The organism is Magnetococcales bacterium, assembly GCA_015228815.1.
In the GTDB taxonomy this organism is placed as follows: Bacteria; Pseudomonadota; Magnetococcia; order Magnetococcales; family UBA8363; genus UBA8363.
In genome coordinates, this window is sequence record JADGCV010000005.1 from 57,672 (window position 1) to 115,342 (window position 57,671).

The 57,671-nt window shown below is 56.7% G+C and carries 34 protein-coding genes and 5 pseudogenes (2 of these 39 cut by a window edge); 19 read left to right on the forward strand and 20 right to left on the reverse strand.

The annotated features are described in order from the left end of the window. Positions 1-97: the 3' end of a DUF2335 domain-containing protein gene (locus HQL76_03275; protein MBF0108183.1), read on the forward strand. The gene continues 500 nt to the left of window position 1, outside the view; the window shows 97 of its 597 coding nt (coding positions 501-597); its start codon lies beyond the left edge, outside the window; it ends in the stop codon at positions 95-97. Here HQL76_03275 and HQL76_03280 read toward each other — a convergent pair. The 12 genes and pseudogenes from HQL76_03280 to HQL76_03335 all read right to left on the reverse strand — a co-directional run bounded on the left by HQL76_03280 (position 39) and on the right by HQL76_03335 (position 24,107). Further along, positions 39-284, reverse strand: coding sequence for a DUF433 domain-containing protein (locus tag HQL76_03280; protein ID MBF0108184.1), 246 nt, complete (start codon positions 282-284; stop codon positions 39-41). The two genes, HQL76_03275 and HQL76_03280, sit on opposite strands and share 59 nt — an antisense overlap. Positions 285-470: 186 nt before the next feature. Next, on the reverse strand, positions 471-683 hold the full coding sequence (locus tag HQL76_03285) for a hypothetical protein (protein MBF0108185.1): 213 nt from the start codon (positions 681-683) through the stop codon (positions 471-473). A 177-nt stretch (positions 684-860) separates the two neighbouring features. Beyond that, positions 861-1,151, reverse strand: a complete 291-nt coding sequence (locus tag HQL76_03290) for a hypothetical protein (protein MBF0108186.1) — start codon at positions 1,149-1,151, stop codon at positions 861-863. A 333-nt stretch (positions 1,152-1,484) separates the two neighbouring features. Then, the gene (locus tag HQL76_03295; GenBank protein ID MBF0108187.1) at positions 1,485-1,880 is read right to left on the reverse strand and encodes a hypothetical protein; all 396 of its coding nucleotides are present in this window, start codon (positions 1,878-1,880) and stop codon (positions 1,485-1,487) included. A 103-nt stretch (positions 1,881-1,983) separates the two neighbouring features. Continuing rightward, entirely contained in the window at positions 1,984-3,894 is a 1,911-nt protein-coding gene (locus tag HQL76_03300; GenBank protein MBF0108188.1) for a tetratricopeptide repeat protein, read from the reverse strand. Between the two features lie 6 nt (positions 3,895-3,900). Further along, a complete protein-coding gene (locus HQL76_03305) occupies positions 3,901-4,971 on the reverse strand; it encodes a TIGR03032 family protein (protein ID MBF0108189.1) in 1,071 nt (356 codons plus the stop codon). Continuing rightward, on the reverse strand, positions 4,968-10,046 hold the full coding sequence (locus tag HQL76_03310) for an FG-GAP repeat protein (protein ID MBF0108190.1): 5,079 nt from the start codon (positions 10,044-10,046) through the stop codon (positions 4,968-4,970). Before HQL76_03310 ends, HQL76_03305 begins: the two co-directional genes overlap by 4 nt. Before the next feature lie 249 nt (positions 10,047-10,295). Beyond that, a pseudogene (locus HQL76_03315) lies at positions 10,296-11,735 on the reverse strand (FG-GAP repeat protein). Between the two features lie 372 nt (positions 11,736-12,107). Continuing rightward, a pseudogene (locus HQL76_03320) lies at positions 12,108-13,751 on the reverse strand (FG-GAP repeat protein). Between the two features lie 372 nt (positions 13,752-14,123). Then, positions 14,124-16,208: pseudogene (locus HQL76_03325) on the reverse strand (FG-GAP repeat protein). A 1,665-nt stretch (positions 16,209-17,873) separates the two neighbouring features. Then, positions 17,874-21,668: pseudogene (locus HQL76_03330) on the reverse strand (FG-GAP repeat protein). Positions 21,669-23,348: 1,680 nt separating this feature from the next. After that, positions 23,349-24,107: pseudogene (locus tag HQL76_03335) on the reverse strand (FecR domain-containing protein). A 566-nt stretch (positions 24,108-24,673) separates the two neighbouring features. Here HQL76_03335 and HQL76_03340 point away from each other — a divergent pair. Beyond that, positions 24,674-25,291, forward strand: coding sequence for a DUF3782 domain-containing protein (locus HQL76_03340; GenBank protein ID MBF0108191.1), 618 nt, complete (start codon positions 24,674-24,676; stop codon positions 25,289-25,291). Positions 25,292-25,319: 28 nt separating this feature from the next. Here the strand turns inward: HQL76_03340 and HQL76_03345 are convergent, their stop codons facing one another. Continuing rightward, entirely contained in the window at positions 25,320-28,772 is a 3,453-nt protein-coding gene (locus HQL76_03345; GenBank protein MBF0108192.1) for a PAS domain S-box protein, read from the reverse strand. Between the two features lie 210 nt (positions 28,773-28,982). Further along, positions 28,983-29,747, reverse strand: a complete 765-nt coding sequence (locus HQL76_03350) for a hypothetical protein (GenBank protein MBF0108193.1) — start codon at positions 29,745-29,747, stop codon at positions 28,983-28,985. Positions 29,748-29,926: 179 nt separating this feature from the next. Here HQL76_03350 and HQL76_03355 point away from each other — a divergent pair, with 179 nt between their 5' ends. Next, complete coding sequence (locus tag HQL76_03355) at positions 29,927-30,967, forward strand: DegT/DnrJ/EryC1/StrS family aminotransferase (protein MBF0108194.1); 1,041 nt, start codon at positions 29,927-29,929, stop codon at positions 30,965-30,967. On the opposite strand, the gene HQL76_03360 is transcribed toward HQL76_03355, so the two are convergent. The 3 genes from HQL76_03360 to HQL76_03370 form a co-directional block, all read right to left on the reverse strand. Further along, the gene (locus tag HQL76_03360) at positions 30,912-31,832 is read right to left on the reverse strand and encodes a hypothetical protein (protein ID MBF0108195.1); all 921 of its coding nucleotides are present in this window, start codon (positions 31,830-31,832) and stop codon (positions 30,912-30,914) included. The two genes, HQL76_03355 and HQL76_03360, sit on opposite strands and share 56 nt — an antisense overlap. Before the next feature lie 62 nt (positions 31,833-31,894). Continuing rightward, on the reverse strand, positions 31,895-32,152 hold the full coding sequence (locus tag HQL76_03365; protein ID MBF0108196.1) for a DUF1640 domain-containing protein: 258 nt from the start codon (positions 32,150-32,152) through the stop codon (positions 31,895-31,897). A gap of 81 nt (positions 32,153-32,233) precedes the next feature. Next, a complete protein-coding gene (locus HQL76_03370; GenBank protein MBF0108197.1) occupies positions 32,234-33,403 on the reverse strand; it encodes a glycosyltransferase family 2 protein in 1,170 nt (389 codons plus the stop codon). A 239-nt stretch (positions 33,404-33,642) separates the two neighbouring features. Here HQL76_03370 and HQL76_03375 point away from each other — a divergent pair, with 239 nt between their 5' ends. After that, on the forward strand, positions 33,643-34,407 hold the full coding sequence (locus HQL76_03375; protein MBF0108198.1) for a class I SAM-dependent methyltransferase: 765 nt from the start codon (positions 33,643-33,645) through the stop codon (positions 34,405-34,407). Here HQL76_03375 and HQL76_03380 read toward each other — a convergent pair. After that, positions 34,343-36,208 (reverse strand): hypothetical protein, encoded by a 1,866-nt coding sequence (locus tag HQL76_03380; GenBank protein MBF0108199.1) that lies wholly within the window; start codon positions 36,206-36,208, stop codon positions 34,343-34,345. The genes HQL76_03375 and HQL76_03380 overlap by 65 nt on opposite strands. On the opposite strand from HQL76_03380, the gene xerD reads away from it, so the two are divergent. The 4 genes from xerD to HQL76_03400 all read left to right on the forward strand — a co-directional run bounded on the left by xerD (position 36,155) and on the right by HQL76_03400 (position 40,467). Beyond that, positions 36,155-37,387, forward strand: a complete 1,233-nt coding sequence (xerD, locus tag HQL76_03385; protein MBF0108200.1) for a site-specific tyrosine recombinase XerD — start codon at positions 36,155-36,157, stop codon at positions 37,385-37,387. The two genes, HQL76_03380 and xerD, sit on opposite strands and share 54 nt — an antisense overlap. Positions 37,388-37,399: 12 nt before the next feature. Next, positions 37,400-38,197, forward strand: coding sequence for an SDR family NAD(P)-dependent oxidoreductase (locus tag HQL76_03390; GenBank protein ID MBF0108201.1), 798 nt, complete (start codon positions 37,400-37,402; stop codon positions 38,195-38,197). Positions 38,198-38,508: 311 nt separating this feature from the next. After that, positions 38,509-39,009: an arsenate reductase ArsC gene (locus HQL76_03395; GenBank protein MBF0108202.1), complete on the forward strand. Its 501-nt coding sequence runs from the start codon at positions 38,509-38,511 to the stop codon at positions 39,007-39,009. A gap of 405 nt (positions 39,010-39,414) precedes the next feature. Then, positions 39,415-40,467: a PstS family phosphate ABC transporter substrate-binding protein gene (locus HQL76_03400; GenBank protein ID MBF0108203.1), complete on the forward strand. Its 1,053-nt coding sequence runs from the start codon at positions 39,415-39,417 to the stop codon at positions 40,465-40,467. A 203-nt stretch (positions 40,468-40,670) separates the two neighbouring features. On the opposite strand, the gene HQL76_03405 is transcribed toward HQL76_03400, so the two are convergent. Beyond that, positions 40,671-42,623, reverse strand: a complete 1,953-nt coding sequence (locus tag HQL76_03405) for an ABC-F family ATP-binding cassette domain-containing protein (GenBank protein ID MBF0108204.1) — start codon at positions 42,621-42,623, stop codon at positions 40,671-40,673. 78 nt (positions 42,624-42,701) lie between these two features. Here HQL76_03405 and HQL76_03410 point away from each other — a divergent pair, with 78 nt between their 5' ends. From HQL76_03410 to HQL76_03430, 5 genes are all read left to right on the forward strand, one after another. Continuing rightward, positions 42,702-45,338, forward strand: a complete 2,637-nt coding sequence (locus HQL76_03410) for a hypothetical protein (GenBank protein ID MBF0108205.1) — start codon at positions 42,702-42,704, stop codon at positions 45,336-45,338. Between the two features lie 107 nt (positions 45,339-45,445). Further along, positions 45,446-46,237, forward strand: a complete 792-nt coding sequence (locus HQL76_03415; GenBank protein ID MBF0108206.1) for a hypothetical protein — start codon at positions 45,446-45,448, stop codon at positions 46,235-46,237. Next, positions 46,234-47,490 carry a hypothetical protein gene (locus HQL76_03420; GenBank protein MBF0108207.1) on the forward strand — a complete coding sequence of 419 codons (1,257 nt, stop codon included), beginning with the start codon at positions 46,234-46,236 and terminating at the stop codon, positions 47,488-47,490. Before HQL76_03415 ends, HQL76_03420 begins: the two co-directional genes overlap by 4 nt. A gap of 179 nt (positions 47,491-47,669) precedes the next feature. Further along, positions 47,670-48,524 carry a hypothetical protein gene (locus HQL76_03425; protein ID MBF0108208.1) on the forward strand — a complete coding sequence of 285 codons (855 nt, stop codon included), beginning with the start codon at positions 47,670-47,672 and terminating at the stop codon, positions 48,522-48,524. Between the two features lie 99 nt (positions 48,525-48,623). Continuing rightward, a complete protein-coding gene (locus HQL76_03430) occupies positions 48,624-49,286 on the forward strand; it encodes a YdbL family protein (GenBank protein MBF0108209.1) in 663 nt (220 codons plus the stop codon). A 1-nt stretch (position 49,287) separates the two neighbouring features. Here HQL76_03430 and HQL76_03435 read toward each other — a convergent pair whose 3' ends face one another. Next, the gene (locus HQL76_03435) at positions 49,288-50,280 is read right to left on the reverse strand and encodes a WalW protein (protein ID MBF0108210.1); all 993 of its coding nucleotides are present in this window, start codon (positions 50,278-50,280) and stop codon (positions 49,288-49,290) included. A 374-nt stretch (positions 50,281-50,654) separates the two neighbouring features. On the opposite strand from HQL76_03435, the gene HQL76_03440 reads away from it, so the two are divergent. The 6 genes from HQL76_03440 to HQL76_03465 form a co-directional block, all read left to right on the forward strand. After that, complete coding sequence (locus tag HQL76_03440) at positions 50,655-52,085, forward strand: TIGR03013 family PEP-CTERM/XrtA system glycosyltransferase (protein ID MBF0108211.1); 1,431 nt, start codon at positions 50,655-50,657, stop codon at positions 52,083-52,085. Positions 52,086-52,232: 147 nt separating this feature from the next. Then, positions 52,233-53,804 carry a hypothetical protein gene (locus HQL76_03445; GenBank protein ID MBF0108212.1) on the forward strand — a complete coding sequence of 524 codons (1,572 nt, stop codon included), beginning with the start codon at positions 52,233-52,235 and terminating at the stop codon, positions 53,802-53,804. 49 nt (positions 53,805-53,853) lie between these two features. Continuing rightward, on the forward strand, positions 53,854-54,696 hold the full coding sequence (locus tag HQL76_03450) for a tyrosine-protein kinase family protein (protein MBF0108213.1): 843 nt from the start codon (positions 53,854-53,856) through the stop codon (positions 54,694-54,696). A 121-nt stretch (positions 54,697-54,817) separates the two neighbouring features. Continuing rightward, positions 54,818-55,945 carry a UDP-N-acetylglucosamine 2-epimerase (non-hydrolyzing) gene (wecB, locus tag HQL76_03455; GenBank protein MBF0108214.1) on the forward strand — a complete coding sequence of 376 codons (1,128 nt, stop codon included), beginning with the start codon at positions 54,818-54,820 and terminating at the stop codon, positions 55,943-55,945. 99 nt (positions 55,946-56,044) lie between these two features. Beyond that, complete coding sequence (locus HQL76_03460; GenBank protein ID MBF0108215.1) at positions 56,045-56,920, forward strand: DUF3473 domain-containing protein; 876 nt, start codon at positions 56,045-56,047, stop codon at positions 56,918-56,920. After that, on the forward strand, positions 56,904-57,671 hold the 5' portion of the coding sequence (locus HQL76_03465) for a FemAB family PEP-CTERM system-associated protein (protein MBF0108216.1). The gene runs 291 nt beyond the window's last position; 768 of the gene's 1,059 nt are visible here — the first part of the coding sequence; it begins with the start codon at positions 56,904-56,906; its stop codon lies off the right edge, out of view. The genes HQL76_03460 and HQL76_03465 overlap by 17 nt, the downstream gene beginning before the upstream one ends.

Consider the following 57,671-nt stretch of genomic DNA (forward strand, 5'->3'; position numbering starts at 1 on the left):
TTCCACGACATTGGCCGGTGGAATCGGAACTTTCATCATCAGCAGGAGAAATGACGACCCTCCCGAGACGCCCAGGCGCGACGATTCACAGGGGTAACCCCCGGTGTGGGCATGTCTTCTCTGGCGGAGGCAGCGGCGAAGGCGATGACGGCGCGGATATCCTCCACCCCCACCGAGGGGAATCCCGCCACTATGTCCTTGGGGGTGCAACCATCCTCCAGACTGGCCAGGATGGTGCGCAGGGTGACACGGGTGCCTTTGATGATCGGTGTGCCACCGCAGATGTCGGGTCGCTGACGATACGAGCGTTATAGTCCATGACGTGAGTTTCATTTTGCACGGGGTTGGAAAATTCGGGGACATGATTATTTTTTTGCGGAAAGGCCAATCTTCCCTTCCCTAAAAAGGCTTCGACTGGGAATCATCCTGGGATGATGATCCGGGAGGAGGGCAGGGAGGGATGGGGTGTCTTATTCTTCACCGTCCGCCAGGGTGACGATGGCCTGGGCCCAGAGGACATAGTTTAGACGGGCCAGATCCTTGATGGTCTTGACATTGAAGGCGCTCTTGAGCAGAACGGCGTCCTGGTCACTGACCCCTTGCAGGGCTGAAACAGGTGCATCCACGAGTTGTTTCAAGGATTTTTTTTCGTAGGCCTTGTCCAGAAACGCATTGATGTTCATGAGTGGATCCTCCTTGTCCTGGAAGAGGTCAATGGCCGGTTTCGGCGTGACGGTTCATGGTTGGGTTCCGAGGGGGGGGCTGCCTTTCCCAAGGCTGCATGTGCCACGAAGAAAGGCAGCCCCGGAATCATCCATTGGAAACAGGGGATTCTTCAACAATGTCGAAGAGAAAATCGATCATTCCCAATTGGCGTGTTTGCTGCACAGATTGCTGAGTTGCGCTCCCGCTTCGGACTCGGAAAATTTGGCGAGCCCACCACGGAAATTATCTGGGGTTTCATTCCAAAGGCAGGTGCAGAACGCAGTCGCCTTCGATTGACCGGGCACGGGGCTCGGTTCGTCACCGCCGGTCCACTTGTTCGTGGAATAGGCGACGCAATTCTTGAATTGACCATCATCGGTGGGGGTGTTGTAATCGGTATAGGCAAACGCGGCGCCACTCTGCATCAACAGAGCCAGTCCTAACACGGAAACTCCAACCTTCTTCATAAAACCTCCATGAGCGCATACATAACAAAGATGAAAGACCATACGAAGTTGCCGAAATGGCCATGATTACGCCAGAAATAGGACCATCGAAACTTCGTATTGCTTCCTATTAAGGAGCGAAAGGTTTCATTTGTCAATGGAGATCGCTGTCGAGCCGACTCTGTATTCTTGAAAAAATCCGGGAGCAACAGTGTTTCATATGCTGTAAAGATGTCATAAAGACAGTACATGGAAGGGGGATGATGGTTCGGGAAACAGGGGAATGGCATATGAGATGATGGAGGTTATTGGGTAAAAGGGTTCTCTCTAACTCTAAGGAAGGCTGCCGCGGCGCAGGGTGGCATTCCACTGGCCGCCAGAGCCTGGAGCTTCATCGCAGTAGGACCATTCGCCCCAGAGGCGGTTTCCGTCGTCGGATGATCGCCAGGTGAGCCGGCCCCAATAGCGGGTGCCGACCTGTGGGGTATGGCAACGCCGTTCGGAGGTGGGTTGCAACCAGAGAAGACGCAGCGATCCATCTTCCGCGACCTGGCCGGCCAGGGTTCCCTGATAATTGGTATAGCGGCCACTGACCGATCCGTCGGGGTTGATGTCCAGGTGAACCGGGCCGAAATCGGAATTCCAGTCGCTGCCGCGTCCCCAGGCGGTTTGGCTGACCGCGACGAAGGACAGGGATGCCAGCGCGACCATGGTCCATTTTATGTTCATGCGACAGACTCCTGTCATGGATTGGCGACGTAACGGGACAGGGGGTTCGGATGTTGCCGAATCCCTTCCGGAAATGGGTCTCGTGGTATCTTCCATGATATACTCAAACCGCAGGTAGTATGCCAAAATCGGTCCGTTCTGGCAACGGGCATTCGAAAGTGCGGATCGGGCTAAGAAGTGTGCCAGGATTGACTTTCATGGTACCTCTTAAAGGATGATTCGAGGAGGCTGTCATGGATGCCTGGATGAAAATGGGGGCAGGGGGTTGGTGTTGCCGGTGGCGTTTCCAGGCTTCAAGAAATCCCTGCTCCAGATGTCCGGCGAAGATACGTCCGTTGAAGATTGGGCTTTCAGGGACCAACTGGTGCAGGCGGTGACGCAGTTGTTGTCGTTGTCGATGGTCCTGGGCCAGCGTCATGGCCAGGCGTTCATAATCGGCCAGGCTGGTGGTGACCAGTTGCGGCAATCCCAGGTGAATGAGCAGGCTGGCCGCCACGCGACCGGGAAAGGTGGATCCCAGGCATGTCAGGACGGGACACCCCCCCCACAGGGCATCGCTGGCGGTTGTGTGGGCGCCGCAGGGAAGGGTGTCCAGGAACAGATCGGCCAGGCGGTAGCGGGCAAGATGTTGCGCCAGGGGGAGGCGGGGGGCAAAAATCACCCGTTGGGGGTCGATACCGCAGGACGCGACCATGGCATGCAACCGCTTCATGGCGTAGGGGTGAAACGCCAACAGCCACAGGACGCTTTCGGGGATTCGTTGGAGCAGCCGCAGCCACAGGGTCAGAAATTCCGGGGTGATTTTGGCGCTTTGATTGAAACAGCAAAAGACCATTCCCCGCTCGGGCAACCCTGCCTGGCGGCGGGACAGGGGATCCGGGGCGATTGGGCGGTGGGAATCGTTGACCTGGTAGCCGTGCGGTAGCCGGATGGGGTGTTCGTCGAAGAAGGGTTCATGTTCGGGGGGCAGGACGATGGTGTCGGCGATGATATAATCCATGAAGCGGGCCCCCATGGTCCCTGGAAATCCCAGATAGTTGACCTGGAGGGGAGCGGGACGCAGGGCCAGGACTCGTGGTCGGGCATCGCGGGTGTACCCTTTGAGGTCCACCAGAATGTCGATGCCATCCTGGCGTATTTTTTCGGCCAGGGCTTCGTCGGACAGGTGACCGCCGTCGAAAAAATGATCGAAGGCGCGGTACAGACGATCTCTCAGGGGACTGTGATCTTCGGGCCCCACGGAATAGGCCGAGATTTGGAACCGGTCGCGATCGTGCGATTCGAACAGTTCCGCCGCCAGGACACTGGTGGCATGTTGGTGAAAGTCCGCCGAAAGATAGCCGACATGCACCCGTTGCCGAGGCATGGAAGGAGGGACGCAGCGGGGCGGAAGCGGGGTGATCGCAGTCACAAGGCGTTTGCTGTGGTTGCGCGCCGCTTTTTGCAGTTCGGCAGGATTTTGGCAGATGAATACCAGCAGATAGGGATCGATGTCGCCGGCATTCTGGTGGATCATGGCGCCGAGACGGGTGATGGCCCGATCCAGGCGTTCATCCCAGGAGCAGATTTGCAGTTTGTGGAAAATAAACTGGGTCAGGGTATCGCCGCGGTTGGGGGCGAGGGACAGCGCCCGCGCGAAGGCGGCAACCGCCTGTTCCATCTCTTCCAGTCTGGAGTAGGCCAGCCCCAGGTTGTGCCAGGCCAGGTCGTGGCCCGGATCCTGGGCGACGCAGATACGATAGGCCTGGGCCGCCTCGTCGAAACGTTTTTGCGCCGAAAGGACCACGCCAAGACCGTTCAAGGCTTCGACATGGTGGGGATCGATGGCGAGGGCGTGGCGCAGGGTGTGTTCCGCGTCTTTTGATCGGCGTTTGACATGCCAGATCATGGCCAGGTTGGTCAAGGCCCCCAAATGGTTCGGTTCTCCACCAAGAATGTCCTGATACCCCTTGAGGGCACGTTCCAGATCGCCGCGTTGATGCTCTTTCAGGACGCTGGCAAAGGTGTTCGGCATGAATTGTCAACAGAGGGGCTTGAGTTCATCGATCCTGAGGATATGATCGATTTCATTCGTTTTCATTCCCAGCGCCATCGGTTGCCGTATTCCGGGCAGTGTGGCCACGTCATAGAGTTCCTCGACGACTCCTTCGAGAATCAGGCTGTGCGAGGCGTCGCCGGTGGTGGTGTGAACGACCTGGAGACCGCAACGGGGCTGAATCCGTTCTTTTTCCAACCGTTCATTCAATGGCAGGCCGTTGAAGGTGCTGTTGTGGCGTGGTTTGGACATGCCAATGACCGCATGATTGCCCACAAAGGCAAGACCACGCAAAAAGCCGGGACAAAAGGCCAGGGGTTGAAATGTTTTTGTGTCCGGATCGACGGATCCCACCTCTCCCGTGCCCGCATTGAGCAGCCATACCCGTCCGCGATGCCAGCGGGGAGAATGCGGCATGGACAGACCTTCGCACAGGATTTCATTGGTGACGACATCCATGAGCACTCCGGCGCCGATCCGGTCTTCCCGCCACCCTTCCACCACGTTGGAACGGCGCACCAGGGTGGCGTAACGAGGGTGTCCGGTTTCATCCAACGCCAGGCCGTTAAGATGGCAACGGTCTTCCGCCGCCAGACGGTTGATGAACGGTGGCATCCAGAAGGGGCGGAAGGAATGGTCATGACCCAGGCTGGCGAAACAATTGAACAAGGTTACGGCAAAGACCGGGGTCTGATCGTTCATGATGGCCATGTCATGAACATCGATATCGCCGGTGGTGTGGCTTGCCATGGGGACATACAGGGCGTCATGACCTTCGTGCAACTGGCCGGGATCGAGAATGTTGACAAAACGCCACAGTTGATGGCGGGTGGCGAGCCACAGGGTTCGTTGTTGGACGGCCAATCCCATGCATCGGTCGAAACTGCGTTCGAAGACCGACAGGTTGCCGTCCGGTTTGATGCCGATGAAAAATATTTTTCCCGCCTGATAGGTGGTAAAGGCCAGACTGACCTGTTCTCCCTGCAACCAGCGTGTGAACAGACGGGAACCTTTGATGCTCAGTGTCGGGGGCGACTCGTTCTCAGGGGTATTCATAAGGAGTGCTCTGGCATCCATTGCTCGGGAAGGTTGGGCTGGAACAGGTCAAACTCATGGCGTTCTCCTCCATCCATGGCGGTCAGACCCCAGCCGGGATCCGGATGAACTTCCACCAGGTCGCCGTATCCGGGAGGCATCGTTCCTTCCATGGATTGAACAGGATACCACAAGGACTGGACGGAATCATTGGTGGTTTGTGGAGGGGGGGGGCTGATTGAGGTCAACAGGTTGAACAAGAGCTTATCGAACACCTCCGGATCCATGGTTCGAGGGTCTTCGGGGGGGGCTGTGTCGGAAAGAGTGGCCTCGGGACGATGAAGAAAAGAAACCTCGGCCAGGTGTCCGTGTTGACCCTGATCGTCGATGAAAGAACCATCGGTCAAAATCTGGTTTCCTTCCCGCCATGAACCGTTGACGGTGGTCTCCAGGGCGAGGGTGGCGATTCCTTTTTGCGCGAGTGTGGTCAATTCTTCCGGGTCTGATATTCCATCCTGGTTTTGATCCTGCCATACCAGAAGATCGGCATAAGCGAGGTCCAGGGCGTCGAGCAGGTGGTTGTGGTCGTCATCCAACCGGGAGAGGGCTGCCATGCCTGAAGGGGTATCGGGGAACATACGCTCCGAAAACAGTTCGGTGGCATCGTCGATGCGGCCATTATCGTTGCGATCCCAGGCCAGCAGGGCATCTCCGGGACCGACCCAGCCGGTGGTCTGGGGTTGTCCCGTCAGGGCCATGTCAAAGCGGACCCCTCGTTCGAGACCGACCAGATCGAGGCCGTCGCCGGTCAGATCCAGGACGATGGGATCGAGGGCAGTGGCAATGTCGGCGTCCACCAATAGAGAAACACCTCCCTGAACATATTGGTGGTACACCTGACTGTCGATGGTGCTGAAATTGGCGGTGTAGTTCCAGCCGGTGCCGATATGGAGTGTATCGTTGCCATCCCCCATGATGCGCAGGTCCGAGCCGGCACCGGCGATCTGACTGACGTGTCGTGCTGTCAGGGTCAGGGTATGCGCACCACTTCCCGATTGCAGGTCGATGAGTTCGATGTCGTGGATGCGGTTGGCCTGGCCTGTGGTCGTCAGATTGAGATGGAAGCCCGTACCCTCCAGGCGCAAGGTGTCGGTGTTGCCGCCACCATCGATTTTTCTGAAGGTGGCATCGGAAATGGCTAAAATATCGTTACCCGCCCCTCCGACCAGCACATCCGCGCCCCCACTGCCCGTCAGAATGTCATCTCCCAACCCGCCACGCAGAATATCGGCCCCGGTTGTGCCACTGATGGTCTGGGCTGTGGTGAAGGCATTGGTAAAATTGCCGCCGAAGAAAATGTACGAAGCGCCTGAATCGCTGCCACCCGGGTCGGCACGATGAGCGCCTACGATCAAATCGTCAAACCCGTCGCCATTGACATCTCCGGCACCACTGAATCCATAACCACTCCTATCCCCCACTGCCACCCCATCCAGTCGAAACCCATCAATGCCATTCAGTGTGGAAAGATCCAGTTGGGATACAAAACCTTCAGGCTTGCCGAAAATTATATAACTCGCTCCGGAATCGCTGCCACCCGGGTCGGCGAGAAAAGCGCCCACGATCAGATCATCAAATCCATCGCCATTGACATCCCCGGCAATATTCACCGGAAAACCACTTTGATCACCGGCGGCATTACCATCCAGTCGAAACCCATTGCTGCCGTCCAGCGTGGAAAGATCCATCTGGGAGACAAACCCAGAAGCTTTGCCAAAGATTATATAACTCGCTCCGGAATCGCTGCCACCCGGGTCGGCACCATGAGCGCCGACGATCAGATCATCAAACCCATCGCCATTGACATCTCCGGCACCACCGGTCGAGTTGCCACTATGGTCCCCAGTTGTTACCCCATCCAGTCGAAATCCATTGCTGCCGTCCAGCGTGGAAAGATCCATCTGGGAGACAAACCCAGAAGCTTTGCCAAAGATTATATAACTCGCTCCGGAATCGCTGCCACCCGGGTCGGCACCATGAGCGCCGACGATCAGATCATCAAACCCATCGCCATTGACATCTCCGACATTGCTCACCCTGCAATTGTAGTCATTTGCTGCTACGCCATCCAACCGAAACCCATTATTTCCGTCCAGGGTGGAAAGATCCATTTGAGACAGGAATCCACTTGCCTTGCCAAAAACCACATAACTCGCGCCGGAATTGCTGCCACCCACGTCGGCGAAATTACTTCCCAAGAAAAGATCGTCAAACCCATCACCATTGATATCTCCCGTACCTTTTACAGGACGACCGTTCCAGTCATTCACGGCCACTCCGTCCAGCCGAAATCCATTGCTGCCGTCCAGCGTGGAAAGATCCATCTGGGAGACAAATCCAGAAGCTTTGCCAAAAATTACATAACTCGCTCCGGAATCGCTGCCACCTGGATCAGCACCCTCAGCTCCGACAATCAGATCGTCAAACCCATCGCCATTGACATCTCCGGCCTTGCTCACCGATACACCACTAGTGTCCCCTGCCGCTGCCCCATCCAACCGAAATCCATTACTACCGTCCAACGTAGAAAGATCCCATTGGGAAACAAAACCACCAGCCTTGCCAAAAATCACATAACTCGCTCCGGAATAGCTGCCACCTGGGTCGGCTGCACGGGCACCTATAATGACATCATCAAACCCGTCGCCATTGACATCTCCGGCAGTACTCACCCATCGACCACTGTAGTCACCCGCCGCCACCCCATCCAGGCGAAATCCGTTCGTCCCATTCAGTGTCGAAAGTTGAATCGCCGATGAGACCTGTGTGGTGGCAATGTCCGAATCGACCAGAAGCAGGTTGCTATCTTTTTGATATAGGTCATAAGTTTGACTGTCTACCGTGGTTTGGTTGGCGGTGTAGGACCATGCGGTGGTCAGGAGTACCCGGTCGGCGGCGTTACCTTTCACATGCAAGGTTTGTCCGGTCCCGGTGATTTGGCTGATGCGGGCAGCGACATCGATGATCAGGCGATTGCCGGTCCCCAGCTCGATGGTTTCAATATCTTGAATCCGATTGCTCATCCCGGTTGCGGCAAGATTCAGGGTCCACGAGGATCCATCCAATCGCAAGGTATCGCTGCCGCCACCGCCATCGATTTTTTTGAATGTGGCATCGGAGATGGCCAGGGTGTCGTTACCTGCCCCTCCGATCAATACATCCGCGCCACCGCTACCGGTCAGGGTGTCGTTGCCCAACTCTCCACGCAAAACATCAGCTCCGGTCGTGCCGGTGATGGTCTTGGCGGTGGTGGATACGCCCGCAAGGTTGCCACCGAAAACGACATAACTTGCCCCGGAATCACTGCTACCCATGTCGGCTCGATAGGCACCAATGATCAGATCGTCAAAGCCATCGCCATTGAGATCTCCGGCATCGCTGACCGCATGACCGCTCCAGTCAGCAGTTGCTTCTCCGTCGAGTCGAAATCCGCTACTGCCATTGAGGGTGGACAGATCGAGTTGGGGGGCAAAGTTGCTCGCTTTGCCAAACACGACATAACTTGAACCAGATTTACTACTACCATTTGGGTCGGCATAGTCGGCACCAATGATCAGATCGTCGAAGCCATCGCCATTGAGGTCTCCGGCGCCACTGACCGAAAAACCGCTTCGGTCATAGGCTGTGGCGCCATCAAGGCGAAATCCGTTGCTGCCATCGAGGGTGGACAGATCGAGTTGCGAATCAAATACACCCGCTTTGCCGAAAACAACATAACTTGAACCGGATTGTGTGCCACCACCCGGATTGGCCTTATAGGCACCGATAATCAGGTCGTCAAAGCCGTCGCCATTGACATCCCCGGCACTGCTGACCGAACGACCGCTCCAGTCATTATCAACCTTTCCATCAAGTCGGAACCCGTTGGCGCCATCGAGGGTGGACAGGTTGAATTGTGAGGCAAAGCCAATCGCTTTGCCAAAAATGACATAACTCGCTCCGGGATAAAAGCCCGAACCGGCCCAAGGGGCACCCACGATCAGATCGTTGAAGCCATCGCCATTGACATCTCCGGCACTGCTGACTGAACGACCGCTAAAATCACTACCAGCCACCCCATCGAGACGAAACCCATTGTTGCCGTTAAGGGTGGACAGATCGAGTTGCGAGTCAAAGCCATCCGCTTTGCCGAAAACTACATAGCTTGAACCGGACCGACTTCTGTTATTTGGGTCGGCAGCATAGGCACCAATGATCAGGTCGTCAAAGCCATCGCCATTGATGTCTCCGGCGTTGCTGACCGAACGACCGCTCTGGTCAAAGGATGCTCCTCCGTCCAGTCGAAACCCGTTGCTGCCGTCAAGGGTGGAAAGACCGATTTGCGTGGCAAAGCTCGCCTTGCCGAAAATGATATAACTTGCACCAGAACTGGTGCCACCCGGATCGGCATAAACGGCACCGATGATCAGGTCGTCGAAGCCATCGCCATTGACGTCCCCGGCACCGCTGACCGATTGACCGCTCCGATCGCCAGTCCCCACCGCATTCACCCCATCGAGACGAAATCCGTTGCTGCCGTTAATGGTGGAAAGATCCAGTTGCGAATCAAAGCCACTCGACTTGCCAAACACGACATAACTTGAACCGGAATCGGTGCCACCAAAATCCGCCAGCCTGGCGCCAACGATCAGATCGTCAAAACCATCGCCATTGACATCTCCGGCGCTGCTGACTGAATAACCGCTCAAATCCTGGGTCGCCGCCCCATCAAGGCGAAATCCATTGCTGCCGTTGAGGGTGGCGAGTTGCAGTGTGGCGGGTTGAATGGAAGAGACCAGCGTGACCTCAATATCCGCATCGACCAGCAACCGGTTGCCATCCTTCTGGTACAGATCGTAGGTTTGACCGCCCTCCGTGGCATGGTTGGCGGTGTGGGACCAGCCCGTGGTCAAAACCACCCGGTCGGAGGCGTCTCCTTTCACGGACAAGGTTTGTCCGGTTCCGGTGATCTGGCTGATGCGGGCGGCGGTATCGACCAACAGGAAATTGTGGGTTCCCAGATCGATGGTTTCGATCTCCTGGATTCGGTTGCTCATCCCGGTTGTGGCAAGATTCAATGTCACACCGGTCCCATCCAGCCTCAAGGTGTCGCTGCTTCCACCGCCATCGATTTTTTTGAAGGTCGCATCGTCGACGACCAAAATATCGTTGCCCGCGCCACCGATCAGCACGTCCGCGCCACCGTTGCCTGTCAGGGTGTCGTTGCCCAGACCTCCAATCAGAATATCGGTTCCGGTCGTACCGGTCGGAGTCAGGGCGATGGTGGCAGCACCCGTAAAATTTTTGCCGAAAACGACATAACCAGCTCCGGAATCCGTGCCGCCCGGGTCGGCTCCATGGGCGCCAATGATCAGATCATCAAACCCATCGCTATTGATGTCTCCGGCACTGCTGACTGAAATACCGCTCTGGTCCGAAGCCGCCACCCCATCGAGGCGAAATCCGCTGTTGCTGTCAAGCATGAACAGATCGAGTTGCGAGGCAAATCCACTCGCTTTGCCAAACATGACATAACTTGTTCCGGAATTTTCGTCAGCCAAGTCGGATCCATTGGCGCCAATGATCAGATCGTCAAATCCATCGCCATTGACGTCTCCGGCACTGCTGACCGAACGACCGCTCCAATCCAAGGTTGCCGTTCCATTGAGACGAAATCCATTGCTGCCGTCGAGGGTGGCAAGATTGAGTTGGGAAACAAATCCACTTGCCTTGCCGAAGACAATATAACTTGATCCGGAATCAACAATGCCACCCGGATCGGCGCCATGGGCACCCACGATCAGATCGTCAAAGCCATCGCCATTGATGTCTCCGGCACTGCTGACCGAAAAACCGCTCTGATCCGAGGCCGCTCCATAGATGCGAAATCCGTTGTTGTCACCAAGGGCGGCAAGGCTGAGTTGGGAAACAAATCCACTCGCCTTGCCGAAGATGACATGACTTGATCCGGATTGACTGCCAATGATCAGATCGTCAAAGCCATCGCCATTGACATCCCCGGCGTTGCTGACCGAAAAACCGCTCTGATCCGAAGTCGCCGCCCCATCGAGGCGAAATCCGTTGCTGCCATCGAGGAGGTTGAGTTGGGAAACAAATCCACTCGCCTTGCCAAACACGACATAACTTGCCCCGGATTCATTGCCACCACCCGGGTTGGCTTTGGAGGCGCCAATGATCAGATCGTCGAAGCCATCGCCATTGATGTCTCCGGCGCTGCTGACCGAACGACCGCTCAAATCATTGGCCGCTACCCCGCCGAGGCGAAACCCGTTGCCGTCGTTGATGGCAGACAGATTGAGTTGGGAAACAAAGCCACTCGCTTTGCCAAAGATGACATAACTTGCTCCGGAGGCAGAATCGGAACCCAGAGCACCAACGATCAGGTCGTCGAAGCCATCGCCATTGATGTCTCCGGCGTTGCTGACCGAAACACCGCTCCCATCACCAGCCGCCACCCCATCGAGACGAAATCCATTGCTGCCACCGAGGGTAGACAAATCGAGTTGGAAATCAAAGCCATTTGCTTTGCCAAAGATGATATAACTTGTTCCTGAATTTGTACCACCCGACCCGGAATCGGAACCAAGAGCACCCACGATCAGGTCGTCGAAGCCATCGCCATTGATGTCTCCGGCGTTGCTGACCGAATAACCGCTTCCGTCACCAGCTGCCACTCCATCGAGCCGAAACCCGTTGCTGCCATCCAGGGTGGAAAGTTGAACCACTGGTTGTCCCTGTGTGATTGCAATATCCGCATCGACCAGCAACCGGTTGCCATCCTTTTGATAAAGATCGTAGGTTTGACCTCCCTCCGTGGTATGGTTGGCGGTATGTGTCCAGCCTGTGGTCAGGCCAATCTGGTCGGAGGCATTGCCTTTCACATGCAAGGTTTGTCCGGTCCCGGTGATTTGGCTGATGCGGGCAGCGACATCGATGATCAGGCGATTGCCGGTCCCCAGCTCGATGGTTTCAATATCTTGAATCCGGTTGGCGCTACCGATTGCGCCAAGATTCAACGTCGAACCAGTTCCGTCCAGCCTCAAGGTGTCGCTGCCGCCGCCGCCATCGATTTTTCTGAATGTCGTATCGGAAATGGCTAAAATATCGTCACCCGCCCCTCCGATCAGCACATCCGCGCCACCTCCACCCGTCAGGGTATCGTTGCCCAGACCGCCACGCAGAATATCGGTTCCGGTCGTACCGGTGACGGTCTTGGGCGTAGTGGATACGCCTGCAAGGTTGCCACCAAAAACGACATAACTTGCCCCGGAATGCACGCCGCCGCCTGCGTCGGCTCGATAGGTCCCAATGATCAGGTCGTCAAACCCATCGCCATTGAGATCTCCGGCATCGCTGACGGCATAACAGCTCCCATAAAAAGAGATGGCTTCTCCGTCAAGTCGAAATCCGTTGCTGCCGTTGAGGGTGGACAGATCGAGTTGCGCGGCAAAATGGTTCGCTTTGCCGAAAATGACATAACTTGAACCAGACGTGCCGTATACATGTCTCATCCCGACAAGCAGATCGTCAAAGCCATCGCCATTGAGGTCTCCGGCACCGCTGACCGAAAAACCGCTATTGTCAATGACCGCTGCCCCATCAAGACGAAATCCGTTGCTGCCATCGAGGGTGGACAGATCGAGTTGCGAATCAAATACACCCGCTTTGCCGAAAACGACATAACTTGCACCGGATCGTGTGCCGCCACCCGGGTCTGCCCTATAGGCACCGATAATTATGTCGTCAAAGCCATCGCCGTTGATGTCTCCGGCACTGCTGACCGAACGACCGCTCCCGTCAGCATGAACTTCTCCATCAAGTCGGAACCCGTTGGTGCCATCGAGGGTGGACAGGTCGAATTGTGCGGCAAAGCCATTGATTTTTCCAAAAATAACGTAACTTTGTCCAGTGAAGCCTGGATAATAGTTCGAACCGGCCCAAGGGGCACCAAGGATCAGATCATCGAAGCCATCGCCATTGACGTCCCCGGCATCGCTGACCGAACGACCGCTCCAACCATCAGCCACCGCTCCATCAAGTCGAAATCCGTTACTGCCGTTGAGGGTGGACAGATCGAGTTGCGAATCAAATCCACCCGCATTGCCGAAAACCACATAACTTGAACCGGAAAGATTTTTGCCATTTGGGTCGGCAGCATAGGCGCCGATGATCAGATCGTTAAAGCCATCGCCATTGACATCTCCGGCGCTGCTGACCGAACGACCACTTCGATCTTCGGTCGATACCCCATCAAGGCGAAATCCATTGCTGCCGTCGAGGGTGGAAAGATTGATTTGCGCGGCGAAGTTCGCCGTGCCGAAGATGATATAACTTGACCCGGAGTTGGTGCGACCCGGATCGGCATAAGTAGCCCCCACGATCAGGTCGTCGAAGCCATCGCCGTTAACGTCCCCGGCACCGCTGACCGAATGACCGCTCCGATCGTTAACCTCGATCTGATTCACTCCATCGAGGCGAAATCCGTTGCTGCCGTCAATGGTGGAAAGATCAAGTTGCGAATCAAAGCCATTCGACTTGCCAAACACGACATAACTTGAGCCGGAATTGTAGCCGCCAAAATCTGCCAGCCTGGCGCCAACGATCAGATCGTCAAAACCATCGCCATTGACATCTCCGGCGCTGCTGACTGAATAACCGCTCAAATCCCGGGTCGCCGCCCCATCAAGGCGAAATCCATTGCTGCCGTTGAGGGTGGCGAGTTGCAGTGTGGCGGGTTGAATGGAAGAGACCAGCGTGACCTCAATATCCGCATCGACCAGCAACCGGTTGCCATCCTTCTGGTACAGATCGTAGGTTTGACCGCCCTCCGTGGCATGGTTGGCGGTGTGGGACCAGCCCGTGGTCAAAACCACCCGGTCGGAGGCGTCTCCTTTCACGGACAAGGTTTGTCCGGTTCCGGTGATCTGGCTGATGCGGGCGGCGGTATCGACCAACAGGAAATTGTGGGTTCCCAGATCGATGGTTTCGATCTCCTGGATTCGGTTGCTCATCCCGGTTGTGGCAAGATTCAATGTCACACCGGTCCCATCCAGCCTCAAGGTGTCGCTGCTTCCACCGCCATCGATTTTTTTGAAGGTCGCATCGTCGACGACCAAAATATCGTTGCCCGCGCCACCGATCAGCACGTCCGCGCCACCGTTGCCTGTCAGGGTGTCGTTGCCCAGACCTCCAATCAGAATATCGGTTCCGGTCGTACCGGTCGGAGTCAGGGCAATGGTGGCAGCACCCGTAAAATTTTTGCCGAAAACGACATAACCAGCTCCGGAATCCGTGCCGCCCGGGTCGGCTCCATGGGCGCCAATGATCAGATCATCAAACCCATCGCTATTGATGTCTCCGGCACTGCGGACTGAAATACCGCTCTGGTCCGAAGCTTCTGCCCCATCGAGGCGAAATCCGCTGTCGCTGTCAATCGTGGACAGGTCGATTTGCGTGGCAAATCCACTCGCTTTGCCAAATAGAACATGGCTTGATCCGGAATCCCCGCCATTCGGGTCGGCTCCATGGGCGCCAATGATCAGATCATCAAACCCATCGCCATTGACGTCTCCGGCACGGCTGACCGATCGACCGCTCCAATCCTGGGCCGCCACCCCATCAAGACGAAATCCATTGCTGCCGTCGAGGGTGGCAAGACTGAGTTGCGAAACAAAGCCGCTTGCCTTGCCGAACACGACATAAGTCGCCCCGGAATCCCCGCCACCCACGTCGGCCCAATGGGCGCCAATGATCAGATCGTCAAATCCGTCGCCATTGATGTCTCCGGCACTGCCGACCGATCGACCACTCCGATCCGAAGTCGCCGCTCCATCGAGACGAAATCCATTGCTGCCGTCGAGGGCGGCAAGACTGAGTTGGGAAACAAATCCACCTGCTTTGCCGAAGACAACATAACTTGAGCCGGAATCACTGGCCGACCCGGCCCCGTAGGCGCCGATGATCAGGTCGTCAAACCCATCGCCATTGACGTCTCCGGCACTGCCGACCGAAAAACCACTCCAATCATCAACCGCTACCCCATCGAGGCGAAATCCATTGTTGCCATCGAGGGTGGACAGATCCAGTTGCGAACCAAAGCTGCCCGCTTTGCCAAATACGATATAACTGGCCCCGGAATCATGGCCAGCCGGACCGGCTCCGTATGCCCCAATGATCAAATCGTCGAACCCATCGCCGTTGACGTCCCCGGCACTGCCGACCGAAAAACCGCTCCAATCATCAACCGCTACTCCATCGAGACGAAATCCGTTACTGCCGTTCAGCGTGGACAGATCGATGTGCGCATCGAAGCCACCCGCTTTGCCAAACACGACATGACTGGCTCCGGACGCATCGCCACCCGGATCGGCTCCGTATGCCCCAATGATCAGGTCGTCGAAGCCGTCGCCATTGAGATCACCCGCGTTGCTGACCGAAATACCGCTCCGATCCGAAGCTGCCGCCCCGTCGAGGCGAAATCCGTTACTGCCGTCAAGGGTGGACAGATCCAGTTGCGAATCAAATCCACCCGCTTTGCCAAACACGACATGACTGGCTCCGGACGCATCGCCATTCAGGTCGGTCCCGTATGCGCCGATAATCAGGTCGTCAAAACCGTCGCCATTGACATCTCCGGCATTGCTGACCGAACGACCGCTTCGATCACCTGCCTCTGCCCCATCGAGGCGAAATCCGTCGCTGCCGTCAAGGGTGGAGAGTTGAATGATGCGGCGTTGAATTGTCTGTTGTTCCCACGGGACAACAAGATCTGCATCGACCAGCAACCGATTGCCATTTTTTTCGTACAGATCGTAGGTTTGACCTTCCTCCGTGGTATGGTTGGTGGTGCGAGACCATGTGGACAGGCCAGTAATCCGGTCGGAGGCGTTTCCTTTGACCTGGAGGGTACGTCCGGTCCCGGTGATTTGGCTGATGCGGGCAGAGGTATCGATGTTCAGGATATTGCCCGTCCCCAGATCGATGGTTTCGATGTCCTGGATGCGGTTGCTGATCCCGGTTGCGCCAAGGTCCAGCGTCAAACCGGTCCCCTCCAGCCTCAGGGTATCGTTGCCGCCGCCGCCATCGATTTTATTGAATGTCGCATCGGCGACGACCAGAATATCGTCACCCGCCGCACCGATCAGCACATCCGCGCCACCTCTGCCTGTCAGGAGGTCGTCCCCCAACCCGCCACGCAAAAGATCGGCCCCGGTTGTTCCGGGGACGGTCTGGGGCGTGGTGGATATGCCCGAAAGATTGCTACCGAAGATGACATAACTTGCTCCGAACCCGCCTCCATCTCTACCATCCGGGTTGGCCCAATCAGCTCCGACAAGCAGATCGTCGAAGCCATCGCCATTGACATCTCCGGCACTGCCGACCGAACGACCGCTCCAATCATCGGTCGCTGCCCCGGCGAGTCGAAATCCATCATTACGGTCAAGAGTGGCAAGATCAAGTTGCGAAACGAATCCAATGGCTTTTCCGAAAATGACATAACTTGATCCGGAATCACTGCCACCCGACTCGGAACGAAAAGCGCCAACGATCAGATCATCAAAACCATCACCATTGAAGTCTCCGGCGCCACTGACCGAAAAACCGCTTTGATCGCCTGCCGCTCCATCGAGGCGAAATCCGTTGTTGCCGTCAAGGGTGGAAAGATCGAGTTGGGAAGCAAAGCCACTCGACTTGCCAAATACGATATAACTTGACCCGGACAAATTGCCATTCGAGCCGGCTCCAAAGGCTCCGATGATCAGATCGTCGAAGCCATCGCCATTGATGTCTCCAGCTTTACGGACCGAAATACCGTTTTGATCATCTGCTGCCGCTCCATCGAGGCGAAACCCGTTGCTGCCATCAAGGGTGGACAGATCGAGTTGCGAAACAAATCCATCCTTCTTGCCAAACACGACATAACCTGCTCCGGAATGACTCCCCCCCACGTTGGCATGATCGGCACCGATGATCAGATCGTCGAAGCCATCGCCATTGACGTCTCCGGCACTGCTGACCGAACGACCGCTGTGGTCGCCCGATGCCGCTCCATCGAGACGAAATCCGTTGCTGCCGTCGAGGGCGGCAAGATTGAGTTGTGAAACAAAGCCATCCGCTTTGCCGAAAACGACATAACTTTTCCCGGACTGACAGCCACATTCGTCGGCTTTATAAGCGCCAATGATCAGATCATCGAAGCCATCGCCATTGAGGTCTCCGGCACTGCTGACCGAACGACCGCTATAGCCCGAAGCCAGCGCCCCATCGAGACGAAATCCGTTGCCACCGTCAAGGGTGGCAAGATTGAGTTGCGAAACAAAACCGTCCGCTTTGCCAAAAATGACATAACTTGAACCGGAATCGGTTCCACCCAGGTCAGCCATACGAGCGCCAACGATCAGGTCATCAAAGCCATCGCCATTGACGTCCCCGGCACTGCTGACCGAAATACCACTTTGGTCACCGGATGTTGCCCCATCAAGGCGAAATCCGTTGCTGCCATTGAGGGTGAACAGATCCAGTTGCGAAACAAAGCCATCTGCCTTGCCGAAAACTATGTAACTTGATCCGGACCAATGACCATTCGGGTTGGCTCCTCGGGCGCCAACGATCAGATCGTCAAAACCATCGCCGTTGACATCTCCGGCGCCACTGACCGAGTAACCGCTCCAATCATAGGCCGACACTCCATCAAGGCGAAATCCGTTGCTGCCATCGAGGGTGGAGAGTTGCAGGGTGGAGGTGTGAAGGGAGGATACCCATGTGATCTTGATATCCGCATCGATCAGCAATTGGTTGCCGTCCTTTTGATAAAGATCGTAGGTTCGGCCTTCATCCGCGTCCGTGGTACGGTCGGTGTGGGACCAGACGGTGGTCAGGATCACCCGGTCGGAGGCGTTTCCTTTGACCTGGAGGGTGCGCCCAGTTCCGGTGATTTGGCTGATGCGTGCGGCGGAATCGATCAAGAGAAGATTGTCGGTTTCCAGATCGATGGTTTCGATGTCCTGGATGCGATGGCTCATTCCGGTTGCGCCAAGATCCAGGATCAGGCCGGTGCCACTCAGCTTCAAGGTATCGTTGCCGCCGCCACCATCGATTTTCTGGAATATGGTCTCGGAGATGATCAGGGTGTCGTGGCCTGCCCCCCCGATCAATACATCCGCGCCACCGCCACCCGTCAGGATGTCGTTCCCCAAACCTCCACGAAAAAGATCGGCTCTGGTCGTACCGGTCGGAGTCAGGGCGATGGTGGCAACATCCGTAAAATTTTTGCCGAAAACGACATAACCCGCTCCGGAACTCGTGCCATTCGGGTCGGCCCCAGGGGCGCCGATGATCAGGTCATCGAAGCCATCGCCATTGACATCTCCGGCATTGCTGACCGAATGACCGCTCCAATCATAATCCATGACTCCATCGAGTCGAAGTCCGCTGTTGCGATTGAGGGTGACCAAATCGAATTGCGCGGCAAATCCACTCGCTTTGCCGAAGACAATATAACTTGATCCGGAATACCCGCCGCCCAGATCGGATCCAGGGGCGCCGATGATCAGATCGTCAAGACCATCACCATTGATGTCTCCGGCGCCGCCGACCGAAACGCCGCTCTGGTCCAGAACCATCGCCCCATCGATGCGAAATCCGTTGTTGCCATCGAGGGTGGACAGATCGAATTGTGTGGCAAATCCATTCGCTTTGCCAAACAGAACATAGCTTGCTCCGGAATCCTCGCCTTTCGGGTCGGATTCCGGAGCGCCGATCATCAGATCGTCAAACCCATCGCCATTGACGTCTCCGGCACTGCGGACCGAAACACTGCCCGATACCCCCTCGATGCGAAAGCCGTTGCTGCCGTCGAGGGTGGACAGATTGAATTGCGTGGCAAATCCACTTGCTTTGCCAAACACGACATAATTTGCACCGATGATCAGATCGTCAAACCCATCGCCATTGACGTCTCCGGCGCTGCGGACCGAAACACTGCCCGATACCCCCTCGATGCGAAAACCGTTGCTGCCGTCGAGGGTGGACAGATCCAGTTGCGACACAAATCCACTTGCCTTGCCAAACACGACATGATTTGCACCGATGATCAGATCGTCAAAACCATCGCCATTGAGGTCTCCGGCACTGCTGGCCGAAACACTGCCCGATACTCCCTCGATGCGAAAACCGTTGCTGCCGTCAAGGGTGGACAGATCCAGTTGCGACACAAATCCACTTGCCTTGCCAAACACGACATAATTTGCACCGATGATCAGATCGTCAAAACCATCCCCATTGGCATCTCCGGCACTGCTGACCGAAACACTGCTCCGATCATCCGCCGCCACCCCATTGAGGCTGAGGCGAAATCCATTGCTGCCATCGAGGGTGGATAGATCGAGTTGTGCGTTAAAGCCGCCCGCCCTGCCAAAGACAACATAACTTGATCCGGAATCATTGCCATTCAGGTCGGTCCCATAGGCGCCGATGATCAAATCGTCAAAACCATCGCCATTGACATCTCCGGCATTGCTGACCGAAACACCGCTATAGTCCAAGGCCGCCACCCCATTGAGGCGAAACCCGTCGTTGCCGTCAAGGGTGGAGAGTTTCGTGGTGAAGTCGTGAATCGTCGGTTGTTCCACCGTCACGGCAATGTCTGCATCGACCAGTAACAGGTTGCCATTTTTTTGATAAAGATCGAAGGATTGATCTTCCACCGTGGCATGGCTGGCTGTGTGGGACCAGCCTGTGGTCAGGATCACCTGGTCGGAGGCGTCTCCTTTGACCTGGAGGGTGCGTCCGGTCCCGGTGATTTGGCTGATGCGGGCAGCGGTATCGATGTTCAGGGTATTGTGGGTTCCCAGCTCGATGGTTTCGATGTCCTGGATGCGGTTGCCGATTCCGGTTGCGCCAAGGTCCAGCGTCAAACCGGTCCCATCCAGCCTCAGGGTATCGTTGCCGCCACCGCCATCGATTTTTTTGAATGTGACATCGGAGACGACCAGAATATCGTTACCCGCCCCCCCGATCAGCACATCCGCGCCACCTCCGCCCGTCAGGGTATCGTCTCCCAAACCGCCACGCAAAAGATTGGCTTCGATCGTTCCGACAATCACTGTTGGCGTGGAGGCGTGTCCTGTCAGGTTGCTGCCGAAAACGACATGACTGGCCCCGGAGTGACCGCCAGAGGGGTTGGCCCCATGGGCGCCGATGATCAGGTCGTCGAAGCCATCGCCATTGATGTCTCCGGCGCTGCTGACCGAACGACCGCTATAACCAAAGTTCTCTGTCCCATCGAGGCGGAAGCCCTTGCCGTTATCGAGGGCGGCAAGATTGAGGTGCGCGATAAACCCATCCGCCTTGCCGAAAAAGACATAACTTATTCCAGACTTGGTGAGTCCATCATGGTCGGCCTCATCGGCGCCAACGATCAAATCATCAAACCCATCGCCATTGAAGTCTCCGGCACTGCTGACCGAAATACCGCTCTGGTCAAAGGCTTCCGCTCCATCAAGACGAAACCCGTTGTTGCCGTCAAGGGTGGACAGATCGAGTTGCGAATCAAATCCACCCGCTTTGCCGAAGATGACATAATTTGATCCAGAACTGCTCCCACCCAGGTCGGCCCGAGGAGCGCCAACAATCAGATCGTCAAACCCATCGCCATTGACATCGCCGGCGCCACTGACCGAAAAACCGCTCTGGTCGCCGTCCGTCCCAGCGAGACGAAATCCGTTGTTACCGTCGAGGGTGGCAAGATTGAGTTGCGAAACAAATCCACCCGCTTTGCCAAACACGACATAACTTGAATCTGCCGCGTGGGCGCCAATGATCCAATCATCGAAGCCATCGCCGTTGAGATCCCCGGCGCTTTTGACCGAAAAACCGCTTCTGTCATCGGTTGTTCCATCGAGGCGAAACCCGTTGTCGCCGTCAAGGGTGGACAGATCGAGTTGTGCAACGAATCCGCCTGCCTTGCCGAAGATGATATAACTTGATCCGGAATGATTCCCACCCCGGTCGGATCCAGAGGCGCCGATGATCAGGTCGTCAAAGCCATCGCCATTGACATCCCCGGCACTGCTGGCCGGAATGCCGCTCCAATCATGAGCCGCCGCCCCATCGAGACGAAATCCGTTGCTGCCGTCGAGGGTGGACAGATCAAGTTGCGAAGCAAATCCACCCGCCTTGCCGAAAATGACATAACCTGCTCCGGAATTGTTTCCACCCACGTCGGCATAAAGGGCGCCGATGATCAGGTCATCGAAGCCATCGCCATTGATGTCTCCGGCACTGCCGACCGAACGACCGTTTTGGTCCCCGGTTGCCACCCCATCGAGGCGAAACCCGTTGCTGCCATCGAGGGTGGACAGATCAAGTTGCGAAGCAAATCCACCCGCTTTGCCAAACACGACATAACTCGCTCCGGACTCACTGCCATTCGGGTCGGCTTTATAGGCGCCAATGATCAGATCGTCAAAGCCATCGCCATTGACATCTCCGGCGTTGCTGACCGAAAAACCACTATAATCACCGGCTGCCACCCCATCGATGCGAAATCCGTTGCTGCCATCGAGGGTGGACAGTTGAATGACGGATCGGGGAAGGATGGTGATGGCATTGGAGGCCAGGGTTTCATTTGTGCCATGGCCATCGGTATAGGAAACCATGAGGCGGATCGATCTGGCGACATCGGAATCTTTTGAACTGTAGATGGCCTCGGTGGCCCCGACGATGGCGCTCCAGGTCGTTCCCTCATCGCCGGAACGTTGCCACTGCCAGGACAGGGTTCCCAGACCATCTTCATCAGCAATGGTACCGGTGTCGGTGATCAGAAGACCACCTGCCACGCTGTTTCCAGAAATGACCACCGTTCCCGTGGGGGAATCGTTGATATTGGCGACAGGGTTGGTAACCGCGCTTGCGACCTGTTCCGCAACCCCATGACCATCGGTATACCGGGCAACCACGGTGAGGGTCTGGCCGACATGCCTTTCCGTCAGAAGCAAGGTGTCGCCCGTGGCTCCGGGGAGTTCGATGCCGTTCGCCCGCCATTGATAGCCGACCGTTCCCAATCCCCCCGCGTCCGCCAGGGTATGGGTGACGGTCAATGTGTGTCCCTGCATCACCGTTCCATGAATGGTGATGGACCCTGTCGGGGGGCCATTGACATAAAACGGCGTGGTTGTCGATGGAGCAGACGGTTCCGTGATGTCGGACGACGTGGTCGTGGATGGCGTGAACAGATCCGTGATGTCGAACGACGTGGTCGTGGATGGAATGAACAGTTCCGTGATATCGAACGACGTGGTTGTGGGTGGAATGAACGTTTCTGGAGCCTGTGGTGTACCGTCGGCAAGCGGGGTCGGGAGTTCCGGTTCGGGGGCGCCGTTGGAAGGCGCAACCATGAATTCTGGTTCAGGGGCACCGTCGGAAAGCAGTGCCAGGAGTTCCACTTCGGGAGCGTCGTCGGCAGGCAGTGCCAGGAATTCCGGTTCAGTGGCGTCGTCGGCAGGCGGGGCCGGCAGTTCTGGTTCCGCAATGTCCTGTGTGTTTTCTGTTTCGGAGGATTCAATTCTGTCGGGAAGGGGTGTTTCAACCGGAAGGGGGTCCGTGGTGGTGACTTCGGGTTCCGTCATTCTGTTGGATGGTGTTCCTGGTGGCGTGACCAACAGACCGACGACGTTTCCCACCGCTTTCAGGGCCACTTCGGTCCCTTGCAACGTACCACCCGAATCGATGAGATCAGCCAGGGACAGGGACAACGAGCCGATGGCGCTTCCCACGGACCCCAGGTCCACATCGGCCCCTTGCAACGCATCACCCGAACCAATAAGCTCGGCCAGGGACAAGGCACCCATCTCCACGGCGGGTCCCGTGTTCACGACCTCATTCACCCTTTGGGGCGCGGTTGTGGGTGTTGCCTCATTGGCGTTGGCCCCCTGGATGGCGTCCGTCGTCGGTGTTTCACGGTCCGTGGTGTTTTCGTCCTCGGTATCATCGACGCCCTCGACATCCTGTGGCGTCTTTTCTTCCTGTTTCTCCTGTCGTTCTCCCGGTCCGCCTTCGGTCTTGTTTTCCTGTTGGCCTTGTTGCTGTCCCCCTGCTGGCGCTTCCGGTTTTCCTTCCGATTTTTGTTCCTGGTTGCCGCGATCCTCGCTTTTTTGTTCCTCCTTCGCCTTTTGAATATCCAACTGGCCTTCCAACCGGGAGATGAAATTGGCTGGCGCCTTGAACACCGGTTCCGGCGCGCCTGCGCCAAAAATCACCTGGGTGGCAGTACCCGGTTCGATCAGGGTGACCGTTCCCTGTCCCTTGGCGTCGGCAATATCCAGAATACCGGAAGTGTGGACCACCGTTGTCGAACCATCTTCCATGACCTCGCCGGATAACTGGCTGCCACGAATGCCGATGACTGCCGTCGGTGTTTTGATCGTCGAGTGACGGCCTGCGTTCAATCCGGAGATGGCGCCGCTTTCAAAGCTGAAAATGCCTCTGGTGACGGTCGCCTCGAACCCGCCCAGTCTGGCCTCGGGGTCGTAAATGAATTTGTCCAGGATTGCCTGGGCCCCTTCGCCCAGTTGGAACGTGGTACCATCCGCAAAAGTCAGTTTGATCAATCCCCCTTTTTGCGTCTGAAGGACATCCCCTTTGTAAATGGGGTCCCCTTCCTTGAGTGCCCGTTCTTCGCCATCGATTCCTCTGGCCATCACCGAGCCAAGTATTTCTCCAACCTTGCCGATAGGGGGCAATGGTGTTGTGGCGGTTGCCGTGGCGAGCGTCGTGGGACCGGCGACCAGAGGTGCTCCTTGGGTGGGATCAACCGTCAAAAGGGCGTTGACCGTTTCCGGAAGGAGCAGGGCGCCATTGGGCGCCGTGAGGATTGGCGGGACTGCGGCTTCGAAATAACCTTCGACCGTGACCGCAGTCCCGTCGGGAGCGGTGATGACAAGATCGCCACCCGCGCGCAGGTAGCGTCCTTCGAGGAGTATGGTTGCGTCCGGAAGGGTTATTTCCGTTTCCAGGCCGACAACATCAAGATCATTGCCAAAGTGGGTTTTCGACTGTGAAGGGTCTGGTGCATCAATCAGTGCAGTCGTGGTACTCATTCCGGATTCCTTGGAAGAAAAAGGAAGGATTCCTGGTATATGGGCGCGGGAAAGCAAACAACGGCAGGAACGGAGGGGTTGTCAGCTAAATGACTGTAATAAATAACTTTTTCGTGGGGGGGGGGGGGGTAAATAAAACCGTTTATCGCTGACGCACGACCACGGCAACGCGCCAAGTCAACCCAATCACCCGTCAATATCAGCCACTGCCCATTCTCATCACGGCGCGATGAAAGTGCCATCTTGTGTCCCTCCCCCGAGAACGCGGAAAGCCCCGATCCACGGACAATGTACCGTTTTTGACGGTAATTTCAAGGAATCCAGGTTCGTGAACAAAAGGCCATGTCGATTATATTGATCATAGGTTCGCATCGTAACCACATCATCCGCAAGAATCAAGCAAATTTGTCGGACTTGACTGAAACATTCTTCGTGCGATTGGCATGAAATTTTCCCGACAACCGGTCAATTCCGGGTATCCTTCCATGGAGGGAAATGATAAACTGGCATGGTGATTTACGGAAATTGACCGATACCCGCCGGAGACAAAGGCCATGCCTCGAACTTTGACCAAGGACGACATTCTTAAGTTGTTTCAGGAGACCGACCGGAGATTCAAGGAAACCGAGCAGCGATTCAAGGAGACTGATCTGAAATTCAAGGAGACTGATCTGAAATTCCAGGAGACTGCCCGGGAAATCAAGGAACTCGCTCTGGAATTCAAGGAGACCGAGCGTGTCGTCAAGGAGGTTTCGCGGCAGATTGGTCAGTTGGGGAGTCGCTGGGGTGAGTTTCTCGAAGGGTTGATCGCCCCTGCCTGCATCGACCTGTTCACGAAGCGTGGCATCCCGGTGGACGAGGTCTATCCCCGGGGCCGAAAGAAACGCGGCGACAAACACATGGAAATCGATTTGTTGGTGGCCAACACGGTTGCGGCGGTTCTGGTCGAGGTCAAGAGCAACCTCAAGGTCGAAGATGTCCGCAATCATATGGAACGTTTGAGTCAATTCAAAAGTTTTTTTCCCCGCTACGCCGATTGCACGGTGTATGGCGCGGTGGCGGGCATCGTCATTGACGCCGAGGCGGACCAGTTTGCCATGAACAGGGGATTGTTCGTGATTGCCCAGTCGGGAGATACGGTCCACATCGCCAATGACGAACACTTCGTCCCCAAAACCTGGTAAACAAAAACTGACTTGCAAAATACAACTTTTAATAAATTATTTTTTTCGGGACATCAAGAAGACGGTCCATGGTTTCCAGAAGGTGTTTTTTCCGTACCGGTTTGGTCAAATAGAAGTTGAATCCGGTGGTTTTTATTTTTTCCGCCTCCTCGGTCATGGCGTGGGCGGTCAGGGCGATGATGGGGGTCGGCGGACGTTTGGTTTCACGTTCCCAGGAACGGATTCGATGAAAGGTTTCGTAACCATCCAGTACCGGCATTCGAATATCCATCAGGACCAGATCGTAGTTTCCCTCCTTGAAACGGGTGAACCCTTCCGCACCATCATTGGCGGTATCGATCTGGTAGCGGGATGCGGCGAGAAAAGCGTGAACGACGAGCTGGTTTTCCACCGAATCCTCGACCAGAAGGACCTTGGCTGGCCGGTGGGAACCGGTGTTTGGACCTCCTTCGCCGTCGTTTTTCGCTGTTAAAGGAGATGGGACAGGGAGTTTTTCCCTGGATCGGGGAATGGAAAAGTAAAAGGTGCTGCCCCGTCCTTCGACGCTTTCCGCCCAGATCCGGCCCCCCATTGCCGCGACGAGGCGCTGGCAGATGGCCAGTCCCAGACCCGATCCTCCATGGCGCCGGGTGCTTGATGAATCGACCTGAAAGAACGGATCGAAAATTTTTTCCAGATTCTTTTCTTCGATGCCGATTCCCGTGTCGGAAACGGCGAACAGGAGTCCATCGGGCGGATGCGGCGATACCTTGATCCTGATTTCACCTTTCTGGCTGAACTTGACCGCGTTGCCGATCAGGTTGAGCAATACCTGACGAATCCGTCTGGGCTCTCCTTGAGGTCGTTCTGGGGTGCCTGGAGCCGTTTCGGCGGTGAGAATGAGATTCTTGGCGCGGGCGGCAAAGGAATGAACTTCGACCGCTTCATCGAGAATCCGCCCGAGATTGAAGGGATGTACTTCCATGGGCATCCGGTTGGCCTCGAGCTGTGAAAGATCGAGAATGTCCTCGATCAAGGTCAGGAGGGTCTTGGCTGCCCGGGTCTGGATGTCCAGAAAGCGTTGTTGCGCTTCGTCCAGGCCGGTTTCGCGCAATACATCCCCCATCCCGAGAATGGCATTCATCGGGGTCCGGATTTCGTGGCTCATGACCGCCAGGAATTCACTTTTGACCCGGAGTGCCGCTTCGGCCCGTTGTAACGCCGATTGCCGTTCTTCTTCCAACTGCCTGCGTTCGGTGATGTCGTAACCGATGGCCAGGAGTCCCGTCACATGTCCTTTTCCATCCTTCAGGGTCTTGTCATACCATTCGATGTATCGCAAACGCCCATCCCTGGTGCGGATCTGATTGATGTTTCCTTTGGTCTGAATGTCGGCCACGGCTTGTTGGAACAGTTCCCGGATCGACGAAACCTCCGCGTTGGGGAGAAAGAGATCGAACCAGTCTTTTCCGCGAACCTCCTCCAGGGTATATCCCGCAAGTTCTTCCATGTAGGGATTGATGCGCAGAATCCGTCCCTTGGTATCCAGTACCAGGATGATTGTCTGGGCGGTTTGGATCAGGCTGTCGGCAAAGTCTCTTTCTTTGCGCAGAATCGATTCAGCCTGCTTTTGTTCGCTCACATCCAGAAAGGTGGCAAGAAAATGATCTCCGAAGGTGACTCCGCCGATGAGGATCGTTTTCACCTGGCCATTCTTGCACCGGACTTCGTATTCACGGGAGGGAATGTCGGCGCCGGTGGCGATGGCGTCGTGGACATCCTTGTCCCAGGTTGCCATCACCCATTGCCGATAGGTGTCGTCCGGATAGGCCAAGGTCCACCATTCGGCAAGGGTGGGAATGTCAGCCATCGTATAGCCAAAAAGGTGGGTGAAGCGGTGGTTGATATGCCGTAAAGCACCCTTTTGGTCGGCAAAACACAGGGCGATCGACACCTCATGGAAAAGCCTGAGAAATTTTTGTTCGCTCGCCCGAAGTTCTGCCTGGGCCCGATTGCGTTCCGTGATGTCCCGGCCAATGGAGATCAGGAGTCTTTTTCCCGAAAAATGGATGGCCGCCGCCGAATATTCAAAGGAAATAAACGTCCCATCCTTGCACCTGAGTGCCATTTCGACAGTGACCATGCTACTGCGGTCGATCTCCGCGATCGCCCTGGCCGCCTTGGCCTGATCCTCTGGATTGAAATAGCCGTGCGGTGCATTGATCGAGGCGATTTCCGCGTCAGTGTAACCACTGACCTCCCGGAATCTCCGGTTCCAGCGCAAAGCCTGTCCGGTGACGGGGTCGAAAAGAAAAAAGGTGTCGTTCAAGGCGTCGATGCTGCTCTGGATCAGTTCCTTTTCCGCGCGTGCCGTCTCTTCCGTCCGTTTCCGGTCATCGATATCGGTGAGCGTGATGATCGCTCCGGTAGTTTTTCCTTCCTCATTCTGTTGTTTGGAAATTTGGGCCAAAATCCAGATGATTGTCCCATCGGAACGCTCGATTCGATATTCCCGCGGTCCATCTTCCTGGAAGGCATTAAATCCATGTTTGATGAACGGTTGACGGTCGGTTTCATGGAATCGCTGATACCACATGGATCCTTCCGCCTCGGTCGCTGTTCTCCCGGTCAATGCGCACCATTTGTCGTTGACGAAGCGGCAGCGCCCGAGGGAATCGGTAACGATGACTCCGACCGGCGACTGATGCGCCAGGGTATGGAATTTTTTTTCACTTGCCCGTAATACGGCCTGATCTTTTTCTCGTTCCTGCCACCGTTGGCGTTGTCTGCGGTAAAAGACCGTGATTCCGACCGATCCCACAATCCAGAAAAGGGCATGGGAGACGAGAATGTTGGTGACCGAACTGTGTTCCAATTCCAAGAATGGGGCCATGGGGACCGAAACCCCGATGCCACCGCGAATATCGCCTGCCGAGTAGCCCTGGTGACCATGGCATTTGAGACAGTTTTCCTGGACGATCATCGGTTTCATCAAGCGCAGATGCGCCGTCCCGTCGTGCATGGCGTAGGACATGATTTCCTGAGTCCCCTCCCTGGCGAAGGTTTCCAGGGCGGTCTTTTCCCAGGAATCGGGAGCGTTGGCGGGATTGAGCGGTTTGAGACTCGTGATCCGTCCGCGAATGCCATAATACTCCGAAAACTCCTCCATCATTTGCCGCAGCATGTAGGCGGGATTCATGAGGGTCAGGGGTGTTCCCGAAGGGGTCGTGATGTCGCGTTCGGGAAGATGGCTCAAATAGGGGTTGGGCGGGGTTCGCTCATCGGTCGGGACATAGACCCCGCCATGGGAGGTGGCCCACAACCGGAAGGCAAGATCTTTGCTGAAATGGATCCGGGCGGTGTGGCTGGCAAGAATTTCAGTCTGCCGGTGTTCATTGTAGGTGCTCCAAAGGGCTGAACCGAAGACAACCAGGGTCCACAGGAGAAACGTCACCGACCAGGTCCAGGCAGGTTCCGGAATGTTTTTGAGTCGTCGCTTCATGGTTCTCCTTCGTTCAATGTTTTGCGCGATTCGAGGAATCAGGCAAGATCATCGGAAGTTTCGATGGAGATTGTGATACCGATCTCTACCGGCATGACGAATGCCCGGCGGCCATGGGTTACTGCCGGATCATGTTTGCGGACGTCTAAAAAAACAATGATGAATAGTGTAGATAATGCAGCAGAATACACAGGAAGGCCAGAGGAAAGATCAGGAGTGAAGGTTTTTTCCTTCGATATTGATGAGGATGGAGGTATGGCCGATACGCATGATGGCGCAGTCGGTCAAGGGGATGGAATCGTTGAGGCTTTCGGTAGCGTATTGAAATCCGCAGCCAAATTCCCCTTCCATTTTTTCGATCCGCCAGCCATAAAGTCGGCTGTAACGGATGACCAGGTGTTCATGGAACAGTTCGTCGTCGCTGATGTGAATGTATTCCCTGCGGCGGTCGTCGATGACGGGGCCGTTGCCGAAGACGATGATGTGTTTTCCTTTGGCGGGGATGATGGTTTGCTTGGGAAGGCAGTCCGTGCGGACGATGATTTCGAGTTGTTCGTAGGCGCCGAGAAAAATGGCGACATGATGGAGGGTCGCATGCCAGAGGTGGCGCGTGGTGGTGACCAGATGCCGGGCGATGTCGCCGGGATGGGGGATGGTTCGGTCGTCGAGATGGACGAGCGGATTGACGCGAACGACCGCCTGGACGATGCCGTTCAGACAGGAAAGGAGCTTGCCCTCGGCGGGGGCGTGTACGAGGGGCGGGCAGCTGCCGGAGGTATGGGAAATCGAGAAGAAGGCGGCCAGACGGGCCTTGAAATCCCAATGGTGGAACAGGTGCGGACCGAGAATGGCGGCCAGATGGGTGGCGGCGAACATTCGGGTGAGGACATGGACAAGACCGATCCAGGATCGAAAGACCCTGAGATGGAGAAACCTGGGAGTCAGCGTGGAAAACATGTCTTGATCCGTGTTCATGGATGCCCTGCATACTGGATCGGCGGAAGGTGGCCAGGGCATGAATGGTATTCACCACATTCAACGAAGATTATATGCCTGCCCGCGGCGGCTTGTCATCCTCTGATTCATCATTCACGATGTTTTTCCTCCTTGCCTTGAATCAGGAGATGTGAGTTGTGCAAACATGGTTGTAAAAAATGAAGAATTCTTCCAATCATGCCCATCGGGCGATGGGAGGGGAACGGGTCGGAGCACGGGTGATTCCCCTGGGGCGTCCCGATATGACCCGGAGGGATCGGGATGCCGTGGAATGGCGGATGAAATGCGCTCCGTTTGGCGATGCGGCGTTGGTGGAACGATGGGAGCGGATGTGGTCGTCGTCATGGGGACGGGAGGCGGTTCTTTTCGACGATCCTTTGGATGTGGCGATGGCGCTCAAGCAGGTTTTTCGCTGGGGGGATGGTGCCAGAATCGCGGCTGGGGGGGGGATGCATCCAGCGTTTCGCGAGGGGTTCGCCGCAGCCTGGCTGCGGGTGGTCCATCATGATCTGCAACCGGACCAACCGCATCGGTTTGCCGGTGGGGGTGATTTTGTCGCTGCGTGGGTGGAGCATTTCCAGGGATTGCCGGTGTCGATTTCCGGGGGACCGGGGATGGTGGTGGAGGATGTGACCTCGACGCCGTTGCCATTGCCGGGGGTGGGTGAGAAAATGATACAAGTAATGGTTCTGGATGGCAATGCCATGCTCCAGGGGGGCAATGCGGCGCTCTTGTTGTGCCGGGACCCGGCTCTGGCCGTTCAGTTTCGTGCATTGCGCCATCCGCCATCGGGATTGGTGGTGGCGCTGGGGATGTCGCAACTGTCGCAGTGGGAACTGTTTCTCGGGCGACGTACCCAATTGGCCGAGCGGTATCTGAGGTTGCGTTCGGGGGGATGGTTTACCGTGCCTGGGCGTGCGGTGGAAAAACGGTGGTGGCATCGGTTTCATTTGACCTTCGCGGAGGAGGGACGGCGCGATGGGTTGCGCGATTTTCTGGGAAGGGGGGGCATCATGACCGATTCGGCATGGCCATTTTCGTTTCCGGAGGTTGCGAACATGGCCTGCCGCAAGGATTATGAGTGCCGGACGCTGGCCTTGCCGCTCTATGCCAGCCTGACCGATGGCGAACAAAAAAGAATCATCAATCGTGTTCACCGTTGGGTGGAGCGTGGCGGACCCCGGTCGTTGTCCGCATGACAGGATTGTGTGTGGTCTGGGGTGCGGGTAGTGCATCGAGCCATCGTTGCAGGTAGTCGTTCATCCACTGGCCGTCTCGGGCTTCGAGGGAATGGTCGGAGCCTGAAAAAACGGTGATCGCCCGGGATCCAAGGGCCTGGATTCGGGTCAGATCCTGGCTGTCGGGGGCGACGATGGGATCCAGGGGCAGAGGACCTTCCGCCTTGCGGACGATGGAGAGATAGTGGGCTTTGGGGTGTTCGGAATGATTGAGCCGGAACAGCAGGTTTCCCTGTTCTTCCGGCGCCAGGTCGGCATACAGTCCCGCCGACCGGTTCAGCGTCCCCAGTCCGAGAAACGGGGTCATCAGGGTCATGGGTGTCCGGGTCAGGAATCGGGCCAGTTTTGCCGTATCGGTGCCACGATGGGGGGCGGCGATGGTGATCAAGCCGGCGACTCCCAGGTCGGGGCGGCGGACCATCATGAGCCTCAGGGCGACACCTCCCGCCGAGTGGCCCGCCGCGAACAGGACCGTTTCGGGATGTCGTTGCCGGAGCGCCGCCATCACCCGCGCGAGAATCTCCGCTTGAATTTCGAGCGGCGCTTCCGACGGTATGTCCGCCAGATGGTACCGTCTGGAAAATGCCTCTGGAGGTGATTTCAGTTGAAACCGGCCATCGGCGCCCACGGGAATCACCGCTCCGTGGCGCCATCCTCCCTGTTCCAGGATGCCGCTGATACCGCTTTTGTTCCAGGCATCGGGATCGCTGACGTACCCGTGAACCAGCAGCAGTAGCGCTGAAGGTTTTTCAATGGCCGTTCCCCGTGGTGGCGCGGCGATGACGAAAAGGGGCAGAAGGCAAAAAAAGAAGAGACGTCGGTACATGGGAGGGGCAATCCTGGTCCGGATCGCGAAACGACAAATCGTAAGGTGGCGGACAAGTGCGATCAATTCAGTTTCATGAGGACGCCCAGGGCACTGAATCCGGCGATCATGAGTCCACCGAGACGGATGATGATGCGGTATTCCATCTCGCGCATTTCGGACCGTAACGCAGCGATGTCGGTCTTGCTGGCCAGATCCTGCAATGGCGCATCCTGAGCCTTCTTGAATGCGTTGACCATCCCCTTGGATTGCTCCTTGGTGAAACCGGATGATTCGAGGGATTCCACAAGATCCAGCGTATCAAAAGTGGCAACCGTCATGACAAGGCTCCCTCGGCTACAATGGATGACGCCAACAGCATACCACACTGTCTGGACGAAAAGGGAAAAATTTCGTCGCCGTCATTCAGATCGAAGCATGCCCAGCATGCTCATCAAGAAACTGCTGAAGATGGTTTGCACACCCAGGGCGATCATGGTGACGGCGGGGATGACGATGCGCAGTGCCGCGGTCGGTTCCAGATTGCCAAAGGAGACGTCGGCCCAGTTGTGGACCCCGAAAAGCAGCAGCGCCAGACCGGCCACGACCGTGGCGAAGCCGGCCATCAATCCGGTTTCCAGTCTGATGAAGCGAAAGAGCGGAGTCAGGAGTGGATCGTCGGGATGGATCCCCTTCCGGCTGACGAAAACGCGCCCCAAAGCCCAGAAGGAGATGCACTGAAAACCGATGATGCACATCAGACCACTGACCAGAAGCGTGTTGACATCCAGTCCGATGTCCCCGATCCACAGGGTGCCGGGCAGAATCAGAAAAAAACCGACCAAACCAAGAAGGAACAGAAACAGGCCCGGAACGAGGAACACCCAATTGGGGGAGAGAATCATCATGAAGCGCAGATGCCGCCATCCATCGCGCCATGTTTTCAGATGGGGCGGGCGACCACGCTGATCGGGATGCAGGGTGATGGGGGTTTGTTCGATGCGCAATCGGGCCAGGGTCGCCTTGATCACCATTTCGCTGGCGAACTCCATGCCCGGGGTGGTCAAGCCGAGGGACTGGATCCGTTCTTTGGAAAAGCCGCGCATGCCACAGTGGAAGTCCTGTACCGGACATCCGAAGAAGAGCCGACCGATCCAACTGAGCACCGGATTTCCCAGCCATCGGTGCAGTGGCGGCATGGCGCCGGGCAAAATGGTTCCGCCCCCTTTGGGCAGGCGGCAGCCCATCACCAGCTCCGTCCCCTGGCGTAATTTTTCCACGAAGGGATCGATCACCGACCAGTCATAGCTGTCATCGGCGTCGGCCATGATGATGTAGCGTCCTCTGGCGTGTTCGATGCCGGCCATCAGGGCGCTGCCATATCCCCGAATCGGGACATCGATGACCCGGGCGCCGGCGGCAATGGCTATTTTCTGCGAACCGTCACTGCTGCCGTTATCGGCAATGAGCACTTCTCCATGGATATTGAGTCGCTCAAGAGCGGCGACCCCTTTGCGCACGCAGACCTCAATGGAGTTGGCCTCGTTCAGACAAGGCATCAGCAGCGTCAGTTCCATCGGGTCGCTGTTCATCGCATTCTCAAAGGTAGACGGCGTTTCGCCATTTGGAATAACATGATTCAAAGTGCCAGGAGTGGCATTCCGGGAGCAACCGACACTTCCAATATTTTCTATCATGGCGCATCGAAGGATGGCAAGTTCATCGCGCACGGCGGTGAAGGCGAACCGTCCGGTTGGTAGCGGCGCGAGGTGGGTTCCTTGTTGCATCGGCGCGTGTGCCATGTGCCACGAAAGGGTGGGTGCAAACCACGATGAGCAATCATTTGTTCGATCTTTCCGATGAATATGACCAAATGCTCAACAAGGGTTTGCGTCTGTCGGGCGAGGGAAGGCGTTTTTTTTTGGAGGGGAGAGTCGATTTTCTCCTGAAACGTCTGCCATCCGGGCGTCCCTGGCGGCGGATATTGGATTATGGTTGCGGCTTGGGCGAAACCAGCGCCTGTCTGGCGCGCCGGTTTCCCGAGGCGGAGGTGGTCGGAGTGGATACTTCGCCCGCGGCGCTGAAGAGCGCCCGCCGCCAGTATGGCAGCGATCGTGTTACGTTCAGCATGCTGGAAGAACTGGATCGATCCGAACGGTTCGATCTGTGTTATTGCAATGGCGTGTTTCACCATATCCCGGTCAACATGCGTCCCCGGGCCGTCGAACTGGTCCACCGTGTTTTGTGTCCGGGTGGGACCTTTGCATTTTTTGAAAACAATCCGTGGAATCCCGGAACGCGCCTGGTCATGCGGTTGGTACCGTTCGACCGGGACGCCATTATGATTTCGCCGGCTCGGGCGGTCCGGATGTTGCGTTCCGGCGGTTTTTCCGTCAATGACACGCCGGATTATCTGTTCATCTTTCCCAAAGTGCTTGCGGCGTTGCGTCCACTGGAGCCAAAATTGGTGAAATATCCCTTTGGGGCGCAGTATTTGATCCTGTCACGTAAAGGGACGGGTGGGTATTGCGTTATTCCTCGATCCGATCCAGAGGATGCGGCGTCAGGAACGTCAGTTGGACATCGCGAACCGTAAACGGGCCGTTCCGTGTGTGCAGAATGACCCTGAAGCGTGACAGAGGCCTGGGTAGATGGGCCATCAGAATATTCTCGCGTTCTTCGCCGGCGCTTCGTTCATGATAGGCGCGGCCCATGTAGATGGAGATTGCCATGTCCGGGTTTTCCCGCGTCCACCCCAGAAGCCGCGCCCGGATTTCGCCCAGATGGACTGTCGTCGATGCCTTGAATGACAAACGAAGCAGCCGCTCCTCCGGCGGATGATTGCCATCACCCGCGTCTGTCCAGGCCGAGGTGCCTTCGGGAATGGTCAACGGTGCGTCAAGGTGCATCCGGCCCTGGTCCGTTTGCGTGAAGCCTTCGTCCTGGCCCAGGGTCCAGACAGCGCCATCTCCCAGGGTGAATGTGGTGCCTTGTCGTTGGATGGTCCGCGGACCCACGAGAAACAAATCGGTGAAATCCAGCCCCTGCCGATGGCGGTAGCGTATCGGATAGCGGTCGAGAAGCGGCATGAATTCGTGGATGTCGCCATTCTGATTCAGACGCCGCCACTCGGCGATGAAATAGCCCGGCCTGTCGAAGACCGTTCCCGCGGGGCCGGTCCGCCACCCCTGCTCATGAGAGAGGTACATCGGGCGGATCGCGCCCCAGCCGCCCCCCTTGTAAATGAATTTCTCCCCTCCGGTCCGTTGGACGTCGGCGTTGGCCGCGTCGCTGACGCGCGCGTAGGCGTCATACCCGTCGATCATCAGGTAGGGGACCGTCCGGGCCGCCGACAGATTCCACAGGCAGAGGCCGGCGAGCGCGGCGGCGGCTGTACCCAAGGTCAGCCGTCGCGCCCAAGGTCCGAAACGCGCCGATGCGTCGATGATCCGGAAAGAAAGATCGATGGCGGCAAGATAGAAGAACGCGGCGCATCCGGCGTAATAGCGCACCAGGGCTTCGATGAAAGGGTGGATGGGATCGACGCTCAAATACAAGAATGCCATCATTCCGAAGGGGAACGCCAATAACAACAAGTTGATCCGGGGGCGGCGCTCCTTGAGCCGGGTCATCCAGAAGAGACCGCCAACGATCCCGGTGGCGAACAGCGCAAATTCCGCCGATCCGGTATAGTGCAGCAATTTGGGGTACCGCAGCAAAAACCAGGAAAGATCGCCGCCGGGTAGATGGGGAAAGGCATTTTCCAGGACCTTGTCGATGCCGAGGAAATATTTGTAACGGATCAGGGGGTCGCCGAAAAGCCGGGTGAAATAGTTCATTTCGACGATGATGCCGAGCAGTCCGGCGGTGGTCATCCAGGCGAAGACCCGCCGACGATGGCCAAGCATTGGAATGATGGCCATGGCCGCCACGGCGTGAAAGACGAACGTTTCGCGTGCCCCGACACCGAGCCAGAGCGCCAGTCCCGCCATGAACGCCGCGGCGAGGCGGCGATGGTTCCAGGACGGCATCGGTTTTGCGTCATTGCGGAATCCTCCTCCGGCGTAAACGAGCGCCGCGATGCCCAGAAAGATGAGGGATGCGCCGATATTGTCCGGAAGCAGGATGGTGTCCACCTCCAGATAGGCGTAGCCGCAGCTCCACAGGGCGACGAGTATCAGGGCAGCGTGGCTGTTGAACAGGGCGCGTCCAAGCAGAAAAAGGCTCAATCCCGACAGCAGTGCCGAAGCGAATACGGCGGTGGTATAGGTGGTCACGCTGTACCCGAAGAACATTGCCGGGATCGCCACCAGCCAGGCCATGGTGGGCCTGAGGTTGTGATGATGCAGGCCGATGGGTGTCGGATCGGGCAGATAACCGCCGGCGCCCATGTTCATGTAGCTCATGGGATCGCTGTTGATGGGCGTTTTGATCAGCCACAGGCGCAGGGCCATGCCGATGACGAGCAATGCCGTAAGGATCAACCACTTTTGTTTGCGGGTCATGTCGCGCGTTTCATCCATGGTGGACTCCATACCTTGACATGCACGCGCACATGGAAAACAGATGATCGTGCCGATGAAAAAGCCGAGGGTTGGACCGGGGATGGTCTGTCTCGCCGAACCAGCCCGTTTTCATGGATAACACATTTCCTGAACCCGCAACAGGAGAAGAACGTGAACGATGGTGGTCTGTTGTGTCGCTTTCTCGATGACATGCAGGTGGAACATGGTCTGTCGGCCAATACCCTGGAGGCCTACCGTCATGATCTGGAAGGGTTGGAACGATTCCTGACGGGACAGGGGGTGGGATGGCTCGATGCGGGACGGAAGGATCTTTCGGAATGGTTGCACATGATGCTCCAGGAACGACTGGCCCCCGCGTCCATGGCCCGCAAACGTTCTGCCGCGGGGCGGATGTTTCGCTGGCTTGCGGCGGGAGAACTGCGCCGGGACGATCCGACGGACCTGTTGGAAAGCCCGCGCCGTGGGCGGCGTCTGCCGAAGGTGTTGAGCGAGGCGGAGGTCGAAGCCCTGTTGGCCGCTCCGGATCGCAATGATGTCCTGGGTCTTCGCGATGCCGCCATGCTGGAAACCCTGTACGCCACCGGCCTGCGCGTTTCGGAACTCGTGGGGCTGACAACCGATGCCCTGGACGAGGGGTTTGGTTTTCTGCGGGTCGTGGGCAAGGGAGACAAGGAACGGGTTGTCCCCATCGGTCAGGTGGCCTTGGCGTTGATCGGACGGTATCAACGCGCTTCCCGGCCAGTTCTTCTGGGAAAACGTGCCGTTCCCGATCTGTTCGTCACCAATCGCGGCCAGGGCATGACGCGGCAGAACTTCTGGTACATCATCCGTCGCCATGCCCTGATGGCGGGAATCCAGACGCCGTTGTCCCCCCATCTGCTGCGACACTCCTTCGCCTCCCATCTGCTCAATCATGGCGCCGATCTGCGCGGTGTCCAGATGATGCTGGGACATGCCGACATTTCCACGACTGAAATCTATACCCACGTCGCCCGTGAACGACTCAAGGAGGTGCATCGAAACTATCATCCTCGAAGTGATGGGCAGTGAAGGAAGGAACCGATGTTCATGGTGAATGGGGAAGATGCACGTCAACGGCAAACGGGAGGGGTGCAAAAAGGCTTTTTCACGGACCCGATCAAGTCCGGGGTTGCCCTGGTTACCGGTGGCGCGGTCCGTCTGGGGGCCAGGATCAGTCACGACCTTGCATCCCTGGGGTTTTCCGTCGCCTTGACGTACCACCGTTCCGGCGATGCCGCGCTTGATCTGACCCGAAAGATTGAACGAGAGGGAGGGGTTGCCCGTCCTTTTTCCCTGGATCTGGCTGATCCGGAGAACATCTCTTTCCTCGTCGCGTCCGTGGAACGGCATCTGGGACCGATTTCCCTCCTGGTCAACAATGCCGGAGTGTTCCTGGCCGATTCGGGTCCTGAAGGATGGGCGTTGTTGGAACATCAGCTCAAGATCAATCTTCAAGGCCCCCTGTGGCTTTCCATGGAGGTGGCCCGATCCATGGAACAGGCCGGCATCAAGGGGCAGATCATCACCATTGCCGACATCTGGGGCGAACGCCCCCTTTCCCGGCATGCTGCCTATGGTGCCGCCAAGGCGGGCATGATCATGGCGACCCAGGTCCTGGCCCGCGACCTGGCCCCGGACATCCGGGTCAATGCCATCGCTCCCGGAGCGGTCTATCCCCCTCCGAAGGAGGACCCGGGGTACACCACCATGCGTTCCCGAACCCCCTTGGCCGCGGCCTCCGGTGCCGATGCGGTCCTCGCGGCCATTCACTACCTCCTGGAGGCCGGATTCGTTACCGGAGAGGTGTTGCATGTGGATGGAGGACGTCGTCTGGCTTGATTTTCGTTCGCGGCGCTTTTCCTTCACGGCGCTCCTGTCGTGCCGCGTTCGACCCGCCGCGGGAGCCAAGGATTCCTTCCATGGTTGAAGGATTCTTTGGAAATTGGTCCGCGGTCCAGGGCCGTCCATCCGGCCCGAAGTGGCGCCGATTCGCGGAAAAGGAAACGGAAAAAAATCAAAAAATAGTTCAAGATCAAATCGATGACGTAAAGCCTTCCGTGTGTCGCCCGAATGTCCGGGACTATGGCATGAATATTGTTGAAACATGTTTCAGAGTCCACGTGCCGAACCTTGTGACAAATAGGAAAAATATGGGCGATACCCTCTACAATGTTTTGTTCCTGTGTACCGGAAATTCGGCCCGCAGCATCATTGCCCAGGCCATCCTCGAGCGGGAAGGGGCGGGACGTTTCGCCGCCTTCAGCGCCGGAAGCCGTCCCGTGGGTCAGGTCAATCCCGATGCCCTTCGGGTGCTGACCATGATCAAACATCCCACCGACCATCTCCATTCCAAAAGCTGGGAGATCTACAGTCGATCCGACGCCCCGGTGATGGATTTCGTGTTCACCGTCTGTGACCAGGCGGCCAACGAAGTGTGTCCCGTCTGGCCGGGACATCCGATCACCGCCAACTGGGGGGTTCCCGACCCCGCCGCCTTCGTTGGAACCATCAAGGAAAAGGCGGTCGCCTTCAACGAAACCTATCGTTTGCTTTTCAACAGAATTTCCACTTTCGTCAATCTGCCGATCAAGACCCTCGACCGATTGAGTCTCCAACGACAGGTCGTGGATATCGGGCGTCAGATGTCGTGAGATGCATGGGTGGCGCATCCGGGGTGATTATACTGGTTGCTATCAGAAAGGCGCTCAATGAGGTTTCGGAGAATAATAAAAACTATTGAAAGGTATCTTGGCGCGAATAAAAAAAAACAGAAGAGACGAATCGGCGCATTTGAAAAAATTCTTGACCGACTTTCGGAGAAGGAAACCACGGTGTTGATGCGTTTGAATCGTGAAACAGATCCGAGGAAGGTCAAGGAAATGAAAAAAAAACTCAGATTGATCCACGCGAACAAGGTTCAGGGGATCAGGATTTGTCGCCAGATGCGGTATGTGGAAAAGAAGGAATGAATCCAAAGGTTCGTCTTGGACTGGTTTTCATCAACGCAACAAAGAATGATAACGATAAATCACACACATTTATGGAGACGAGGTATCATGAACTGCAAAAAAGCATTGAAAAGTTTGAGTCTGGCCGCGATTTGCGTGAGCGGTGCGCTCATGTTTCCCGGCAATGCGGTTGCCCGGGATCAGATCCAGATTGTCGGGTCTTCGACCGTCTATCCCTTTGCCACGACGGTGGCGGAGGAATTTGGTCGTGCCGGCAAGTTCAAGGCCCCGGTGATCGAAAGCACGGGGACGGGTGGAGGATTCAAACTTTTCTGTTCGGGGGTGGGTGACCGTTTTGCCGATATTTCCAATGCCTCCCGGCGGATCAAAAAGTCGGAAGTGGAAACCTGCGCTGCCAATGGGGTCAGCGACATCACCGAAATCAAGATTGGTTATGACGGCATTGTCCTTGCCAGTTCCCGCAGCGCCAAGCCCATGAATCTTTCTCTCAAGGACGTTTTCATGGCCCTGGCCCGCCAGGTTCCCGACAAGGATGGGAAGATGGTCGATAATCCCAACAAATCTTGGAAGGATGTCAATGCCGAACTGCCCGACATCAAGATTCGGGTTCTGGGACCCCCGCCCACCTCCGGCACCCGTGATGCCTTTGCCGAGTTGGCCATGGAGGGTGGGTGCAAGGCGATTCCCGAGTTGAAGGAACTCGTCAAAAAGGATGAAAAACAACTCAAGCCCGTCTGCCACAGTGTTCGCGAGGATGGGGCCTATGTCGAAGCGGGAGAAAACGACAACCTGATCGTGCAAAAGTTGATCGCCGACCCGATGTCCCTGGGTGTGTTTGGCTATTCGTTTCTCGAACAGAACCAGGATCAAATTCAGGGGAACATCGTCGGCGGGGTGAAACCGACGTTCGACAACATTGCCAACGGCAGTTATCCCGTTTCCCGTCCCCTGTTCATCTACATCAAGAAGGCCCACATCGGAATGGTTCCGGGCATTGCCGAATTCGTGGCGGAATTTTCCAGCGAACGCGCCTGGGGCAACGAGGGATACCTGGCGGAACGGGGGCTGATCCCCATGCCGACCGAAGAACGCAAGAAGTTTGCCGAAGATGCCAAGACGATGCGTAAACTGGAACTGTAAGTGTACCTTGGGAACGAGGGTTTTTCCCTTGTTCCGGGGACCGGTCTTCCGAGGTCCGATTCCTTGAGGACCGGTGGCTCCGCCCCCTGGACGTTTCGTAACGAATCAAACGATCCAGGGTCGAACCGATACAGGATTCGATGATGCCCTGCTTATGCCCGGGCCAGGGAGATTGATTCATGACCGCTTTCGACGAACTGAAATCAGAGGCGTTCCTCCCCACCCGATAATTTGGCTATTTGTCGCTCCAGGGCGAAGGATTGTTCTTCCCACGCCTTCATTGCCCGGCCCAGGTTGGATTCGAGTCGTCCGTTTTCCGCCAATCGTTCCAGCAGCAGTTCCTTGTTTTCCCGGGCGTGCAGTCCGGGGTCGGTCAGGGCGTCGCGATTGGCCGCGAGCGCTGTTTCCAGCTCTTCGATTTCCTGCTCCAGAATGGCGATCTGGCGCCGCGGATCACGGGTGGCAAGGTCCATCTCCCTGCGCCGCTGGGCCGCTTCCCGGCGACGGTCCCTGGGACTGGAACGGGGGGTGGTGGACGTATCCGGATTGGATCCCTTTTCGCTGGCGACCAGGTCGAGATAATCGTCCAGGCTCCCTTCCCAGGGGCGAATGGTTCCCCCGGCGATCAACCAGAAACGATCGCATACCGTTTCCATCAGATCACGGTCGTGGGTTACCAGGATCATCGATCCCGCATAGTCGGACAATCCTTCCTCCAGGGCGGCCCGTGATTCCATGTCCAGATGGTTGGTGGGTTCGTCGAGCAACAGCAGGTTGGGGGCGGCGAGAAACAACCGGGCCAGGGCCAGGCGGGCCTTCTCGCCGCCCGACAGGACCGATACGGTCTTGAATACCTCTTCTCCCGAAAACAGAAATCCGCCGAGCAAGGTCCGGATTTTTTCTCCCGTCATTCCCTTTCCGGCGGCGCGTGTCGCCGATTCCAGGATGGTTTCTCCGGCCAGGAGCGCTTCCATCGCATGTTGGGCAAAGTGACCGCTCACGACCCGGTCTCCCAGGATGACGCTTCCCCGGTCGGGGGCCAGGGTGCGGTGGATGATCTTGAGCAGGGTCGATTTGCCGGCGCCATTGGGACCGAGAAGACCCACCCGGTCGCCCCGTTCCAGGTTCAGGGTGACATTGGCAAATACCGGCAAGGGGCCAAACTCCTTGGAAACTCCGTTCAGGGCGAGGACCTCGCGCGCCGATGGCGGCGGCTCGGGAAGCGCCACCCGATCGAGGTGACGTTGCGACACGACGGTTCGTACCGGTTCGATCCGGTCCAGACGCTTGATCCGGCTTTGTACCTGCCTGGCCTTGGTCGCCTTGGCGCGGAACCGGCGGATGAATCGTTCCAGATGATCGATCTCCTGCTTTTGCCTTTCGGCCAGTTTTTCCTGTTGCAGCAGGCGTTCCTGGCGTTGCGACAGATAACGTTCGAAATCGACCGAGTACCGGGTGACCGTTTTTCCCTCGATCGCAACCGTTACCCGGGTGGTGCGCTGAATGAAACCGCGGTCGTGCGAAATGATCATGCAGGTGGCGGCTCCGTTTTGAATGAACCGTTCCAGCCAGGCGCAGGATTCCAGATCCAGATGATTGGTCGGTTCGTCCAGGAGCAGCAGGTCGGCACGGGAAAACAACAGCCGCGCCAGGGCGATCCGCATACGCCATCCTCCCGAGAAGGTATCCAGAGGACGTTCCAGATCCGCGGTCGAAAAGCCCAGGCCGTGCAGAATGGCGCCGCAGCGACTTTCGGCACTGAAGGAATCGAGCGCTTCAAGTCGATGTTCGATGTCACCCAGTCGTTCCAGAACCTCCCGCGGTGGGGTTTCATGCGCCTCGATGACCCGGTCGAGCCGTTCCCGTTCCCTTCTGAGCTGCATCAATTCGGTATCTCCCTCCAGGGTCTCCTCAAGAATCGGACGCCCGGAAGGGGTCGGTTCCTGGGCCAGCATTCCGATCCGGACCCCTCCCGCCAGACGGATTTCCCCTTCATCGCATTCGAGGGCGCCGACGATCATCTTGAACAGGGTGGTCTTGCCACACCCGTTGGGACCGATCACCGCAACCTTCTCTCCCCGATGGATCGTCAGGCTGGAGGGAGAGAACAGCTCTTTGGCGGCAAAACTTTTTTTGATATTTTCGATGAACAGCATGAAAAACAGCCTGTCGGAAACCTTCCATGAGGGTAAAACGGGAGGCCATTCTAGGGGAGGGGTTCGGGAGGGGGCAAGATGAAAATGCACAAAGGGGTCAAGAGGTTCATTTTCGTGGTGTCGCGTTTTGTTCCGGCATCCTTCCTGATTCTGCTCACGATCCTTTCCGTGGTCCTGTTCCTGATGTTCTTTCAATACTCATGGCGCGCAACCTTTCTGGAGTGGACCGGTATCCGACCGCCGTTTATGATCGAGGTCAAATCTCCCTGGGTGCGGTTGCACCCCTTGGAACTGGGAAGCGATGGTGTCCGGATCTTCTTTATTTCGGGGGCGACGCTCAATCTTGACCGGGTGGTCATCGGCGCCGGCATGGGAATCCTGACGCGATGGTCGCTTGAATATCTTCGTCTGGACAGACCGGTGTTGCGCTTGCCGACGCCGGTGACCGCCATGGAATACGCGGCGGATGAATCCAGGGAAGATGCGCGGGAAATGTTTTTTCCCTGGCCGTTCGGGATCGATGGGGTGGAAATCGTGGCGGGGGAGGTGATTCAAGCGGCGATTCCGGGAAAGGAAGGGTGGCGGATTCATGATCTTTCCCTTCTCGGTCAGGATCTGACTACCGAAGCCATCGAGATTCATTTCAATGCCCGGGCCGATCCCGGAGGGGGGATCCATGGGGTGGTGCGTTGGCGGGCGAGGGGTGATCTCGATGTGGTGACTCATGCCGATGGCGCCCCTCTGGCCGGGATTTCCCGGTGGCTGGGGCGTTCCGGTCTCTCGGGAACCCTGGTGGGCGATCTTGAGGCCTCGCGCCGTCCGGGTGCGGGATTGACCGTGAAACTGGCCGGACAGGTGTCTGGATGGGGGTATGGTCGCTGGGGTGGCGATTTGAAGGTGGAGGCGGCGGGAGATGGGGAACGGTTGTGGGGGCGGTTTCATGGTCTGGTCCGTCCGGGGCCGGGGGAACGATTCGTGCCGCTGGGTGGACGATGGTTGGCTGCGGGCGTGCGGACGGGAAAGGACTGGACCCTGAACGGGGAACTGGATGGGGGCGCCCTGGGACGGTTGACCCTGACCCGTGCGGCGGGGGCATGGAACGTCGGTGTGGGGCCGGGGAACGGAATCGATTTGAATCGGGTGTCGCGGTTTGTGCCCGGATGGGGGACGGCGCCGGGGGTCAAGGGGCGACTCCAGGGACGTTTGACGTTGCGTGGTCCGGAAACAAATGGGTCGGTGGCGTTTGATTATCGCCTCCGGGTCCGCAAGGGGGAATGGAGCGCTCCGAAAGATGCGGCCATGGAAGGGGTCGAGGCCGTGGTCCGTGGAACGGGACGGGTGTCCGCGGGCGGGGAAGGTCATGGCAGCCTTGACCTTTCGCTCGTGTCGGGAGAATGGCTGGTCGGAACCCTCTATGGCAATCTGGCCCGGGAAGAGGCGCGGGCAAGGCTCGATGGCGTCTGGGATGGGGACGGGGTGACGACGGTTGCGGGTGAAGTGACGGGGCGGACGGGGCGTCTGCATTCAATTTCCTGGAAACGGGGCCGGGATGGTTTTCTGCTTGGGGCCACCCTCGAAAAGGGGGACCTGGGCTGGTTGAGCGAAAATTATTTCCAGGGTTTCTCCGCTTCCGCGGGGCGGGGTGGTGAAACGGCGATACGGGTTCGGGGTCTTGCGTGGGGAACCTTGTCGGGAAAGTTTACGTCACGGGGAATACCCGACTTTTCGACCTTGAAGGGTTTGATCGAACTCGATGAAGGGGAGGTGGTGGCGGGTGGGGTGCGGGCTTCCGGCGTCCGACTCCGGTTGCCTCTTCACGGGGCGGATACGTCGGTTCCGGTGACGCCGGGGATGTTCAAGGTCACTTCCCTGACGGTCGGGGACATGGCATTGCCTTCCATCGGCCTGGCCCCAACCTGGCATGGCGGCGATCTCCGCATGGGGGGCGCCTGGACCGGTCCGTTTCAGGGGGGAACGATTCGTCTGGATCGGATATCCCTGTCACTCGCCGGTGTACCAGGATTGGCAATGGCGGGGATGGGGCGGGATGTGCAATTTTCCCTGCCCTTTGCCGCGAACCAGCCGGTTCGCGTGGATTTTGATTTTCCTTTGATCCAGGTTCTTCCGAACGGCGTGTCCCTGGAAGGGACCGTGACGGCATTTCTGTTCGGGGGCGTGGCCAGGGGGTCGGGGTTGGGAATGGTCTGGAACGGTCCCTCTCCGGAATGGCGGGCCGACATCGATTTTTCCGAACTTGATCTGGAACGGCTGACGGAAGCCACCGGAATCGGCAGAATCACGGGGACCCTGTCGGGGGAGATCCTTCGGTTGCGCGTGGTGGGAGACACACCTGTCGCCTTCCAGGCCCGGGTGGCGACCGTTCCGGGAAAAACGACCCAGACGATTCATGTCAAGGCACTGGAAAATATTCAGATCCTTGGGGGTGGCGGTGCGGCGGCTTCCCTGAATCGCGGGATCATGGCGCTTTTCAAGGAATACCGTTATCGCACTTTGGGCTTTCAGTGTACATTGAAAAACGATATGTTTGAACTTTCCGGCGTCCGCAATGAAAACGGCAAGTCATGGCTCGTCGAAGGGGGATGGGTGCCGCCAAAGGTGGATGTGGTCAGTCATCAACGGTCGATTCCCTGGACGGAGATGATCGACCGTTTGCGGTCGATCGGTCGGAGCGATGAAAAGCCTATCGTCCGATGACAGGTTGGAAGAACAGGTCAGAAGCTTTTGAAGGTGATCATTCGCTGTACGACAAGGACTACGGCATGATACAGGATGAACGTGATGTCCGATATCTTGAAATCGTGATGGAGCCGATTCGAGCCTGTGCCAATTATACTCCAAAATTTGGCAAGGGTCGTGGCGATGGCCTGTCTTTGCCGGAATTTCTGACCCTTTATCGGTCCGACCCGTTTTATGCCTGGTTTGGCCTTGACAACCCCTTGATGTATGCTGCTCACAAGGCTGCTGGCGGCATGACGAGCGTTTATCGCCAGATCGGTATCGGTTGTGAAAAATTATTCCGACAAGTTTTGTGTGACCATCTTGGGCTGTCGGTCGAGGCTGTAAACTGGTCTTATACCGTACCTACGTCTGGAGGGAAAACGCGCACGCTTCATCTGGATGGTCGGGTTTCCCTGGCCGACATTCGCAACACCTCCACCCGAAAGCGATTTCACGGCTGGATGGAGCAGGCTGCCGCTGCGGCAGGTGTGGCCAAACCAGTGTTTGCATCACTTGCCGGCGTCGTTTTCGAGATTCGCCAAGGCTACAAAAGCAAGGATTCCAAGCGTCAGAATGCCGATATCGCCAACGCTTCAATTGCCTATGCCAACGCTTATCTGCCTTGTGCTGTCATTCTCTCGGCTCAAATCGATGACGATGTTTTGTTGCGCTACCGTCGTGATCGGTGGTCCGTACTCATAGGTATCGTCGGATCGAATGATTCGCTCGAATCTACCTATGAGTTTATGGCTGAGATTATCGGATATGATCTTGCAGGATTTTTTCAACGCAATAGAGTTGCATTGAGGGCCGAAATCGACATCGTGTTGCGGGCCTTGTTGGCCCCTGAAACTCCATGGAGGGAGGTTGAATGACTTCTCTACTGACTGCCCGATCGCTTGCCACATTTCGTTCCGATCTGCGTCAGCGGGCCGATTACACGCATAAATACAATTACCAGAGCGGTCGTCATGGATGGTTGCGTCTTACTCCCGCCTATTCTGTAAAGATGGTTGAAGAGATGCTGTCTAACGGTCCGAGGGATCCCTCCCATGTACTTGACCCTTTTTGTGGTACAGCCACGACTGCCCTGTGCGCCGTGAACCGGGGCCATGAGGCAACCACGATCGAGATCAATCCTTTTCTGGTATGGCTGGCTGCCACGAAAACGGCCCCTTATGCCATTGCCACGCTCAAGACGACGCGGTATGCGTGCGACGAAGCCTTGGCTCTGGTCGCCAAACGCAATGCGTCCCTTATGCCCGAACCTCCCATTCATAACATTGCCCGCTGGTGGAATATCCCGGCCCGGCACTTCTTGCGCAAGCTGCGGCCTGCAATCGAGCAGGTCACGGTACCTGGCTCCGCCGAATGTTCTCTGTTGAAGGTGGCTTTCTGTCGCACCCTCATCACATTGTCGAATGCCGCTTTCAACCACCAATCCATGTCATTTTGCAATGATGACCAGACCCGATCGGATTCGCCTTCCGATCTGTCCGGATTGTTTCGTGATGACGTGTCCCATGTTCTTGCCGGGGCGATGCAGGCCCCGCAAGGAGAGGTCCACATTATCCATGGCGATGCCAGAGCCTTGCATCTTGTGAAAGATCGTTTCGATCTTGTGATTACTTCGCCACCTTACGCCAACCGCATGTCTTATGTTCGAGAGTTGCGACCCTATATGTATTGGCTGGGCTATCTTGCCAATGGTCGTGATGCTGGTGAACTCGACTGGAAGGCAATTGGAGGAACCTGGGGCATTGCTACCAGTCGTTTGGCGGATTGGCAACCGAATCGCGAGACGTTTACTCCAAAATGGCTGGCGCCGATTCTGGATGCCATTGCCCACAACGATCATGCGAACGGTCGCTTGTTGGCCAACTACATCGCCAAATACTCTGAAGATATGTGGCATCATTTTATCGGCCTGTCCAAGATCATGGTTCCAGGAGGAAGGATTCATTATATTGTTGGCAATTCAACTTTCTACGGCACCTTGTTGCCGACCGAGCGGCTTTATGTCGATATGTTGGCCGAACTTGGCTTCAGCAATCTTGCGATAACGCCGATACGTAAACGCAATTCGAAGAAAGAGCTTGTGGAATTTGATGTTTCCGGACGGGCATGAACTAATTTTGATCGGATTGGAAGAAGGAGATGATCGACCGTTTGCGGTCGATCGGTCGGAGCGATGAAAAGCCCATCGTCCGATGATGGTCTGGAAGAAGTCAAAGGGATTGTTCCCCAGGTCTTTGGTGGTGACATTGTATCCACGGTCGTGTTGTACCCGTCCCTGTGAGGCCGATCATGCCTGAACTCTACCCCATCGAGGATCAACATCTTGATGATGCGTGCCGGTTTCTTCACGCCAATCTTAATGGCAAGGTCTCTCCCGATGAATGGAAGGTCGTTTATCGCCGTCCCTGGGATCCTGAAAAGCCGAATAATGGTTTCATGTTGCGGCATCAGGACCGGATCGTCGGGGTCTTCATGGCCATTTACAGCCGGAGGATGATTCGGGGCCGCGTGGAACGATTCTGCAATCCCAACAGTTGGGTCGTTGAAAAGGATTTTCGAACACAGAGCATGTTGTTGCAGCGTGCCCTGCTGGCGCAGAAAGAGCGGCACTTTTTCATCACCACGCCCAATCCTGTCGTCGCCAAGATTTTCAGAAGATCCAGGTTTCAATACATGCCGGACCAGATTACGGTGATTCCCTGTTTTCCCTGGATTCCTCTTGGCCGTGATTTTGCGGAGATCATCGATTCCGGAGAGGATCTTGAAAATCTTCTGGACGCATCCTGCCGTCAAATCTTTGCGGACCATCGTGACATTCCCTGGTTGCATCATGTGGCCGCAGGTGTTCCGGGGCGTTACGTGTACGTGATCTTCAAAAAAAAACGGTTAAAAAAGATGAACAGCGTTCGCATTTTATACATGAGCAACCCGGATCGTTTTCCTGGCTGTCGTCATCTGTTGTCAAACTATTTTTTGCGACGCCATTTTGCGGTTACCATGCAGATCGACCATCGTTTTCTTGGCATGACGCTCCCCTTTTCCCTGCACCGCCAGGAAACTCAACCAAGGATGTTTCTCAGCGATTCTTTGGGGGCGTCTGACTTTGGTTACATTTATTCCGAATCCGCGGCCATGGATCAGTGACGGATTCGAATGGAGCGGCTTTGATGTCATCGTTCGAATCTCCCGTTTCTTCGCTTAAGGGGGAGATGTGGGCAAGCGCAACCTTTGGGAGGAAGAGAAATGGGCCTGTCGCGTTTGGCTGGGGGAATGGTCGGGTTGTTGACGATGCTGTTGGCCGCCTGTGTCACCGTCAATGTCTATTTTCCCGCTCCGGCGGTGGATCAGGCGGCGCAACGGATCGTGCGCGAGGTGTGGAGCGGCATGAAGCCACCCGAATCTTCCATGGAAGAAAAGAAAACTCCCGAGAATCAGCCGGTACCCGCCCAGCCTCGGGAAAAGAGCGTTCCCGAACGGCAATCGTTGCGCTCGCATTCCCTGTTGGTGATCGTCAACGCCGTGCTGTCATGGACGGTCCCTTCCGCGGCGGCAGCGGATCTTGATGTTTCCTCCCCGGCCATCCGTGACATCGCCGGACGCCTGAAGAATCGGGCTGGAGGGGCATTGAAACCCTTTCTTTTTGGTGGCCAGGTGGGCATCAATCGTGACGGTGATCTGGAAATTCGTTCCGAGGAGGGGCTGCCGTTGCAGCAAAAAGGAGCGTTGCGTTCCTCGGTTCGCGAGGACAATATCGATCGCGCCCAACTTTATCGGGAAATCGCCGTGGCCAACGGCCATCCGGAGTGGGAGGCGGACATACGGGCCCGGTTTGCCTTGAAATGGGTTTCCGAGGCGCCGGCAGGTTGGGCGGTGCAGAAACCGGATGGCTCGTGGGTGAAAAAGTGATTCATTCCATCGGGGAAGGGGACGACAGGTCGCGGTCTTTTTTCAAATCCAGTGGCGTGCGGGAGACGCCTCCCAGTTCATGCAGAAAAAAATGAAAATATTGGTGCATCGTCGCGAGGAATCGATCACGGTCCTTGATGTTGCTGACATAGGGGGTGCATCCCGGTTTCAGGGATGGTGAATGGTAGGTGAATGAAAAAACATCGAGCCCACGATCGAGCAGACCCAGGGTCAACCGTTTCAGTTCGTCGAAACGGTACCCTTCGGGCGACAGACGGATCCGTTCCAACAATCGCAGCCTGGAAAGAATTCCCGGCAGGCGGAGCGACTTGAAAAAAGGATGGATGGACAGGCGATGGAGCCGGTGACTCTGGGGGCGCGAGAACGCAAGGAGACCGACGTAATCGCCGGTGGTGGGCAGGGAAAGAATTCGTTGGCCAGGACCGATCCGACCGGGATGATTGGATGCGCGGGAAAAATCAGGACCGCCACCGCCGCGAAAATCGAACGGGGGGGCGGGACTGAGATCGACCTCATAACCCAGTTCTTCCAGAATGGCAGGGGTATTGGGGCCGATGCCATAGCGTCCCGCCTTGTAGATCAGGGGGCGGACACCGATGGATTCCTCGATGCGCCGGGTCAGAAGGGAGAGCTTTTCCCGTTCCAATTCGCGGGGCAGGTTTCCGGGAAAAGAATGGGCGATGGTCGTTTCCTCGACGAACGGGGGCGAGACCCAGGGATGCAGGTGGGCGCCGATGACCGCCCGTCCCTCCATGACAAACGTTGACAGAGGCTTCCATCCGTGTTCGTTGTTGGCGACGGGATGGTCGATGACATACACCGGACGGATGCCGAATCGATCGCATACCTCCTGGCCACGATGGATTTCGTTCATGGCCTGAATCGAAGTGGCATCGGGATTGAACGGAGCGGACCAGTCGAATTCTTCCTCGGTATCGACGACGACCAGCAGCACGGGGGGGGATGACCTCATGTTCACGTCTCGAAAAAAATATTGAAAGAAAAAAAACGGTTGCTTCCCCCCAGGGGTTCGGTTTTGACGTTGATTCCCGCAGAGGGGGAATGGAGATGCAATCTCCAAGGAGTTTGATTTTGACGTTTTTCCCGAAGGACATCACGTTTTTCCTGGCGACGAAAGCCAGGATCGGCGAGGGGACCATGGGTCTTGACGATTGAACGTTTCCCCCCTTCTTATCGGTTGGTGGGGATGAAATCTTTTCACTGGAGGTTGCCAAATTTGAAGTGTCCGGGAAAGAAATCGTTCCTGATCCCGCGCGGGTGGGCGGGAAGGGGGGGCCTTGTTCGATCATGCTCCTTTGGCGTCTGGATCGTTGTCGGTAGGCATCCATGATACGAATTTTCAAACATTTTATTTCCCGCTGGTCCATCATGCTGCTGGTGTCCGAAACCCTTGTGGGTGTGCTGGCGGTCCATGTCGGGGTATGGATTCGCTTTTCGGGGGATGCGCCGGAAAATTACAGTCATGGCCCGGAACTGCTCGTCCGATCGTTCTTTTTTGCCTTGGTGATGGTCATGAGCATGGCCGCCACCGGGCGTTATCAACGGGTCCTGGATGACGGCTTCAGCGCCGAGGTTCTCAGGGTCGGGATCAGTTTCATCATCGGCATGGTTGCCTTGGGATTGCTCTTCTATGTTTTTCCCGACATCTTCATCGGGCGGGGGGCCAACGGTTTGGCCATGATGTTTGCGTTTGTCCTTTTTCTGGCGATCCGCTGGTTTTTCTATCACTTTGTCATCGACATCGATGCCTTGAAACGAAAAATCATGATTTTCGGTGATGGGGAAAATGCCCGACTGGTCCATGATCAGGTACAATCGACTCCGTTCGGCGTCAGCATCCTTGGATGTTGGCCCATCCCTGGATCGGGCCGGGCGGTTCCGGAAGGGTTGGTCATCGACAACGGTCTGGACCTGTTTGACTGGGTCGTCGGCAACGACATCGACGAAATCGTTCTGGCCATGGACCGCGAATTTCCGACGATGTATGCCAAGGAGATTCTTGACTGCAAGGGACGAGGGGTGACGATTGTGGACCTTCCCGGTTTTTTCGAGCGGGAAAGACATATGATCAACATGGAGATTTTGACTCCCGAATGGTGGATTCACAATTCCGATGGCGTCGATCAGGGATCGGGGCGGGAAATTTCCAAAAAACTGTTCGACATCACCCTGAGCCTGTTGCTGTTGATGGTCGTCTCGCCGTTGATGGTGTTGACTGCCTTGGCGATTCTGATCGAAAGCCGGGGGCGGGGACCGATCATTTACACCCAGGAACGGGTCGGCTATGGTGGCCGGATCTTCAAGGTCATGAAGTTTCGCAGCATGCGCACCGATGCCGAAGGAGACGGCGTTGCCCGCTGGGCCAGCCGCGACGACGATCGCATCACCGCTGTCGGAAAAATCATCCGTAAGACCCGAATCGATGAATTGCCGCAGTTTCTCAACGTTTTGCGCGGGGAAATGAGTCTTGTGGGACCACGACCCGAACGTCCCGCCTTCGTCAACATCCTCAAGAGCAAGATTCCCTATTATGGCGAACGGTTGCGGGTGAAACCGGGGATCACCGGCTGGGCCCAGGTCCGCTACGGCTACAGCGCTTCCGAGGAGGATGCCGCCGAAAAATTGAAGTATGATCTCTATTACGTCAAAAACCACAGCCTGTTTCTCGATCTCTTGGTTTTGATCCACTCCGTCGAGGTGGTCCTTTTCGCTTCCGGCGCGACCGAGCCCCTTCATCATGGAAAGAAATCGTCATGAGCGGGAAGGAACTGTACCCGTCGCATCATTTACGGTATGGTAGGCGATCAGGCCGGAGTATGGATCCCGGCAGGGTGACCTGGTTATCGTCATTGGTACGGGGCGTCCCCGGACCTTCACCTTAGAAGAGTTGAATTCATCCTGGTCATGCAACAGGAATCCGGACTTCGCGATTTTTATTTCCAGGTGATTCTTCATCTGCGCGGCATGTGGCGTCACCGATGGCAAATGGTGTTCACCGCATGGTTCGTCTGTATTTCCGGATGGGTGGCGGTTGCGATCATGGAGGACCAGTATATCGCCCGGGCCCAGGTGCAGATCGATGATCCCCGGGAAAATATTTCCCAGTTCCTCGAAAAGGAATCGGTCGTCCTGGATGTGACCCGCGAGGCCAAACGCATCCTCAACCGCATTCTGGAACGGGACAACCTGCTGCGGATCATTCGTGAGACCGATCTGGCCTTTCAGGTCTCGAACGATGCCGAAAAGGAGGATGTCCTGAGGGATCTTCGGGCGCAACTGGTCGTCAAGCAATCCAACAACAACATCTACCAGATCATCCATCGTCATTCCGATCCCCGCCTGACCCAGCAGGTGGTCGAGGTGTTGCTCAACAGCCTGCCGCTCGACAACGTCAAGGAATACCGCGAGGACAACGCCCGCACTGCCGAGGAGTTTCTTGGGCGCCAGGTCAGCGATTTCGAACAGAAGGTCATCGATGCGGAACGCCAACTCCGGGAGTTCAAGGCCAGGAACATGCTGGTCCTTCCCGGAAAGGATGGCGGTTACTATGAACGCATGCGTGACATGGTTCAAAAAATCGAGGAGGATGAGGGGACGCTCAAGGAGTTGGAACGGCGCGAGACGGAAATGTCGCGGCAACTGTCCGAGATGTCCAGCAGCACTGCCTCTCCAACCGCCGAGGTCGATGGTCGGATCGAGGAGTTGAATTCCCAACTCAACGAGCTGTTCGGAAAATACTATATGAAGAATGGGGTACGGATGCGCCTTTATACGGAGAATCATTCCGAGGTGTTGGCGTTGCGCAAGTCGATCGAAATGCTGCAACAGCAAAAAAAGGACATCACCGATCGCCTGCGCCAGGAGGCGGACAATCCCGACCGTTGGGAACTCGAATCCAATCCCATCTATCGCCGGCTCAAAACAGCCATCAGCGAACTGGAGGTGGAAAAGGCTTCGGTCCAGTCCCGCCTCATGGAGACCCGGCAAAAGCTGGCCAAGCTCAAGGAGATGGAGGATTCCATCCCCAGCATCGAAAACGAAATGTTGCGGCTGCAAAGCTATCTGGACATGTCCAAGAAAAAAATGCTGAGCATGCTCGACAAGGAAGGATCAGCCCGGTTTACCGGCGACATCGCCGAAGGTTTGAGTCGGTATGTCCACTTCAAGGTATTGGAGCGTCCTTCCATTCCCGATCGTCCGGTGGGACCCGACCGGGTCTTGTTCTCTTCGGTGGTGTTGGCGGGTGGACTTTCGGCGGGGTTGGCGCTTGGGCTTTTTTTGACCGTCATCCGCCCGGTGTTCGACAGCCCCGCTGCCCTGAGAAAGGTGTTGGGCCTGCCGGTTCTGGGGATGGTGTCAATGGTGGACGAGGGGGTCGGCAATCGCTGGAAAAGCTCCACGCCATTTTTCTTTTTGGTGTTCATCGGTATTTTTGCCGGTTTCGCCGGGGTGTTGTATCTTGGAGGAAAGTTCTAAGGCCTGGGCCAACCTCCTGTCCGATTGTCCATCCGGGAATCAACCCATCATGTCCGAAGTCCAGATTCGCAAGAAAGTCACCCTTGATTTTGAAAAACTCCGTTCGCGTGGCATCTTGACGCCCGATTCGGGACGAAGCGTGGTCGCGGAGGAATATCGGGTCATCAAACGACCGCTGCTTCTGGGTGGGCTGGGAAGCGACGGGGAGAAGGAGGACAGGCGTCGCAACAAGAAAATGATCATGGTCACCAGCGCTTTTCCCAAGGAGGGAAAGACGTTTACCGCGATCAATCTGGCCATGAGTCTGGCTGCGGAAATGGATTCGACGGTGTTGCTGGTCGATGGTGATGTCGCCAAACCCTCGGTGGCGCGTATTCTTGGATTCAAGGCGAAGGAAGGATTGATCGACTGTCTGCTGAACAAGGTCGATAATTTCAATGAAGTCCTGATTCGCACCAATGTTCCCAAATTGATGCTGCTTCCCTCGGGGCGGCGGCACCATCATGCCACGGAACTTCTGGCCAGTGAAAATATGAGGCTGTTGCTCAATCAGATCATGGACGATCCCGACCGTATTGTGGTCTTTGATTCGCCGCCGCTCCTGGTTACCACCGAGGCCCGGGAATTGGCGCGCAATATGGGGCAGATCGTCATGGTGGTCGAGGCGGAACGGACGCCGCAGTTTGCCGTCAAGGATGCCTTGCAGCAATTGGACAATCTGGAAATCGTCGGTCTGGTGCTCAACAAGATTCGCAAACGATCAGGTGGCGGATATTATTATTATGGCTACGGCGGCTACGGCGGCTACGGCGGTTATGGCGGCTATGGCGGCTATGGTTCGGAGGAGACTCCGACCAAACGAGGTTGGCTGCGGCGTCTGTTCGGACTGTAGGCGATTGTCGTTCCATGACGGCTTCGTGGGCGTTTCGCGGAGATATTCTTCCATGTCGCCTGTTTCATGAAAATCCTGGTTCTTTGACCCGTCTTGGACTGGGAAAGGAAAAGAACGTTCGATGAAGGCCCCGATTCTCTGCGTTGTGGGAGCGCGTCCCAATTTCATGAAGATGGCGGCGATTCTGCCGGCGCTCAAGGCAGTCGGTCTGGAGACGCGGCTGATTCATACCGGTCAGCACTATGATCCCGCCATGAAGGAAACCTTTTTTCGTCAGTTGGGAATTCCCGAACCCGATCTGGACCTTGGGGTGGGATCGGGGAGTCATGCGGTGCAGACGGCACGGATCATGATGGGATTCGAGCCGGTTATCGACTCCTTGCAACCGGCGGCGGTGTTGGTGGTTGGGGATGTCAATTCGACCATTGCCTGCGCCTTGGTGGCGGTCAAGAAGGGGGTTGGGGTCATCCATGTCGAGGCGGGTCTGCGCAGTCGCGACCGGGGGATGCCGGAGGAGATCAATCGGATTTTGACCGATCGCCTTTCCGATTTCCTGTTTACCACGGAGCGCGGTGCCGGGGAAAATCTGCGGGCAGAGGGGATCGAGCCAGACCGAATCCACTTCGTGGGCAATGTCATGATCGATACCTTGTTTCGACTGCTGCCGTTGGCGCCCTCGGTGTCGCAAATCCTCGAATCGGATTATCGGGGGGCATGGTCGGGATATGTCCCCGGTCTGGAATACGGTCTGGTGACCTTGCACCGTCCTTCCAATGTGGACGATCCCGTGGTGTTCGAGGCGTTGATGACGACTCTGGCGCGGCAAAGTCAAAAATTGCCTTTGGTGTTTCCCGTTCATCCTCGAACCCGGCAGCGTTTTGTTGACCAGGGCCTGGAAAGGGTGATGCACGGGGCCCGATTGATTTTGTTGCCGCCGGTGGGGTATCTGCAAATGTTGGGATTGATGAAATCGGCCCGGGTCATTCTGACCGATTCGGGTGGAGTTCAGGAAGAATCGACCGCTCTGGGCTGTCCCTGCCTGACGCTGCGCGACAATACCGAGCGTCCGGTGACGGTGACGGAAGGGACCAATACGGTGGTGGGTCGGGATCCGGAACTGATCGATCGGGTGATGGATGACATTTTGCGTCATGGTGGCAAGGGTGGTCGGGTGCCGGAATTGTGGGATGGTCATGCGGCCCCCCGAATCGCCCGGTGCCTTGTAGAATCCTTTACAACCAGTCTTTGACAGAAAAAAGGGGGACCCGCCGTAGCAGGGAATGACGGGGGATCGACCCAGGATTTTTATTTTGACGTTTTACTCTCGGGGCCCCACCGGGCGACCGTCATGCTCAATGCCTTCACCGTTGATGTCGAAGATTATTTTCACGTCGCGCTGTTCGAAAAACATGTTTCGAGCGATGGATGGTCTTCCATGGAGCAGCGGGTCGAGGGAAACACCGATCGCCTTCTGGAGTTGATGGCAGGCCAAGGGGTTTATGGCACGTTTTTCATTCTTGGATGGGTGGCGGAGCGTTTTCCCGGATTGGTGCATCGGATTGCCACCGCAGGACACGAGGTGGCGAGTCATGGAATGCGTCATCGTCGGGTGACCCTGCAATCGCCGGAGGAATTTTATCAGGATGTCCTTGAGTGCCGGAAACTGCTCGAAGATGTCAGCGGGATGCCGGTGCAAGGCTACCGGGCCTCGACCTATTCGATTGGTCGGGACAACCTGTGGGCCCTGGATGTGTTGGAAAAGGCGGGTTATCGTTACAGTTCGAGCATCTACCCCATTCGCCATGACCTCTATGGCTGGCCGGAGGCACCGCGTTTTCCGTTTTATCCGCGGCAGGGAAGGGGGGAAGGGCGCGGATTGCTGGAAATTCCCGTTTCCACCCTGGAGTGGCATCGCTACCGGGTGCCGTGTGGCGGTGGGGGGTATTTTCGTCTGTATCCGCTGTTCGTTTCGTCGTGGGCCTTGCGTCGTCTCAACGTGGTGGAGGGCAGGAGCGCGGTTTTCTACCTTCATCCCTGGGAACTGGATCCGGGTCAGCCACGTCTGCCGGGTTTGCCGATGAAGGTTCGGTTGCGCCACTATTTGCATCTGGGCCGCGTTGAATCCCGTTTGCAACGGTTGCTTTCGCAATTTTCCTGGGATCGAATGGACCGGGTGTTCGCCCCCTGGCTGGGGGAGGAGGTGGGGGATGGAACGCGGCAATGATCGTGCGGGGACAATCACGGTCCAAACCATGGCGTCGGGGGACCGCGCTGCCTGGGACCGGTTTGTGTTCGCGGCGGGACAGGCGACCTTCTTCCACCGATCGGGTTGGAAACGGGTTCTGGAGGATGCGTTTGGCCATGAAACCCATTATCTCATGGCCCAGGTCGATGGGGTGGTGGTGGGGATCCTTCCCCTGGGGCGGATCAAAAGTGTGTTCTTCGGTGATTCACTGATTTCGACCCCTTTTTGTGTCCATGGAGGAATCGTGGCCGAGGATGGGGCAGTCGCCATGAGGTTGGAACAGGAAGCGGTCGCCCTGGCCCATCGTCTGGGGGTGGACTACCTGGAAATGCGCCCGATCGCACCCATGCACCCGCACTGGTTGGCCAAAGATTTGTACTGCGTTTTCAGAAAAGAAATATCCAACGATCCCGACAAAAATCTTACTGCCATCCCGCGCAAACAACGGGCCGAGGTGCGCCGCGGGATCAACAAAGGTTTGACGGGATCGGTGGATCGGGATGTCGCCGGTGTCTGTTATGACGTTTATGCCGAAAGCGTTCACAATCTTGGGACTCCGGTATTTTCAAAACGGTATTTTTCCGTTCTGAAGGACGAGTTTGGCGATGATTGCGATGCCCTGGTGATCCGTGATGGCCGGGTTCCGGTGGCGGCGGTCCTTAACTTTTATTTTCGTGATCAGGTGCTTCCCTATTATGGCGGGGGGATTGCGGCAGGACGTCAGTTTGGG

Bases quoted from the DNA above. Each gene is read 5' to 3' on its own strand.
- HQL76_03345 (MBF0108192.1), bottom strand. From the start codon at position 28,772: ATGAAGCGACGACTCAAAAACATTCCGGAACCTGCCTGGACCTGGTCG.
- HQL76_03380 (MBF0108199.1), bottom strand. From the start codon at position 36,208: ATGAACATGGGCGCCGGCGGTTATCTGCCCGATCCGACACCCATCGGC.
- HQL76_03425 (MBF0108208.1), top strand. From the start codon at position 47,670: ATGCCTGAACTCTACCCCATCGAGGATCAACATCTTGATGATGCGTGC.
- HQL76_03370 (MBF0108197.1), bottom strand. From the start codon at position 33,403: ATGAACAGCGACCCGATGGAACTGACGCTGCTGATGCCTTGTCTGAAC.
- HQL76_03430 (MBF0108209.1), top strand. From the start codon at position 48,624: ATGGGCCTGTCGCGTTTGGCTGGGGGAATGGTCGGGTTGTTGACGATG.
- HQL76_03445 (MBF0108212.1), top strand. From the start codon at position 52,233: ATGCAACAGGAATCCGGACTTCGCGATTTTTATTTCCAGGTGATTCTT.
- HQL76_03360 (MBF0108195.1), bottom strand. From the start codon at position 31,832: ATGTACCGACGTCTCTTCTTTTTTTGCCTTCTGCCCCTTTTCGTCATC.
- HQL76_03285 (MBF0108185.1), bottom strand. From the start codon at position 683: ATGAACATCAATGCGTTTCTGGACAAGGCCTACGAAAAAAAATCCTTG.
- wecB (MBF0108214.1), top strand. From the start codon at position 54,818: ATGAAGGCCCCGATTCTCTGCGTTGTGGGAGCGCGTCCCAATTTCATG.
- HQL76_03410 (MBF0108205.1), top strand. From the start codon at position 42,702: ATGAAAATGCACAAAGGGGTCAAGAGGTTCATTTTCGTGGTGTCGCGT.
- HQL76_03405 (MBF0108204.1), bottom strand. From the start codon at position 42,623: ATGCTGTTCATCGAAAATATCAAAAAAAGTTTTGCCGCCAAAGAGCTG.
- HQL76_03450 (MBF0108213.1), top strand. From the start codon at position 53,854: ATGTCCGAAGTCCAGATTCGCAAGAAAGTCACCCTTGATTTTGAAAAA.
- HQL76_03390 (MBF0108201.1), top strand. From the start codon at position 37,400: ATGTTCATGGTGAATGGGGAAGATGCACGTCAACGGCAAACGGGAGGG.
- HQL76_03440 (MBF0108211.1), top strand. From the start codon at position 50,655: ATGATACGAATTTTCAAACATTTTATTTCCCGCTGGTCCATCATGCTG.
- xerD (MBF0108200.1), top strand. From the start codon at position 36,155: ATGCAGGCCGATGGGTGTCGGATCGGGCAGATAACCGCCGGCGCCCAT.
- HQL76_03435 (MBF0108210.1), bottom strand. From the start codon at position 50,280: ATGAGGTCATCCCCCCCCGTGCTGCTGGTCGTCGTCGATACCGAGGAA.
- HQL76_03350 (MBF0108193.1), bottom strand. From the start codon at position 29,747: ATGAACACGGATCAAGACATGTTTTCCACGCTGACTCCCAGGTTTCTC.
- HQL76_03310 (MBF0108190.1), bottom strand. From the start codon at position 10,046: ATGAGCAACCGAATCCAGGAGATCGAAACCATCGATCTGGGAACCCAC.
- HQL76_03355 (MBF0108194.1), top strand. From the start codon at position 29,927: ATGAAGAATTCTTCCAATCATGCCCATCGGGCGATGGGAGGGGAACGG.
- HQL76_03420 (MBF0108207.1), top strand. From the start codon at position 46,234: ATGACTTCTCTACTGACTGCCCGATCGCTTGCCACATTTCGTTCCGAT.
- HQL76_03415 (MBF0108206.1), top strand. From the start codon at position 45,446: ATGGAGCCGATTCGAGCCTGTGCCAATTATACTCCAAAATTTGGCAAG.
- HQL76_03400 (MBF0108203.1), top strand. From the start codon at position 39,415: ATGAACTGCAAAAAAGCATTGAAAAGTTTGAGTCTGGCCGCGATTTGC.
- HQL76_03460 (MBF0108215.1), top strand. From the start codon at position 56,045: ATGCTCAATGCCTTCACCGTTGATGTCGAAGATTATTTTCACGTCGCG.
- HQL76_03300 (MBF0108188.1), bottom strand. From the start codon at position 3,894: ATGCCGAACACCTTTGCCAGCGTCCTGAAAGAGCATCAACGCGGCGAT.
- HQL76_03395 (MBF0108202.1), top strand. From the start codon at position 38,509: ATGGGCGATACCCTCTACAATGTTTTGTTCCTGTGTACCGGAAATTCG.
- HQL76_03295 (MBF0108187.1), bottom strand. From the start codon at position 1,880: ATGAACATAAAATGGACCATGGTCGCGCTGGCATCCCTGTCCTTCGTC.
- HQL76_03365 (MBF0108196.1), bottom strand. From the start codon at position 32,152: ATGACGGTTGCCACTTTTGATACGCTGGATCTTGTGGAATCCCTCGAA.
- HQL76_03305 (MBF0108189.1), bottom strand. From the start codon at position 4,971: ATGAATACCCCTGAGAACGAGTCGCCCCCGACACTGAGCATCAAAGGT.
- HQL76_03375 (MBF0108198.1), top strand. From the start codon at position 33,643: ATGAGCAATCATTTGTTCGATCTTTCCGATGAATATGACCAAATGCTC.